A 51969-nucleotide genomic window follows, 5' to 3' on the forward strand; every position below is an offset into this window, starting at 1 on the left:
CGCGTATGCCGCCAACCACCCCACCCACTTCTATCCCGCCAACCATCGCTCCACCCACGGCTGCCCCACCTGCCTACCCGCCGCCCCCGGAGACGACCCAACCTCCCTATCCCTGAACTGGAGGGTTCCATGAACCTGATCCTCCTCGGAGCAGGGCTGATCGTGCTCCTGATCCCCGGTCTGGCAGGGATGGCCTGGCTGCGTCCATTCGATCCCGCCCGTGAGCCAGCCGAATTCCTGGCCGACGCCATTGCCCTGAGTATTTCGCTCACGAGTCTTGCCGGGCTCTTATTCAATCTGCTCGGCATTTACCCCGGCGCCGCAGGAGCAGCCATTCTGTACGGCTTATGTCTGGCCGGTGCAGTCACAGGTTTTCTTTACCGCGGCTCTGCGCCCTTTCCTGTGCGTCAAAAGCTACCCGCCTTGTTCAACGGCCTGGCGGCAGGGGTCTGCATCGCGGCACTCCTCTGGTTTCGGCTTTACCAGGTGAGGAACCTTGTGCTTCCCAACTGGGTTGACTCAGTCCATCACACCCTGATTGTCAGAGTCATCCTCGAAAGGGGTGGCCTTCCGGGCGACTTACACCCCTACCTGGATGCTCCATTTTCTTATCATTACGGGTTTCATTTGCTCGCCGCTTCCTTCGCAAGCTGGGCACAGCTTTCGCCTGATCAGGCCGTGCTCCTCCTGGGGCAGGCAATCAATGCTCTGATTGCTCTTTCCATTTACCGCCTGGCACGCGGTTTGGAAATTCCCCGTTCCGCCGCCGCCCTGGCAGGGCTGTTGACAGGCTTTGGGTTCCACATGCCCGCCTATTACGCTACCTGGGGACGCTACACCCTTTCCACCGGCCTGGTAGTTCTCTTTCCGGCCATGGCCGCTGCCCTCGAGGTGCGCCGTCATCCGGGCAACCGCAGGGCTGGGCTCTTTTTTGCCCTGCTCACAGCCGGGGTCTGTCTGAGTCAGTATCTGGCGATTGTTTTTCTGGTGCTATTTCTCTTTGTGCTTGCCCTGCCCGGGTTATGGCAGGCCATCAAACGGCGGTCAGTGCACCTTGCCCCGCTCGAACTGGCCGGGTGGGCATGGGCTGGCGGGATACTGGCTTTTCCATGGCTCTTCCGCGCTTTGATGGATAACCTTTCTCAGGCTCGCGTACAGGGAATCAGGCTGGCTGTCCGGTCTTCTGATTGGAACTATCTGATCAGCCTGCTCGGCCCACGCTCTAACCACATCCTTCTGGGTTTCGCAGCGCTGGGACTGCTTCTGGCCGGACTTTCCGCCCCATCCTCCCTGCGTCTTTTTGCCGCCTGGAGCAGCCTCATGCTTCTCTTCTCCCAGCCTTTTTTCCTTCAACTGGGCCCATTCCGCCCCGACCTGTACGCCATTGTCCTTTTTGCCCCCGCCGCGATCCTCCTCGTATATCTCATCGACAGAGCCTGTGCGGCGCTCGGTCGGCGTACCCACCCCCGGCTGGCGACCGGCGCGATGATCCTCGTCTCCTCTCTGCTCCTCCTCTGGGGCATCCGGGAAAACCGTAACATCATCAACCCCGTCACCGTCCTTGCCACCCGGGCCGACCTGCATGCCCTGCGCTGGGCACAGGCCAATCTGCCCTCGGATGCACGCTTTTTCATTAATGCCACTCCCTGGCAGGGAAACATTTACCGCGGCACCGATGGCGGTTACTGGCTCATGCCTTACGCCGGCTTTTATACCCTCGTTCCGCCCGTCCCCTACATGTGGCTCGACTCTTCCTCCATCGAACAGATCAACCGGCTTGCGCACCTTGCCGGCCAGGTGAAGGGGTGTACTCCAGATTTTTGGGAAATTGTGCGAGAGGCTCGGCTGACGCATGTGTATATTCACGAAGGCAAGGGCAGTTTGCAGTCCGCCCCGTTAGACTTCTGCCCCCGGCTGACCCTCCTCTATCGTCAACAGGGAGTCTCCATTTACGCCATCGAACAACTCCCATAAACAAACGAGGGCTGTTCGAACTGAACAGCCCTCGCCGACCCATTTCAGAGATCAGGCAGCCTCGCGGTCTTCTGGAGGATGGGCACGAATTGAATTGCGGATTAACTCAGTCGGCATGGTTTTATCCAGAAATGGCGCCAGCCCAACCACCACCTCAGCACTGATCGTGCCTTCTGCCACATGGCCAAGAATCTTCTGCAACGCCGACTGACTGAAAAACGGGGCCAGCTCCACCAGAATGTTTGCATCCAGAGCCTCTTCTGAGACCCGGTCAACCAGCCGTTCTAAAGCCTCCCTGCGTAAGAAGGGCGCCAGCGACTCGAGCAACCGGAGGTCAATTTTCCCATCCACGGCTTCAAAAACCAGCCTCTCCAGCGTCTCCGCTTTGAGGAAGGGGGCCAGTTCTTCAATATGCACTCTCTCCACAGACCCTTCCCAAACCCGATCCACCAGACGGTCGAGGGTTTCGGTGCTCAGGAAAGGCGCCAGGCCAGAGAGAAGCTCTGCCTGAATCTCACCCTTAAGCACCCGATCCACCAGGGAATCCAGGGCCTCTTTACTCAGAAAAGGGGCCAGCTCTTCCAGTTGTTCCTCACTCAAACGTCCTTCTCCTACCTGCTCCACCAGCTGGTTAAGGGTGTTCTTGCTTAAAAAGGGAGCCAGTTCCATTAAGAAATCCGGGCTGATCTCCCCTTCCATGACCCGATGCACCAGGGTATCGAGAGTCTCGCGGCTGAGAAATGGAGCCAGGCTACTTAATAATTCGCGGTTCATTTTCCCGTCCACCACGCCCTCCACCAGTTCACTGAGAAGTTCCTGGCTAACAAACGGCGCGAGTTCTACAATTTGTTCCATGCTGAAGGGAAAGCCCTTCATTTTCTCGATAACGGCATCCATCGTGCTGGGGCGCGTCAGAGGGGCGAGCTCGATCAAAGACTGGAAATCGGCTTTCTTTTCTACCAGCATCTTTGATGCCTGATCCAGATTTCCTTCCGCGATCTCCTGGGCCAGCTCGCCCGCAACCGTTCGGCTTCGATCACGGAAAAGACCTCCCGCACCGCCGTTGAGCAGGTGATCCACGCTCACGCGAAAAACCCGCGCAATTTCAGCCAGGGTGGTAATATCCGGGAAAGACTCACCGGTTTCCCAGCGGGAGACGGCCTGCGGAGTCACGTGGAGGCGCTCGGCGAGTTCGCTCTGGGTCCAGTCTCGCTGCCGACGTAATTGCGAAATACAGGCTCCGGTTTTCTTTGGGTCGATCATTGAGTCATCCTTTCTCTTTCAGAAATTATCTTCCGGTATCTGCCCCGGAAAAGGAGAGCTGCGCGCAGTTCCAAACGACAATCTCACTGTATCAAACGCCGGGAGAAAAATCAAACAACCGCTGGTTGAATCTCGCTCCTGCAGTCTCAACTGCCCATTGAGTCTCTCCATAAACCTCCCGGAATTACTTTCCAAACCCCCATCACACGACAAAAATCATCCAATTTGGAGGATTGTGAAATTTGCCACCATGCCTAACCTGTGTTATACTCATTTTCTAGCAAGAGTAATTTGATAAGCTTGGAAGGATTTTCCCATGCTTGATGATTATCTTCCCCTTGTAATTATCATTGTGTTCTCCATCATTCTGGGTGTCCTGGTCATCCTTCTGGGCACACTCTTTGGGCCGCGTCGTCCAAGCGAGAAGAAGGCCATGCCTTACGAATCGGGCATGGTGCCTTACGGCCCGGGCGCGCGGCGTATTCACGTGCGCTATTATCTCGTCGCCGTGCTTTTTATTCTTTTTGATATCGAGGTGGTCTTCTTCCTCCCGTGGGCTGTCGCTTTTCGTGAACTTGGCCTGCCGGGGCTGGCGCTCATGATCATCTTTGTCATTATTTTAGAGGTAGCTCATCTGTTTGCCTGGAAGAAAGGAGCGCTTGAATGGGAATAGAACAGAAACTCGGCAACCTGGGCATCGTCACCACAAACCTGGAACAGGTGGTCAACTGGGCACGTACCAATGCCATGTGGCCGATGCTCTTTGGGCTGGCCTGTTGTGCCATTGAAATGATGGCGGCGCAGGCCTCTCATTATGATATGAGCCGTTTTGGCATGGAATTAATGCGCGCCAGTCCCCGTCAATCCGATCTGATGATCGTCGCCGGACGGGTCAGCCGTAAAATGGCTCCCGTCCTGCGTCAACTTTATGACCAGATGCCCAATCCCAAATGGGTCATTGCCATGGGCGACTGTGCGTCCTGCGGGGGAGTGTTCAATAATTACGCAATCCTTCAGGGGGTTGACGAAATTGTGCCCGTTGACGTGTACGTGGCTGGTTGTCCCCCTCGCCCCGAGGGATTGATCCACGGCATTATGACCCTGCACGAAAAAGTCAAACAGGAAAAGTTCACCAAATGGGGGTAAGAAGCATGGACGAAAAGCTCCAGTTGGCCGTCAACGCTGCCCGTGATCGCTTCGCGGCTTCGGTGCAGGAATTTCGCGGCGAGGTCACCCTCATCACCCCGGCTGAATCTATCGTCGAGCTGATGCGCACCCTGCGCGATGAGTTCGGCTTCGACCAGCTGGTGGATGTAACCGCGGTAGATTATTTCCCCCGGCAGACCCCGCGTTTCCATGTAGTGTATCACGTTCGCGTCCTGGCAAAGTCCCTCGTACTGTGTGTGCGTGTCCCCCTGGACGGCAACGCTCCGCGGCTTTCTACCGTGGAAGGTGTTTACCCTGGCGCAAACTGGTACGAGCGTGAGGTGTACGATATGTTTGGAATCACCTTCACGGGGCACTCCGATATGCGCCGAATTATCATGCCTCAGGACTGGCAGGGGCACCCCCTGCGTAAGGATTACCCGCTGGGCTACGAAGAAGTGCAATACACCTTTAACTTCGATCAGATCAGCGTGCGCAAGCCCCATCCTAAGGAATAACGGAGAAAGCGCATGACAGAAATTCGTGAAGTGTCGGTTGATGAACTCCGCCATCTGGTCTCCGAGCGTGCCCTGGAAGGCGACACCATGTTGCTTAACATGGGGCCGCAGCACCCCTCAACCCACGGTGTGCTGCGCCTGCTGCTGGAGCTGGATGGTGAAATTGTGGTCAGCTGTGTGCCCGATATCGGCTTCCTCCATACCGGGGTTGAGAAAAACATGGAAGCCAAAACCTATCAGAAGGCTGAGGTCATGACAGACCGGCTGGATTATCTTAATCCGCTTGGCAACAACCTCACCTACTGCCTGGCCGTTGAAAAACTATGCGAAATCGATGTCCCCCCCCGGGCACAGGCCATTCGCGTTATCCTTGCCGAGCTGACCCGCCTCAATTCCCACCTTCTCTGGCTGGGCACTTCTGGCCTCGACCTGGCGGCCATGTCCATTTTCCTCTACTGTATGCGTGAGCGTGAAAAGATCCTCGATATTTTCGAGATGGTCTCCGGCCAGCGCATGATGACCACCTACATCCGCCCCGGTGGCCTCTGGAGGGATGTGCCGGTTGAGTTTGAGGATGCGGTGAGCCAGTTCATTGACGCCTTCCCCCGCGAGCTTGATAAATACCACGCCCTGCTTGATACCAACGAGCTTTTTATCGAACGAACCAGGGGAATTTCCATCATCACCCGGGATGAATGTGTGGCTTACGGCATTACCGGCCCCATTTTACGTGCCAGCGGCATGGCCTATGACCTGCGAAAAGCCCTTCCTTACTCAGGATATGAGCAGTACGACTTCAACATCCCCACCCGCACCGAGGGTGACATTTATGCTCGTTACGCCGTGCGCATGGACGAAATGGCCGAATCGCTCAAGATCATCCGTCAGGCCCTGAATAAACTCCCCTTCGGGCCTGTGCGGAGCAACAAGCGTAAATTCGTCCCGCCTCCCCGTTCGGAAATCGGCACCAGCATGGAAGCACTCATCCACCACTTCAAACTGTGGACCGAGGGCTTTTCAGCACCGCCCGGCAGTGTGTATGTAGCCACCGAGTCTCCACGGGGAGAACTGGGGGTATTTCTCGAATCCGATGGCGGTCCCAAACCCTACCGGGTTCATTTCCGCACCCCCACCTTTGCCAACCTGCAAATTATGCCCATCCTCACCCGTGGGCATTTTGTCGCCGATGTAGTTGCCGCCATTGGTAGCATTGATATCGTTCTGGGAGATGCCGACCGGTGAACCAGCTGCTCCAAAAATACCCTGAAGAAGTCCAGCAAATTCTCGCCAAATATCCGCCAGAATTCAAACGCTCGGCAGTGATGCCTTTACTCTATCTGGCTCAGCGCGAAGCGAACTACGTTCCACGTCAGGCGCTACAGGATATTGCCGAAATCCTCGAAATTTCCACCACCGATGTCGCTTCGATCGTCGGGTTCTACACCCTCTACTACGACGAACCCGGAGGCCGTTACCGCATTCAGGTCTGCACCGACCTGCCCTGTGCTTTGCGTGGAGCGGACCGTTTCCTGCAGGAACTGTGCGAGCGCCTCGGGATTGAGGAAGGCGGCACGACCCCTGACGGACTCTTTACCGTTGAGGCCGTCAAATGCCTGGCCGCCTGTCATCGGGCACCCGTTTTCCAGGTACAGGGCGATGGCGAGATCGTCTACCACGAAAACCAGAGCGTGGAACTGGCCATGGCATGGATCGAAGAAGTTCGTGCCCGGGTAGCCGCGAAGGAGGATCGGTCATGACCACTACCCCCCACCTCTTACTTCGCCATCGAGAAATCGCCAACCTTGATCAGCTGGAAGTTTATTTACAGCATGGCGGGTTTGAAGCTTTCAAAAAAGTGGTCACTCAGATGCAGCCCGCTCAGGTCATCGATGAAGTTAAGGCTTCAGGGTTGCGGGGGCGCGGCGGTGCAGGCTTCCCTACAGGAATTAAATGGAGCTTTTTACCCAACAACCTCTGGCCGCATTACGTGGTCTGTAACGCCGACGAGTCTGAGCCAGGCACTTTTAAAGATCGAGAAATCCTGGAAGGCAACCCCTTCCAGCTTCTTGAAGGGGTGATGATCGCCAGCTACGCCGTACAGGCCAACCTGGCATACATCTACCTGAGGGGTGAGTTCTGGCAAATTGCTCACCGTCTGGATGAAAAAATCGCCGAGCTTGAAAAGGCCGGCTTCCTGGGAGAAAACCTCTTTGGCACCCCTTACTCATTACAACTGCGCACCCACCTGGGCGCCGGCGCCTATATATGCGGTGAAGAGACCGCCCTGCTGGAATCCCTGGAAGGAAAACTTGGCCAGCCGCGCCTGCGTCCGCCCTTCCCGGCAGTCGTGGGGCTTTACGGAAAACCCACCGTCATCAACAACGTAGAGACCCTCACCAACCTGCCTTTGATCCTCGAAAAGGGAGCGGCCTGGTACAAATCGATGGGCACTGAACGCAGCCCGGGTGTCAAGATTTTCTCTCTCTCAGGGTGTGTGAACCGCCCCGGGAATTATGAATTGCCCCTCGGCACCACCTTCCGCGAATTGATTTACACCCACGGCGGCGGTGTGCCAGAAGGCCGTCAGGTGCGGGGCATTATGCCAGCCGGGGCTTCTTCAGCCATCATTTCGATCACCGAGGATCGTCTCCTCGATACCCCTATGGATTACGAATCGGTGGCTGCCATTGGCTCACAACTTGGTTCCGCTTCGGTGATCGTACTCGATGACTCCGTCGATTTTGCCTGGCTGGTGAGCAAGACAGTCAACTTCTTCAAACACGAGTCCTGCGGAAAGTGTACCCCCTGCCGCGAAGGCACCTTCTGGATGAACCGGCTGGCTCAGCGCATCATCAATGGCCGGGCCACCCCTGAAGACATCTCCCTGCTGGAGACCGTTGCCAATCAAATTGCCGGGAAGTGCCTGTGCGCGCTGGGTGAATTTTCGGTCATGGCCGTCACTACAGGCATTCGGCAATTCCGAAGCGACTTTGAACATCACGTCAACGGTTCGGGGAGCACTGCAACGGGTGGTTAATCTGCCACCGAGCAATGCCCGTAGAACCTTGAATTTATCGAGAGGGTTTGCATGCCAAAAGAAATCACCCTGACCATCGATGGACAGACCGTGAGCGTACCGCCGGGTACGCTGGTGGTAGACGCTGCCAAAAAAATCGGCATTGATATCCCGGTCTTTTGCTACCATCCCAAAATGGAACCGGTAGGAATGTGTCGGATGTGCCTGGTAGATATCGGGCGTCCGATGATCGACCGTGCCAGCGGTCAGCCCGTCATGGATGAAAACGGGAATCCGCGCATTCAATTTGGCCCCAAGCTTGACACCGCCTGTACCACGCCGGTCACCGACGGAATGGTAGTGATCACCCAGAGCCAGAAGGTAGCCTCGGCTCGGAAAGACGTGCTGGAATTTCTCCTTACGTCTCATCCGCTCGATTGCCCCATTTGCGACAAAGGCGGAGAATGCCCCCTGCAAAATCTGACAATGGGGTACGGCCCTGCAGAAAGCCGCTTTATTTTTGAAGAGAAGATGCACCTGGCCAAGCATGTACCCCTTGGCGAGCTAATTTACCTCGATCGCGAACGCTGCATTCAATGTGCGCGTTGTGTGCGCTTCGAAAACGAAATTGCCGATGATCCCGTCCTTGGCTTCAGCCAGCGGGGACGAGCACTGCAAATCGTCACCTTCTCTCAGCCCGGTTTCGATTCCATCTTCTCCGGAAACACCACCGACATCTGTCCCGTGGGGGCTCTCACCACTGCAGACTTCCGCTTTGGCGCTCGTCCCTGGGAACTGAAACCCGCGGCTTCGCTGTGCAATCATTGCCCGGTGGGTTGTAACCTGACCGTCAACGTGCGCCGGGAAGCCGCTCAGGGAGGAAAACTGGTGATCAAGCGGGTAATGCCCCGCCAGAACGAAAACGTCAATGAGATCTGGCTCTGCGACAAGGGCCGTTTTGCCTATCATTACGCCGAAAGCCCCAACCGCCTCACCCGTCCCATGGTTCGCCGTGGAGATGAGCTTGTTACGGTTAGCTGGGAAGAGGCTCTGGCCGCCGCCGCAGATGGAATTCGCTCAACCGGTGGGGAACTGGTAGCCCTGGCCGGGGGACGTCTCCCTAATGAAGATCTTTTCACCCTGCGCAGGCTGGCTGACACCCTTGGCGGTAAGGTCCTTCTCTCAACCTGTATGGGGGGTGGCGACCTGGTATCTCAGGTTGGATTGACCCCCGGAAGTAACCTGGCAGACCTGGGCAAAGGGGATGCCATTCTGGTCATTGCGGCCGATCTCCATCAGCAGGCTCCTCTCTGGTGGCTGCGCCTGAAGGCCGCCGCCAAACGCGGGGCTTCCCTCATCGTAGCTGGTGCTCGCCCTACCCGGCTTGAACGATTCGCCACACGGGTCATCCGTTACCGATACGGAGAAGAGCTGGATGTGATCCAGCAATTCCTGGATGGAAAATTCCCCGAATTTTCCGAAGCTCAAAACGCCGTCATCTTCTATGGCGGCGAGGGCATGGATATGCTTGGCACCAGCGCCCTGGCACAGGCCTGTACAGGCCTCCTTATTCAAACCGGCCACTTTTCTCGCCCCAACAACGGGCTGGTGCCCGTCTGGCTCCATGCCAACACGCAGGGCGCCTGGGAACTGGGGATTCATCCCTCGGGGAACCTGGCGCGGAATCTGGCTGAGGCAGGAACACTTTACATTGTGGCTGCCGACCCGGCCGGAGACGACCCCACTCTGGCTGAAGCCATGGAAAAAGCCAGTTTTATCATCGTGCAGGAACTTTTCCTCACCGAAACCGCCCGCAAAGCCCATGTGGTCTTCCCGGCTCAAGCCCATTTCGAACGGGAGGGTACCTTCACCTCAGGAGAACGGCGCGTTCAGCGTTTCTATCCGGTCATTGAGCCCCTCCCCGAAACCCGCCCCGATTATGCCATCCTTGCACAGCTTGGTGAGAAGCTCGGTTTACCTTTGGAAGGGCGCGCTCCGGCGCTCATCTTCCGCGATCTGGCCACCAGCGTTTCATCTTTCCGTGGATTGGATTACACCCGCCTGGCCGAAACTGCTCCCCAATGGCCTATCGTTGGCCGGGGTGATCTCTATTACGGTGGAACCACCTATGAGAACCGCGAGGGATTGGGCTGCACCCTGAGCGCCGCCTCTCAAAAAGAAGGCTGGCACCCGCCTGCCACGTGGGCCGGGCGTATGCCAGAGCATACCTTTGACCTGGACAGGATGAACGCCGAGGGGCTGGTCTGGTTGGTGCCGGTAGTGCGTTTGTACGATCATGGCACAACCGTCACTCCTTCGACCCTGCTCAGAGAGCGACTGGCCCGTGCCGAAGTATCCCTTCATCCGGCAACCGCCGAGCGCTTCAACCTTAAAGATGGACAACCCGCGCGGCTTCAGTTAGGCGGCAAGGAATACAGCGTTCCCGTCAGGCTGGATGAAACCCTGCCCGAAGGGGCCGCATTGATCCCCCGCAGTTGCGGCCTCCCGGTCTCCTCTCCGCACGGGGTCAAACTCGAACCGGTAATCAGGGAAATCGTATCATGATCATCCCTTCCCTTTCCACTACGGTATTCCTTCTGCGAAAGGCAAAACAACGATGGATGGCGCATTGATTCTGGAATGGGTACTCAAATCGGTTTTCATCTTGCTTGCTCTCACGGCTGGGTTTGCATACCTCACCCTTTTCGAGCGCCGGATGATCGCCAGATTTCAAACCCGCATTGGCCCCAACCGGGCCGGTCCCTTTGGGTTGTTACAGCCCGTGGCCGATGGCATCAAATTGATCTTCAAAGAAGAACTGATCCCGGCCTCAGCTGACAAGGTCATTTTCATCCTTGCCCCAATTATTACGGTCATCCCTTCTTTGATCGTGACCGCGGTCGTCCCCTGGGGAAGTGTCATTCGGCTCGGCGGGCGCGCCATCCCTCTTTACCTGGCCGATATTAATGTGGCCCTGCTTTATGTCATGGCAGTCACTTCTATTTCAGTATACGGGATCACCCTGGCGGGCTGGTCATCGAACAATAAATACGCCACCCTGGGCGGCCTGCGCTCCACCGCCCAGATGATCAGCTATGAAATTGCCATGGGATTCTGCTTCGTGGTGCCCGTTTTATTAAGCGGATCGTTGAGCCTGGTGGACATCGTCGAAAAACAGCGCGGACTCTGGTACATATTTCTCCAACCCGGCGCGGCTATTATCCTGGCCATCACAATGTATGCAGAAGTCAACCGTGCCCCCTTTGATATGCCCGAGGCCGAACAGGAACTCACCGCCGGTTACCATTCAGAATATTCCGGGATGAAGTTTGCCCTTTTCTTCATGGCAGAGTACATCAAGATGATCGCGGTTTCCATGATCTTTGCCACACTCTTCCTGGGAGGATACCTGTTACCATTCCAGGGTTGGTTTGAGAAACTCCCGGTTATCGGCCCGATCATCCCCTATCTCGGCCCGTTTGTGCTACTTGCCAAGGTCATCGTGCTGTTGTTTGGTTTTGTCTGGGTGCGCTCAACCCTGCCGCGCATTCGTTACGACCGCCTGATGGCTTTTGGCTGGAAGATCCTTTTCCCACTTTCACTGCTCAGTGTGCTGGTGACAGCAGTGGTGGTATTACTGGTGCAATGAGGAGCCATACCCGGCACCCCGAAAGGAGCCTGTATGTTCAAAGGTCTCTTAACTACCCTGAAAGAATGGGCATCGAAACCGGTAACCATTCAATATCCTGAAGAAAAGCGTCCCGTCCGACCGCGCTTCAGAGGTCGTCATGAACTGAAGCGCTACGACAACGGACTGGAAAAGTGCATCGGGTGTGCTTTATGTGCCGCCGCTTGCCCTGCAGATGCCATCTTTGTCGAGGCGGCAGAAAACACCGATGACGAACGTTATTCCCCCGGAGAACGCTACGCCCGCGTTTACGAGATCAACATGTTACGTTGCATCTTCTGTGGTTTCTGTGAAGACGCCTGCCCTACCGAAGCCATCGTCCTGGGCGACCAGTACGAATTATCGTTCACCACCCGGCAATCGGCCATTTACACCAAAGATATGCTCCTTGAGCCAGTGCCGGAGGGCGGCAAACCCACCCCTCAACGAACCGAGCCGGGCGTATATACCCGTGCAGTTCCGGCCATGAAAGACCCACAGGATTGACCCCAAGGAGGAAAATGCAATGCTGATTGTTTTCATCGTCCTGGCCTTCGTTGCCGTTGGAACAGCCGTCAGCATGTTGGTCACCCGCAATGCCATTTACTCCGCGCTTTTCCTCGTGCTGAATTTCGGTACCGTGGCCATTCTGTACCTGATCCTGGGGGCGCCGTTTATCGCCCTTTCTCAGATCACCGTCTATGCCGGGTCAGTCGTGGTATTGTTTCTCTTTGTGATTATGCTGCTCGGCGCCGAAAAACTTCCCGGCGGAGAACCCTTGCGCTGGCAACGCTTTCTGGCCTTCCCGCTGGTGATTCTGCTGGTAGCAGATTTCGCCGTCAACATTAACCGCCTCGGTGGAACCCTTGCCCTTATCGATCTCCCCCCGAGGGGATACGGTGAGCCGGTGGAAATCGGCAAGGTCCTCTTCACCCAGTACGCTCTGCCCTTTGAGATCACTGCCATCATATTACTGGTAGCAGTGGTCGGGGCCATCGTGCTCGCCCGGCCCCAACAGGCAGGCGTAAGCCGCCGTGATCTGTATAAACGAGACACTCAGGAGCGGAAATGAACACCATACCCGCCGAATATTACCTCATCCTTTCAGCCATTCTTTTCTCCCTGGGTATCCTGGGGGTGCTCCTGCGTCGGAATGCTCTGGTGGTTTTCATGTCTCTGGAATTGATGTTCAATGCAGGGAACCTGGCCTTCATCACCTTTGCGCGCATGTACCAGACAATTTCTGCCCAGGTGGTGGTCTTTTTTGTGATGACGGTAGCTGCGGCCGAGGTAGCCATTGGGCTGGCACTGATGGTGGAAATTTTCCGCACCAAGCGCAGCATTGATATTGATCAGATGAACTCCCTGAAAGGCTGAGAGGAGGAATGATGCCCATTTTTTCGCTCGTCCCCTGGGTAGTGCTCATTCCCGTCATTGGGTTATCGATCAACCTGCTCCTCGGCAGGCGTCTCGGTGAAGCCTTCAGTGGAGCGCTGGCTACCCTGGCAGCCGGGGGTTCTTTTGTGGTGGCGGTACTCCTGGCAGTGGGGCTTTCCCGTGATCCCCACCCCGTAGTGGTCCCCTTTGTGGACTGGATCACCCTTGGCGATTTTTCCGCGCGCTGGGCCTTTCGCGTGGATACCCTCTCCGTTACCATGATGCTGGTGGTAGCCGGCATAGGTACCCTGATCCATCTTTATGCCATTGGCTACATGCACGCTGACGTACACCATCAGGGAGACCCGGGGCGCTTCACCCGCTTTTTCGTCTATCTTAACCTCTTCATCGCTGCCATGATGATCCTGGTCAGCGCCGACAACTTCCTTATGCTTTTCGTAGGCTGGGAAGGTGTAGGCCTGTGTTCATACCTGCTGATCGGTTTCTGGTTTGAAAAGGGAAAAGACGGGATTGCCAATGCCCGTGCAGCTAAAAAAGCCTTCATCGTCAACCGCATTGGTGATTTTGGTCTGCTCATTGCCCTCTTTCTCATGGTTGCGAACTTCGGCTCATTAGACTTCTCCGTGGTCTTCGAGAAAGCTCCCGCACTGGCCGCTGCTGCACCAGGGGTGTTGCTGGCCATGACTCTCTTTATGCTCCTCGGTGTAACCGGAAAATCCGCTCAGATCCCTCTTTACGTCTGGCTTCCTGATGCCATGGCCGGTCCAACACCCGTTTCAGCTTTAATCCATGCCGCCACGATGGTTACTGCGGGGGTGTATCTGATCATCCGCTCTACCCCGCTTTTCGTCCTGGCCCCTGTAGCCCAGGCGACAGTGACCTGGGTAGGGGCACTGACGGCCTTCTTTGCTGCCACCATTGCCCTTGGCCAGTTCGACATCAAAAAAGTGCTGGCCTACTCCACCATCAGCCAGCTGGGATTCATGGTGGCCGCTGCCGGTATGGGAGCCAGCGTGGCAGCCATGTTCCACCTGATAACCCACGCCTTTTTTAAAGCCTTACTCTTCCTGGCCGCCGGGTCTGTGATCCTTGGCATGGAAAAAGGCCATGAACGCGCCCATCAATTCGACGAATCGGGTCACAAATCGGCTGGTTTTGATCCCCAGGACATGCGGAATATGGGCGGATTGCGCGACCGCATGCCCACCACCTACTGGGTGTATCTTATCGGGGCACTGGCCCTTTCAGGAATACCACCTCTGGCGGGCTTCTTCTCCAAGGACGAAATTCTCCATGCCGCCGACCAGTACCACAACCTCGTTTTCTGGATCCTCCTGCTGACTGCCTTCCTGACTGCTCTTTATATGGGGCGTCAACTCATTCTGGTCTTCGGCGGAACCGTCCGCACCCGTGCAGCGGGCGCCTCGACCGAAAACGGGGCCATCATCCTCCTTCCTCTCATTCTGCTTGCCATCCTCACCGTGCTCGGGGGGCTGATTAACTTCCCAGGTCTGTGGACACTGGACCACTGGCTCGAACATACCCTCGAAGGGCTTCCCCCCGCCGTGTTCTCACCACTCACAGCGTTGATTTCAGTGCTCATCGCACTGGGTGGGCTGGGAACCGCCTACCTGGTTTACCTGGTCACCGGCCAGGTCATCGAGAGCAACTCGCCCGATCCCCTCGAGCGGCTCGGCTTTCTCTGGAAAGGGATCGCTGCCCGCTGGAAGGTAGATGAACTCTACGAGGCCATTATCGTAAGGCCTTATCAGCGTCTGGCTCACTTTCTGGCCTCCCCTATTGACCAGGGTCTCATTGACGGGATCTCGGCAGGGTTAGCCTGGCTGATGCAATTCTTCGCCGAACTATTGCGTCGCCTCCAGAACGGTTTTGTGCGCTCGTATGCCCTGGTGGTGCTGTTCGGGGTAGTCGCCATTCTCACCTATGTCGTCCTGGTGCGTTAATCGAGGAGCCCCATGAACTATTCTCTCCTTATCCTCACTTTCTTCCCCCTCATTGGCCTTCCCATTCTCCTCTTCCTCCGGGAAGAGCAAAAGAACGCCATCCGCTGGAGCGCCCTCCTCGTCTCTTTAGTCACGTTTGGCCTCTCCCTGTGGGTATTATCGCGTTTTCAACCTGAGGCCGGTTTACAAATGCAAATTGACCTGCCATGGTTGAATATTGCCGGGATTCGGGTTTCTTTCCAGATGGGAATCGACGGTCTGAGCATCTTACTCGTTTTGCTCACCGCATTTCTCACCCCTCTGGCCATCCTTTCCACCTGGGAGTCGGTCACTGAGCAGGTAAAGGGCTTCATGATGTTCTTTCTTATGCTCGAAACCGGCATGCTGGGGGTTTTCCTGGCGCAGGATTTGGTGCTTTTCTATATCTTCTGGGAATTTACCCTCATTCCAATGTATTTTCTTATCGGCATCTGGGGGGGAGCACGGCGTATCTACGCCGCGGTCAAATTCTTCCTCTTCACCATGGCAGGCTCGGTGTTGATGTTGCTTGCCATCCTTTACCTAGGGCTGGCAGGGAAAAGCTTCTCGCTGAGTGAACTTGCCACCAACCGTGCCATGTTTGCCAACGCTCAGACGTGGCTATTCCTGGCTTTTGCCGCAGCCTTCGCAATCAAGGTTCCGGTCTGGCCCTTGCATACCTGGCTCCCCGACGCCCATGTGGAAGCCCCAACCGCTGGATCGGTCATTCTGGCAGGGGTTCTATTGAAAATGGGCACCTATGGCTTCCTGCGCTTCAATTTACCGCTCTTTCCGCAAGCCGCCCTTTCTTTCGCACCCGCCATGGCCGTGTTGGCGGTGATCGGTATTCTCTATGGCGCCATCGTTTCTTACCAGCAAAAAGATGTAAAGAAACTGGTGGCCTATTCCTCGGTCAGCCACCTGGGGTTTGTCATGCTTGGAATTTTTGCCCTCACTCCACGCAGCCTTTCTGGAAGCATCCTTCAAATGATTAACCATGGACTGAGCACGGGCGCACTCTTCCTGATTGTGGGAATGCTTTATGATCGACGCCACACCCGTGAGATGAGCGCCTACGGTGGCATCTGGAAGGTTGTGCCGGTGCTGGGCGCACTCATGCTCGTGGTCACCCTGTCTTCAGCAGGGTTACCTGGCCTGAATGGTTTTGTGGGTGAATTTACCATTCTCATGGGTTCCTTTGCGTCTCCCGTGTTGAACAGCCCGTGGTTTGCCGGAGTGGCAACCCTGGGAGTGGTGCTGGCGGCTGTTTATCTGCTGGTTATGTTCGAAAAAGTGTTTCTGGGGCCACTGACTCATGAAGAAAATCGCACTTTGAAAGAAATCACCCCACGCGAAGTGGTCGTGCTTTTGCCCATCCTTATTCTCATCGGATGGATTGGCCTTTCACCCAATTTCTTCTTCAACCTGATCTCACCGTCAGTCCACCAGCTAACGGCTTTATTGCAGGCAGCCGCCGTGGCTGTAAGGTAACCGAGGGGAAGATACCATGAACCTGACTCTGACTGACTACCTGACCATCCTCCCAGCGGCATTCGTCGCCCTTGGTGGGGTCCTTCTCCTGGTTGTTGACCTCTTCATTCCTCAGAACCGGAAAGGGATCACGGCACTCCTTTCGGCGATCATCCTGGCAGGGGGGCTTGGAACCAACCTGGCCCTGGGAGGGGCTGCCTTCCCTGCCGCGTTCAATAATATGATCGTCCTCGACGGTTTTGCGGCATTCTCCAATACGGTTGTCCTTGCCAGCGGGCTGGCAGGGGTTGCTCTGGCCTTTCAGTACCTGCGCCGTTTGAACCTGGAACGCAGTGAGTTCTATGCCCTGATCCTTTTTTCCACCTCTGGAATGCTGCTCCTCAATCAGGCTTACGACCTCATTATCGTTTTCTTATCTGTGGAATTGCTTTCTATCCCGCTGTATGTGCTTACCGGTCTGGCACGCACGGTGAATAACTCTGAAGAATCAGCCCTCAAATACTTCCTTCTGGGTACTTTCGCATCGGCGTTTCTCCTTTATGGCATTGCCATGATTTATGGGGCCACTGCTCATACCAACCTGCCTTCGGTGGTCAGCGCAATTACAGACCAGAAAGCCAACCCCACCCTTCTGTTAATTGGGGCGGCACTCATTGTCATCGGTTTAAGCTTTAAAATTTCAGCCGTTCCCTTCCACGTCTGGACACCGGACGTCTATCAGGGTGCACCCACACCGGTTAGCGGCTGGATGGCAGTAAGTGTCAAAGCGGCGGGCTTCACCATCCTGTTGCGGCTGCTCCTCATGGCCTTCCCAAGCCTTTCTACCAGCCTGTCTGCGGTGATCGGAGGAATGGCCGCCCTGACGATGATCCTGGGCAATCTGCTGGCTCTGGTACAGAAAAACATCAAACGCCTGCTTGCTTACTCGAGCATTGCCAACGTGGGGTACCTTCTGCTGGCCTTCACCGCCTATTCCAACCCGCAAATTGCTTCAGATGCCCTGGCCGCTACCCTTTTCTACCTCGTCGGTTATGGACTGACCAGCTTCGCTGCCTGGGCAGTAGTTACCTCCATGGAACAGGCAGAAGGAAGAGGCCTGGAAATTGAAGACTTCGCCGGGCTGGGACGTAAACGCCCCCTTCTGGCCGCAGCCATGGCGATTGCGATGATCTCCTTCACAGGCGTTCCACCCACGCTGGGCTTCTGGGGGAAGTTCTACATCTTTCGCACCGCAGTGGAAAGTGGAGCCCTTGCCCTCGCACTGATTGGCCTGCTGACCTCATTGCTTTCGGCTTATTACTACCTGCGGGTAGTGGTAGTCATGTACATGAAGCCCGGCGAACCCGAGGTGACCAGTGATCCCTGGGTCAACCTGCTGGCCTACGCTTCAGCCGCAGGCACCTTTTTACTGGCTTTCTTCCCTGGCTCCCTGCTGGATGTGGCGGCCCGCGCGTTGATTAAACTGTTCTAAAAGCTTCACGAGTTAAAAAAAACCGGGCAGAGAGACCCTTTCTCTGCCCGGTTTTTCGATCTCTATTAATAAACTATCAGCCACATTCCCAGAGCCGCCAGGGCCGCTGATAGAGTACAGGCCAGATTGACCAGATCATTATTCAACCAGGGTAAACCACGCACACGCACCGTTGGTGTGCCACAACCATGCTTCGGGTAACGTTCAGTTTCTTTTGCGCATACCGGGCAGCGATATACTGCCTGGAATGTCGCCCCAAGCAGAGAATCCACCAGGCTCCCGGCCAACCCCGCCAGCGTTAAAATGACCAGCCATAGCACACGATGTTCCAGCGAGAAGTTCACTGGCGATACTCCCAGAAGCTCAGCCAGGTTAAAAGGCACCCCCACCAGAGACAGCCCGGTGGCTCCGCGCCAGAAAATCACCCCTACCAGCGATACCACCCCTGCCCCGGCCAGTGCCGCCAGCACACCTGTCAGGGTGATGCCACCCGAAGTGCCCGGTTCAACTTTCTGCCCGTTACTGATCAGGCGCGGAGGGTAAACACTGAGCGCCCCCAGCTCAGTGGCCCACGTATCAGCATTAGCCGCCGCCAGTGCCGCCGCAAAACCGATCCACGGCCAGGCCTGCATGGGGTAAAACCCATGAGCTACAACAAACAAACCCGCCACACCTCCATTCGCTAGCACCTGCCAGGCATCACGCTCTGATCCCTTGGCATAATTCTCCTCAAGGAGTTGCTTGCGTTGTTTGAAAAGACGTGAAAGCACACTGGAAGATACAAAGAAAGCCAGCAGCATCAACGCCCATGTCAACCCCCCCAGGCCAAAAATAACCGTTCCCAGGCCGGTCGCCGCTCTGGCTCCCGAACGGCTCAACATCCCCGCATTTCGGGCGGCCAGGGCAATGACCAGCGCCAGAAAAAAACCAATGAGAAGGTTGAGGATCATAGAATTCAATCCGGGTTTCCGGCATAAAAAATTAAAGGATCATCGCAAGCCCCACCAGCATGAGCAGGGGCATCAGCACCCCCGAAGACCACAAAAAGAAAGCAAGCACCCGGTCTTCTGGCTGACGATAAAAAAACAGCCCACCGAGGAGATCCACCCCCAGTGCAAAGCCACTCAAAACCGGAAGCAAGAGCAATTGTGCCGCAGGCACCCCTGGCAGAGGCGCACCGTTGGAGGAGAACCCCAGCGATACTTCGGCCCGTGTAGGGATGATCAGACTCACCCCGGCGAAGAGCAAAAGTACCAACCCGAGCCCAAGCAGAATCAACCAGCGGGCCAGGCGATCTTGCCATATCAAACGGAAAAAGGCCGTCGGTTGCACCGAGCGGTAGGTCAACGGCTCAAGGCTACCCAGTTCCATCATCCGATGGAATACTCGCAGAAATGCCCTGGGGTCAGCCGGTGAAATAGCATAAACCCGCTGTGGAGTAGCCACCAGCAACAGCATCGCCTCATCTGCCGCCAGAAATTCCACCTCCCCCAGGTCTTCCGTATGGACTGAGCCAAGGACCGCCCCCGGCCACCCCAGAAGAGGCCGCCGCAACCGATAAGGGAGATCACTCGCCGGGCGAATCCATTCCACCTGGTCCACCGGTATATCCTCCATGCGTAGCCCCCAACGCAGGCGCAACCCTTCGCGTTCGATTAAATAACGCGCGCGAAGTAAGGCATACCCCCGGTAAATCACCAGAACCAGCGGAACAAAGAAAATCAACGAAAGCAACATCCACAGGGCCAAATACCCCCCCGCTTCCTGCCGTAAACCCTGCAGAAAACACCCCGCACTCAACAGGCCGAGGAGCGAGATTGCAACGGCATGGAAGATCAACCCCCGGCGGCGAGGCGGATGGAAAACGTGCGGCTCCAGCATTTTTCCCTTTATAAAACCGACTGCAACGCCCGACAGACCTGTTCTACCTGTCCCTCATCCATCTTCCCGGAAAAGGGCAGCGCCAGGCCGCGAGCACCCAGGTCTTCAGTGATCGGGAAGTCCCCTTCTCGATAACCAAACCGTTCAACCATATACGGTTGGAGATGGATCGGCAGAAAATAAGGCCGCACCGGAATTCCTTTTTCGGTCAGGCGAGCAGCCACTCGCTCCCGGTCAATTCCCTTTTGCAAACGGATTACATAAACGAACCAGCTCATGCGGGTCGTTTCTTCAGCAATATAAGGGATTTCAACCCCGGGGATTTCACACAAGCGCTCCGTGTACCAACCGGCCACCTGCTCACGGGCCTTCAACAACGATTCTAACCGCTGCATCTGAACTTCCCCCAGAGCAGCGCTCATCTCATCCAGGCGATAATTGTAGCCCAGATGGGTGTGTTGCAACCAGGTGTCACCCGGGGCCCGTCCCTGATTACGAAGCGCGCGCATAAATCCAGCCGCTTCATCATCATCGGTGACAATCATCCCCCCCTCACCGGTAGTGATCTGTTTGTTGGGGTAAAAAGCAAACACCCCATAATCTCCGAGCATGCCCGCAGGTCGGCCTTTGTACTGAGCACCCAAGGCCTCACAGGCATCCTCAATCAGGGCCAGGTTATACTGCACTGCAACCTTGCGCAGAGCATCCATATCTGCCGGCTGGCCAAATACATCCACCGCCAAGATGGCACGCAGCCGACCATTTCTGCGCCCAGCGCCGCGCCGGGGAAGCCAGCGCGTTGATTCAGAGCCATTTTCAGCCAGAGCCGCGGCCACTTCCGCCACCCGTTGAGGATCGATATTCCCCGTCCGCGGGTCAACATCCACAAAAATGGGAACGGCCTGTTCGAATAACAACACATTCGCCGAGGCAACGAAAGAAAACGGTGTTGTGATTACCCGGTCTCCGGGTTTTACCCCGGCGGCCCGTACGCACAGATGCAAACCTGCTGTGCCAGAGTTAACCCCGATGGCATGTTTTGCCCCGGTAAACGCACGCATGGCTTCCTCAAAGGCGGCAATCCGCGGCCCCATGCTCAACACAGGGGTATGCAATACCCCCAGCACAGCCTCACGTTCTGCATCTGTCAGGTCTGGCGAAGACATTGGAATGGAAGGTGTTTGATCAGGCATGGAATGTATTGTAATGTACTTTTTCACTGTGCGTCAACACAGGCAGCTCTTACTCAGATTCTCTACACAGGGAAAAATAAAAAAAGCCCCGAAGGTATCAACCACCCTCAGGGCAGTCAAAGGAGTAAAGCCCTAGATGAAAATGATCTGTGCGCCTTCGGTCATATCCATGAAGTCGCCTGCCGTAACAATGTCTTCCACACCCTCAACAAAATCTTCCTTCTTCAAACCGAACATGTCTACCGACATTTTGCAGGCATACAGCTTGGCACCGCCGTCGACGAGCATCTCAAGGTACTCGCGCACTGTCGGAACTTCCAGCTTTTGCATCTTATCCTTCATGATTTTGGTAGCAAAGGCGGTCATACCGGGAAGCACCCCCATGATATTGGGGATTCCCAGGTTGCCGGTATTCAGACCCATCAGGCTCATCTTCATGCTGGTATTTGCCACCGGGGCAATCTCCAGGTGGTCTACCCGGTGTTTATTGATTAAATCCAGCCCCCAGAAAGTAAAGAAGATCGTCACATCAATGCCGTTCCCGAGAGCCGCCCAGCCCATCACAAGCGCAGGATAAGCCATATCCAGCGTCCCCTTCGAGCAGATAAAAGCAATCTTGCGGTTTTCTTCGGCCATAGTCATCCTTCCTTATTCAAGTTAATGGGAACAGGAACTTGTGTTTATACACAACCTTCGGGTTTTCCCAGGCCAGCGATACGCGCCACTTTTTTAGCAGGGCCTTTAGGGAAAAGGGCAAACAGCTCCTTGGTAGAAACGCCCGCTCCCGTGGTGATCTGGCGCAGGGTGGGCGCCTTTCCAGAGGTTTTTGCACTCTCGCGGCAGAATTCGATGACTTTCCAGTGCGCTTCAGTCAGCTCAGAAATGCCTTCTTCTTTCGCCAGTTCTACGGCGATCTCTTTATCCCATTCCGCCGGATTGGTCATGAAGCCCTCTTCATTGACCTGAACCGTCTTGCCTGCAATTACTCGTGTTGCCATGGTTTCCTCCTGAAAAAATCAAAATCCACTCATCACAGAAAAGCTATTTGGCTTTTTGTGTTTCTCCCTCAACAGCGGTCTGCTCACCCACCACCTTCAACAGGTACAACGTGAGCGCCAGGCCACGGCGTACGGCAGGGTCTTGCATTTGCCGCAGTAAACCGAAGAGCGAAGTTTCCAGTGGTGGTTTGGCATCTTCCCGCGCCAGTGAAACCACTACCCGATCTGCCAGCTGGGCTCCTTCCTGCAAAAGCCTGAAATACCCCTTCCGTTCAAAGTCCGAGAGCACCCCGGTCAGTGTATCCATACCTTCACGGGTAATCGGCCCCATCACTTCCAGCAGGTCTGTGAGGCTGTCGAGCTGGTCAAGGAGCATCTCGATCTGAGGAGTATGGCGTACAAGCTTCTTGAGCAGGCGCACCAGGTCTTCTACTTCAAGGTGCTCCTGCACCTCTACCATTTCATCCGAGACTCGCTCCATGACACGCCGGGCAATGGGCATGGCGTCCTGCAACAATTCATCCCGTGCTTCGCGGGCACGTTCGGCTTGCTGTGCCTGTTCGGCTAGGTAAGCCACCTGTGCCGAAAGCGCATCAAGTTTCTGGTTCAACTCAACCAGTGCCTGATCCATAATTGCCTCCTAGGCTTTCCACTTGCCTGCCATGCTCATTGTGGCCGAAAGTGGCAGTTCCTGCCCCTTGAGAAGGAGGTTCCAGTACATCCAGCGGAACATCAACTTACCCCAGTGGTTGACCTCTGATTCCTCCAACAAAGTGAATGGCCCAATGCCAGGCAGAGGGTATCGGCCAGGGAGAGGTTCCGTCTCATAATTGAAGTCAATCAACAACCCTTTTCCAAACCCAGACTCAAGGAAACAATTGGCATGGCCGTCGAAGAGAGGAAGCAATTCCTGTCCGCGGATGTAGCGCACAAAGTTTTCTCCAAATGTATCTACCGCGAAATGTGCCACCGATCCCGCCTTGGAAGCCGGAGCGTTAGAAGCATCTCCCAGGACGAAAATGTTGGCAAAGGCATCGGAGAGGAAGGTGTATTTGTTGACCGGCACATAATTCAACTCGTCTCCCAGACCCGACTTGCCGATCACCGGTGCCCCCATGTTCAGCGGAACACTTACCAGCAGGTCAAACTCAATTTCACGTTCGTCATACGAGATTATTTTCTTTGCATCGGGTTCAACCCGCTCGATCATATATTCCGGCTCCACTTTAATACCCTTTTGCACGAGCAATTCACCGAGCATCTTTGAGGAAACCGGCTTGGTGAACGCACCAGGTAACGGGGTGGCGTAAATCAACTCGACGCGATCACGGATTCCACGCTCATGGAAATACCAGTCTGCCAGCATCAGAAATTCCAGAGGTGCCACCGGACATTTAATGGGATTCTCGACCACATTGACGACCAGCCGCCCCCCCTCCCAGGTGCTGAGCTTCTCTGCCAGGGTAAGTGCGCCTTCCAGAGAGTAAAAAGTGTGAATAGATTTACCCCATTCCTCTTCAGCCAGCCCGGGCGTTTCTTCAGGATGAATATCTGCGCCAGTTGCAATGATCAAAAAGTCGTAGTCCAGGGTGGTGCCGTTTGCCAGAAACACCCGGTTGTGGTCAGGTTCGATCCGTTCAATCGGCGAAACGATCAGTTTCGCCCCGCGCGGAACAAAATAATGCTTCGGCTTGACCACATCTTTACGAGAATACATTCCGAACGGGATCAACAAATACCCTGGCTGATAGTAATGCACAGGGTCCTGATCCACCATGGTGATCTGCCATTCGTCCATATCAAGGAGCTTGCTCAGACGATTGGCTACCATTGTCCCGGCCGTGCCGGCCCCAAGAACTACGAGTTTTTTCATAGAGGTTACTCCATTGAAATAAAAGTCTATTGACCCGATTTCGGTTCCGCTTCCACCAGCGCAGCGCGGCTCTTGAGCTTACTCGTCAGCACCGCCCGAAGCAGATCCAACGCCTCAATGATTCGTTCATCGGTAAGATAATTAATCACCGATTGCCCGTCCCGCCGCGAGTCTACAATGCCACGCTCACGCAGTAGATTCAAATGCCGTGAAGCCGCCGACTGGCTGATCCCAAGTACCTCGGCCAGAGAACTTACATTGCTGGGTTTTTCTTTCAGCGCATAAAGGATCAGTATGCGGGTCGGATCGGCCAGCGCAGAACAAATATCGGCGTGTAATTCGGTAATTTCTTGAGTCAGGGAAGGTGTAATCATTTTTCCGCTCTTCCTTGTATGCATATATGCGCATACCTTTAACTGCGCATATCATAAACCCTTTCCACCTGCCCATATAGTGACATTTGTCACAATCTGCTTATGATAGTTCGATGTTGTCTGGAAACCGCTTCGCAAATTACGCGCGCCGTAAAATTCCGATTTCGATTACAATTCAAGAAAGAATTCCACCGTCATCGAGGAGTTGTTATGCGCACACCATTCGTTGCTGGTAACTGGAAAATGAACAAGACCGGTGAAGAAGCCCGGTTGCTGGTCTCAGAATTGTTACCCGCTCTGCAACCGATCACTACCGTCGAGCGCGCCATTTGCCCGCCCTTCCCCTATTTACTCCCCCTCGCCAACATGCTGAAAGGAAGCGGCATTGGGCTTGGCGCCCAGAACATGCACTGGGAAGCATCCGGTGCTTTCACCGGCGAAGTGGCCCCCGCCATGGTAGCTGAATTCTGCCAGTACGTCATCCTTGGCCATTCGGAACGAAGAGCGTACTTCCACGAAACGGATGAAATGGTCAACAAAAAGGTCAAAGCCGCTCTGGCCATCGGGCTTACCCCGATTATGTGCGTGGGAGAGACCCTGAGTGAAAACGAAGCCGGGCTCACTGCTGAAGTTGTCACCCGGCAAACCCGCCTCGGGCTTGCGGGTATCTCTGCTGAAGAAGTGAGCCGGGTAGTCATCGCCTATGAGCCGGTCTGGGCAATTGGCACCGGGAAGGCAGCCACCGCCCAACAGGCACAAGACGTCCATGCCAGGATCATTCGCCCGGTGTTGCGTGAAATGTTTGGAGAAACTGCTGCCCAGGCAATGCGGATTCAATACGGAGGGTCGGTCAACAGCAAGAACGCTGCCGAACTCTTTGCCATGCCCGACATCGACGGCGCTCTGGTCGGAGGTGCCAGCCTCAAAGCACCTGAGTTTATTGCCATTGTTCAGGCCGCCGCAGAAGCCAAAAAATAAATTTTTTTCTCTACCCCCAGGGTAGAGCCCAATCCAGAAACAACACGGGGTTTACGCTAAAAAAGCGTAAACCCCGTGCATTTTTACCGGGGGTCTGCCCAATCTCACTCGACTTTGATAAATTTGCCCCCCGGAGCACCACAGACGGGGCAGCGGTTAGGAGCATTTCGTGGATGTGTATGGCCGCACACCGGGCAAACGTAGTAATCAAACTCTTCCATTTCTTTAGAGAGGCCTTCCAGCGCTTCGCGATACAAAGCCTCGTGCGTGGCTTCCACCTTCCAGGCCCACTCAAAACTGGTTTGAGCGCGTTTGTTACCCTCTGCCTTAGCTGCTTCAATGAAGGGTGGATACATGCTTACCACCTCATAATTTTCTCCCTGAATAGCCGCCTGCAGATTTTCGGCAGTGCTTTTAATTTCATCCGCCGCTTTGAAGTGATTCTGAGCATGAATATACTCTGCCTGTGCCGCGGCTCGAAACAGCTTGGCCACCTGCGGGTATCCTTCTTCCTCAGCTTTTCGAGCAAATGCTAGATATTTGTTCCGGGCCTGCGATTCACCAGCGAAGGCCGCCATCAGGTCTTGATAGGTGCTCATACTTCCTCCAGAAAGTGCTTTGATTCCAATCTCTCTCCTTATTGTATAAAAATTGGTCTGATCGGCGGGGTTGCGTCTGTCATGTTTCGGGTTGATGAATCTCCTCTATGCTATAATCAAGGCGCTGACCATCCTCCTTCCAGAGCCCGATTTTACGAGGATGAAAAGCGTATCCACATCTTACACAGCAATGGGAATTTGATCCTATGCGTTTTTTGATCACAGGTGCCGCAGGATTCCTTGGCTCGGCGCTTGCCAACCAGCTGGCGCGTGATGGGCATTCGGTACGCGGCCTGGATGACCTCTCGACCGGCAACCCCGAAGCTCTTCTCCCCGAAGTTCACCTTACCCGGGGAGATATCAACGACCGCCCCCGGTTATGGACCCTTCTCCAGGACATCGATTGTGTTTATCATCTGGCGGCGCGCGTATCTGTGCCCGAGTCAATGCTATACCCGCGTGAATACAATACCGTAAACGTGGGGGGGACGGTAACCCTCATGGAAGCCATTCGAGACGTCGGCGTGCGTCGGGTGGTGTTCATCTCCTCCGGCGCCGTGTACGGCGAACAGGGCACACAGCCCCTCACAGAAGACGCGTCTCCTAATCCGCAGTCACCCTACGCCGTTTCAAAACTCTCAGCTGAGTATTACGTGCGCACCATTGGAATGCTGTGGAATATTGAGACGGTTGTCCTCCGCGTGTTTAACGCCTATGGACCGGGTCAGCATATTCCCCCGGTTCACGCTCCTGTCATTCCTCTCTTCTTAAGACAGGCTCTCAATAACGGCACTCTGGTAATCCATGGCGACGGCACCCAGACGCGCGATTATGTGTACGTGGATGACGTGGTAACAGCCATGGTAGCCGCCGCAACCGCCAGAGAGGCCAACCAGAAAATCATCAATGTAGGAAGTGGTGTTGAAACTTCTATCCGCGAGCTGGTGCGTTTGGTCATTGCCACCACCGGCGGCAACCCCGAGGTCATCTACAACCCTCGGAATGAGGGAGGGGTGCGCCGCATGTGCGCCAGCCTCCGGCTTGCAGAAGCCATTCTCGGATATCGCCCTACCACTTCACTGAAGGAAGGCCTGCGCCTCACGCTGGAAAAATACATTCGGGTGGGAGTGAAATAAGCCACCTTTTAACGTCTGGCTTTCAGTACCAGGCGAATCGGCGTCCCGGTGAAAGGATATTCCTTTCGGAAGATATTTTCCAAAAACCGCATGTACGAGAAGTGCGCCAGCGAAGGATCATTACAAAACAGAAGGAAAGTGGGCGGATCACTGCGTACCTGAGTGCCATAATAAATGTGAAGAGCGCGTCCTCCTTTCGAAGGCGGGGCATGAAGCGACTGGGCTTCCTGGATAATGCGGTTCACCTGACCTGTCGTAAGGCGCGCCAGCCGTTCTTCCTGAACCCGTAAAGCCAGCGGCATCACCTGGTCTACCCTTTGCCCGGTTTTCGCCGAAATAAAAAGGATCGGCACATAATCCATGAAGTTTAACTCTTCACGGATTTTCCGGGTGTACATCTGCATCGTCTGGTTGTCTTTCTCCACCAGATCCCACTTGTTCACCAGCACCACCGTGCTCTTCCAGGCATCCATAATGTATCCGGCAATGTGGGTATCCTGAGCCGTGATGCCGCTCGTTGCATCAATCACCAGTAAAACCACATCGCTCCGTTCGATAGCACGCATGGAACGCAAAACGCTGTATTTCTCTACCCCGGGCTCCACCTTTCCCCGCCGCCGAATCCCGGCCGTATCGATCAGGGTAACTTTCAACCCGTCGTAAACCAGCGGGGTGTCAATGGCATCGCGCGTGGTTCCCGGAATCGGGCTGACCAGAGCCCGTTCTTCACCCAGGATACGATTGAGCAAGCTCGATTTCCCTGCGTTCGGCTTACCAACAATCGCAATCTTGATCGAGTCGTCCTCTTCTTCCTCCTCCTGAGGCGGAAAAGACGCCACCAGATCGTCTAACAGATCGCCTGTGCCAGTTCCATGCAGAGCTGAAATGGCGTACGGCTCGCCCATGCCTAATTCATAAAAAGCCGGGGCATTCTCACGTAAATTCTGGCTATCCGCTTTGTTGACCACCAGGAAAATCGGCGGCCAGGGTTTCCCCTCTCGCATGGTCTGACTTTTTCGGAGAATTTCAGCCACTTCGCGATCAGCTGGCGTCACCCCGCTGATCGCATCCACAAGAAAAAGCACCGCGTCAGCTTCTTTAATCGCCAGTTCCGCCTGCGCCCGGATTCCCTCAATAAAATCTGCCGACCCGATAGAAAGGGGCTCTCTTCCGGCCCGTGAGGTCGATGGATCAATCCCACCGGTATCCACAATATCAAATTCAAGCCCGTTCCACTCCGCAGAGGAAAAGATACGGTCACGGGTGGTACCGGGGGTCGCGTCTACTATGGCCAGTTGCTCTCCAGCCAGACGATTGAACAGCGTGCTTTTTCCAACATTGGGCCGCCCAACCAGGGCAACTATGGGCTTCGTTTTCATGATCCTTTCCTCTTCTTTATCTACCAGGTGTCGGGGTTAACTTTCGGGGCTGTACAATAACCTCGATGGAACCTGGCAGGATGGATTCATACCGCAGTTCCGGGATGGTAAGCTCAACCCGGGGCGCCATTTGATAAGTTCCCGCCCCAACCCCATTCAAATCAATGACAACCCGTACATCCCCGGGCTTGAGCGCGTCCAGCATCGGCAAAGGCCCGGACAGAATAATATTCACAGCCTCCGGAGATAACTTCGCCTCCAACCCCGGCTCAAGATTAATCACTGTCACCGGCACATCGTTCAAAGTGAGGCTACCTTCAATGGCTGAGACCCCTACAAATACAGTAACTGTCGGGTCACCCACCACCGAAATTCCCTCAGGAAGGTTTAATTGTACCCGTTCTTCTACATCTTCCCGCGCCCCGTTTAAATCTACGGGGCTGGTCTCTACATAGCCGGGTAATTTATCCACCAGCGCCGGGTCTGAAGCATACACGGTAACCGCCGGAGGGTATACCGAGATGGTGGTAAGGCGATACCCGGGGCTGATCTGTCCGGTGGTAACCACTTTGACCACCACATTGCGATACCCCCCACGCTGGGTGATAGGCTGAATCACAGTCACCTGATCCGGCACAATGGTTAATCCACTGATCTGCAGATCGCTCGCGTCCAGCGCCTGAACCGGCAGTGTACGCGTAATGGTATCATTGGCACGAGAGAGATCGACCACTACCCGCAATTGCCGCACCCGATCCACCAGAGATTTTGGGCCACTTACCGTAGCCGAGGTGATGTCTGCGCTCGGTTCTCCCGCCTCGTAGCCGATCGCCGGTTCGCCTTTCCGAACAATTTCGATGGGTAGCGTTACCGTAGATAGTTCTTCCAGCGTCAGGGTTACAGTGCGTGGGGTATATGAAACCACCCGCACCGGAGTAACTCCAAGCTGAATCTGCACCGGTACGGTATGAGTGCCGGGGCCGTACCCTGAAAGGTCTACCAGAGCACGGACCGGGGTGGTGCTTGCGTTCAATTGCTCCCAGACCGAACGCGGCGCGCTCAGCCTGAGGGTAACCTGGCGGCTTTCATTAGATGTAAGGATCATCGCCGGATCCAACCCCACAATTTCCAGGTTGACCGGGCGGGGAAAAATCCGCTCTTCAGTGGGATCTGTTGAAGTAACAGCGGAAATCCACACTGCCACCGCCAGCACAAAAGAAAGAAGCAGGGTTGGAATGTATCGCACAACCTGCCGGATGAGGTTCATGCCCCCTCCTTTCCAGTCGGGGGCCTGGGGCCCTGCCGGCGAAACAACCCTGTCAGCCGTCCGAACAGGTCTGCACCGGTTGCAGGTGCCTGATAGAAAGTATGGAGGATGTTTTCCAGGCGTTCGCTGTCCAGCCGGCGGATCATCCGGCCATTGTGAGAAACGGAGATCATGCCGGTTTCCTCAGAAACCACAATGGCCACCGCATCCGTCGCCTCAGAAATTCCTAATGCGGCCCGATGCCGAAGCCCCATTTGCCGGTCAGGGGTTCGGTTAAGCACACCACTGGCTGACAGGGGCATGACACAGGCTGCCGCTGCAATCAGGTTGCCGGTGATGATCACTGCACCGTCATGTAACGGCGTATTCGGATAAAAAATCTGTAACAGCAATTCCGGGGTTACCCGTGCATTCATCCGCACCCCGGTGCGAATATAGTCTTCCAGGCTATCCGAGCGTTGCAAGACAATCAGCGCCCCATGCTCCCGGGCTGAAAGGCGTGCCGCTGCCGTGACGATAGCCGTGATAGTCTCATCCATCAGCCCTGCTCCCTCTCTCAGGCCGAGGAGCTGGCCAGAGCCCGCCCGCCCAAGGCGTTCTAACCCGCGACGGATTTCTGGAGCAAAGATCACCGGAATGGCCAGGAGAAGTGCCGGCAGGGTGGTACGAATTAACCAGGAAAAGGCCGGTAAATCGACCAGGCTCGTGAGCAGGCTGAGGAAAATGACCAGGAAGATCACTCCGCGAAGCAAAACAACGGCCTGGGTTTCACGGAGCATCACCAGCAGGCCGAAAATGATCAGGGTCACCAGGGCAAGGTCCAGGGCACTGAACCAGGTCAGGCGCTGAAACAGAAAGCCAATTTCACTCAGCAGATCAGCCATCCATCATCCGTATCATCCAGCCATATCCATCCAGGGGCCACCCGCCATTTTCCTAAATGGGGCGCAACACCCGCTCCGCCCGCAACTGCTTGAAAAACAGGGTCGTTCCCGGGCGCATCGACTCACTGGCAGCTTCCTGCCAGGCGGTCACACCCAGCATGGAAGGGGTACGTTTTTCATATCCCAACTTCTTCCAGAAACTCTCATCAGACAGGTAAGTAGGGGCAAATACAAGAGAGGCTTCACATTGCAGGTTTTTAGAAGAGCGTTCCATCTCTTGAATCAAAGGCGGTAAGGCCACTTCTGGCGCAAGGCCGGGTGCGATGAGAATATCCACCGTTCGGGCAACCAGGTTTTCCACCTGCCAGCCGAGCAGGCCATGTACCTCGTTCTCATGACACAACAACAGAAAAGCTTTCTCACCAAAAGCGGCCATCACATCCTCCCGCGTCACAGGTCGAGCTGAAGGATTGGCCTGATTCATCAACCGCGCAATGGCTTCCGAGTCCCGCGGTTTACCACGCTGGACACTTAATGAACTTTGAGGGACAGAGGGTTTCCTCTGAACCGAGACTGCGGGCGCTTCTTCAGGGCTTCTGGGTACCAGGCGGGTCCAGGCCGCCTGAACTTGCTTCCAGGTTTCTTCAAAAGTGGCATCGTTGCGAATAACCACATCTGCTGCCGCCAGTTTTTGTTCCTGCGGTGGTTGGGCGGCGATCCGCTGGCGGGCTTCACTTTCCGTCATTTTCCGGTTGGCCATCAGGCGGGCGAGCTGAATTTCCGGCGGGGTATACGTGACCCAGACGCTATCACATGTGCTGGCCAGGCCCGACTCAAGGAGTTTAATCGCTTCAATCACAATCACCCTTTGAGAAGCCCGCTGAACCAACCAGTCAATCGCCTGAAGAACCAGGGGATGAATGATCCCTTCCAGACGAGCCAGGGCTTCCTTATCTCCAAAGACCACGCGCGCCAGTTTACTGCGGTCAATTTCTCCCTGTTCGGTGAGAATCCACTTTCCAAAGTGATCAACCACCGGTTGATACCCCGGTGCCCCCCGGGCGATCGCCCGATGTGCCAGAGCATCTGCGTCAATGCCATACGCGCCAAGATGCTCCAGCATCCGGCGAACCACGCTCTTCCCGGTGCCGATATTTCCAGTCAGGCCGATGACAACTTTACCCGCCCACTTGCCCACAACCACTCCTTGGTATTCGTCAATGCACAGTCAACCAGTGCTGAGCTAGGCCCACCCCCGGCTTGATGATCCGCATCGCTTATTGCTTCACAGACCCAGGGCCAGTTTCATTTTATCTGCCCCTGCCTCGAATGTCAAATTAGCCAGAGGGGTCAGAGATATTTTAAACCGCTCCCTGTATTTAGAAGAACCACCTGCTCATCCTTGCGAATTTTCCCCTCGGCCAGGAGCTTCTGCAAACCGGCCAGGGTAGCTGCTCCCTCCGGGGCGGCAAAAATTCCCTCCCGACCGGCCAGCAGCCTTTGAGCGGCGCGGATTTGCTCATCACTCACCACCATAGCTTCACCTTTGCTTTCCTGCAACACCCGCAGAATCATCCGATCGGCAAACGGGCGAGGCACCCGCAACCCTGCGGCTATGGTCTGGGCATCTGGCCAGATCTCACATCGTTCGGCATGGTTGCGAAAAGCTTTTACTACAGGCGCGCAACCCTCAGCCTGGACGGCTACCATGCGGGGCTTATGAGATGATTCCAGCCATCCCAGACCCTCAAGCTCATAAAAAGCCTTCCAGATCCCCACCAGGCCAGTACCACCGCCGGTAGGATAAAGGATGACATCCGGCAGTCTCCATGCAAAGGCCTCAGCCAGCTCATATCCCATGATTTTCTTACCTTCCAGGCGGTAGGGCTCCTTAAAAGTAGAAAGATCAAACCAGCCTTCCTGCCGGGCAAGCTGGTTAGCCAGTCTGCCGGCATCACTGATCAACCCGTCCACCAGCGTCACCTCTGCGCCGGTAATTCGGCATTCTTCAACGATGGGCCGCGGCGTGTCTTCTGGCATGAAAATACAGGCTTTTATCCCGGCGCGGGCGGCGTAAGCCGCCATGGCGCCCCCTGCATTCCCCGCCGTAGGGATCACCACGCGATGCACTCCCAGCTCTTTGGCCCTTGAAACCGCCGCAGCCATTCCCCGGGCCTTGAAACTCCCCGTGGGGTTTGCACTCTCATCTTTAACAAATAACCTCGACAGCCCCCAATCCTTTGCCAGATTGGAGAGGGGCAATAACGGGGTATTCCCCTCCCCCAGAGTAAGGATGTGCCCCACTTCCTGCACCGGCAACAGAGGGAACCAGCGCCACATTCCCGGCAATGGCTCAATCCGTTCCCGATCCAGGTGTTCTGACGCCCGGTTCAGATCATATACAGCCACATAGGGCGCCTGACATGCCTCACAATACGTCTGAATCTGATGCGCATCCACTTCTGTTCCACATTCAGAGCAAACCAGATGCGTCAGATAATTTTCGGATGCAACGTTGAAAGTTACCACGCCTGCCCTCAATGACCGGGGAATTATCCCTGAGTGATGTGAACTTCCTGCCCTTCAGGGACGTTAAACCGCGCATTCCGTAAGGCAGATACCGCTTCTCGCAAGCCATCCAATGCCTGTTCGTAGCTTAAAATGCCCTGTTTATATTGCGTCTTAATCCTGGCCAGGCGCTGATCCGCCTGACTCACCAGATCTTTTATTTCCAGATCAAGATCAGCCTGTGCCGGGAATCGCTGAGCGAGCGCCTGCCAGCGTTGCTGATACTCCTCCAGCAGGCGTTCCAGGCGTATTGCTTCCTGTTGTTCAAGTTCAGCCTGACGAATCGCAGCCACAACACGATCCTCCAGCTGACTCAATTCGTGGAAGATCTGCCCCAGTTCATGCACGGCCTCACTGGCAGTTTTCCGATCAGATTTCAAACGATCCAACCGCCGCTCAAGCTCCTGAAACATACGTACCTCTTCTACCAGCGATTGGCGGGTAGGAGGCCAATCGCGCCGCCCGCTGGCCAGTTTTCCTGCCGATTGAAGGGCCTTACGGGCAGCCTCGCGCGCCTGGGTCGCTTCTCGTACAGCTTCAAGCACAACCCTGGCTACCTCATCCAGCGCCTGAGACACTCCACGGCACGTTTGCCATTCATTGTTCCAGCGTTTAATTTCAGCGGCCACTTCGAGATAGGTCGATCCATCCTTCCGGGGCGTGGGGCGGGAACCTAATCGTTCGATCAGGCTACGGGCCTCATTCACTGCCCGATCTTCCAGAGCAACACTCTGATCGAGCTCACCCAGCTGATCACTGATGTGACGAGTCTGACCCTGTAAATCCAGCACCAGCTGATCTAGCCAGTTCTGGCTGGCACGTGAAAGCTGCTCCACAAGCACATTCGTCCGCGAGACTTTTCGCTCTACCGCGCCCTGACCAGGGTTGCGCAACTCCTCCACCAGGTGAGATAGTTCTTCTCGAACGCGGTTCATTTCTGCAAGCGCCTTCTCCTGCAACACGGCATTTTCGCGGGTGAGCAGAAGCAGATGATCCATTGTTGACAGAGCGCGCTCCGCCTCAGCAAGGGCTTCACTTTCTGCCTTCTCCAGGGTGTTCAAACGCTGGCGCATACGTTCCTCACGGGTGCGCAATGCCCGATGCAATTCCACCATCTGGCGGGCGTCTTTCAGCCAGTCAGAAAGTTCACTTTCTTTTATAGCCATGGGTTGCGAAGCTCCTGTAAGGCGCTGTTGTAGCTCCCTTAAACGGCTTAAATCAGCCTGAAAGGCCGCTGGCGTTTCCCCACCGCTCCAGTTTACCGGGGCATAACGTGCCGCCTTCTCAACCAGCTGTTGCGCATTTTCCAGGAAAGCCATTCCATCGGCCACCACCCCCGTCCCCAGCAGGAAAAGAAATTCTTGATGAGCATTCAAAACCGTTTCAAGCCTCTTGATAAAGGACGTGAGTTTTGCATCCTGTTCTGAGGCAAGGCGCAACCCTTCTTCCACCTGCTCCGGGGTACGTTTTTGATCGCGTGAGCCAATGGTATTCAGGCCGGTCTCAAGGTCAGCCAGAAACGCCCGCGAGATATCCCACACCAGAGGGTATACCTGTAATTTTTCGGGCTCCGCCAGGCGCCGGGCAGCCTCACTCTGGCGGGTCTCCAGCTCCAGGATCGCCCGATCGAGTTCTTCAACCTGTCGGCACACCCGATCGTACCGCGCGACCTGGTCTTTAACCACCTTTTCCAGATGAATGGTTTCTCGTTCAAGCGCACGCAAATCATCCACCAGCGGTTCCTGCAGGCGCTTATTAATCGCCACTGTCGTCGCCCGCACCCTGTCCAGCTCAGCGAGGAAACCATCCACGATTAACCCAACCGGCGGATTTTTTAATGCGGCGCGGAAAGTATTCCCTGTTTTCCGCAGCCGCTCATAGGCTTCTACCGTTCGGCGGTATTGCTTGTCCCATCCTTCAACACGTTCTACCCATTCATCCAGAAGGGGTTGAACATCCTCCAGAACCGCATAGACTGCACTCACCGTCTCTCGAACATCCCCCGCCTGCGAATCGGGGGGCCCTTCGGCAAGAAAATCCTCAGGAATGTGCCCCCAGCTCTGCTGCACCCGTCGGAAAACATCATCAGCCTCTTCCATGGGCTTGCCATGCAAACCGGCTTCGTGTAAGGTATTCAACAAAGTTTCCAGCCTTTGCAAAGCCTCCCCGGCCATGCGAGCCTGCGTGTAAATTTCCACAGGCAAACCCTCCATCCGCCGGGCAAGCCTTTGTGCCTCTGCCAGCTCGCGCTGCAGGTTTCGATTCTGAACACGCAAAGCCTCTGCCGCCTTCCAGTTTGGATAGGCACCGGTCACCCACTCCAGGATTCCCTGCAGGTGAGAAAGTGGCACATGATGTTGACGGGCTTCCAGTTCCACCCATCGGCTTTCTACCTCCTGCGCCATTTGCAGGATACGATCAACTTTCTTCTGCAGTTCTGCCGTCAGAGTGACATACGGCTGGCGATGGATTTTGCCAAATTCATACTGCGTGGCCTGCAACGATTCAATGTGAAAACCCGCCTGATTGAGCTCACCCCCTACCTCAAGCAAGACCGTTTCAACCTGCCTGCGCCAGCGACTGACCAGGCCGTACACCACCAGGCCAGCCACCAGAGAGACCAGCATGATGATCAACAAAGTAATGAGAATCCATTCCAACGCTGATTCCATCGGGCCTCCCGTTCATAGTAATCATACACGATTTTTGTTAAGAAAAGACCCGGAGCACCCGGTGGTTTTCAGGAAAGCTCCAGAGGCATCTCACCCATGCTGAATACCCAGGTTTAATCAAACCATCAAAACCAACCTCCAGATGCTTGAAATATTCAGATAATTTTGGTAAAATTTATTTGTGATAAAAATCACAAGCAAAATGGAGGCTGGCATGGCTGATCAATCCAGTAAACCCCATGTGATTATTGTTGGAGCCGGTTTTGGCGGACTTCGCGCCGCACGTAGACTGGCAAATGCTCCTATCCATCTCACTATAATCGATAAAAACAACTATCACCTCTTTCAGCCTTTGCTGTATCAGGTGGCTACGGCAGGGCTTTCTCCAGAAGCCATTGCTCACCCCGTGCGGGCTATCCTGCGTAGGCAGAAGAACCTCACCTTTTATCTGGCCAAAGTGCAGGCCATCGACCTGGAAACCCGTTCTGTCGTGACAGACAAAGGGAACCTCGCTTATGATTACCTGATCCTGGCACCTGGAGGTACCACTCATTTTTGGGAAATGGGGCGCCTTGCTCGCCACGCTCTGGGGTTGAAATCGATCGGCGATGCCGAACAGATTCGCAACCACATCCTGCGTATGTGCGAAGAAGCCACCCTCGAAAGAGATCCAGCGCACCAGGTATCCACGCTCACCTTCGTCATTGCCGGTGGAGGCCCGACCGGGGTAGAAAGTGCCGGTGCTCTGGCCGAACTACTTAAAACAATAATCCCGGGAGACTATCCCACCCTGAAGCATATCCCCCGAAAAGTGATTCTCCTGGAAGCCTCTCAGCGCCTCCTTCCTGCCATGCCCGATGACCTCGCTGCCTATGCCCTTCAGGCTCTCAAAAAGGCCGGGGTTGAAGTCCGTCTGGGCACCGCCGTACGGGATTATGACGGAAAGACGATTTTTCTCTCCACCGGAGAAACCATAACCTCTCCCACTCTGATATGGGCATCCGGGGTACGGGCCTCGCCACTGACATCCTCCCTTCCAGTTGAGAAAGATGCTCTCGGTCGTCTCAAAGTATTGCCAACCCTGCAAATTCCTCGGTACCCTGAAGTCCTTATCATCGGTGATGCAGCCTCATTCCCGGACCAGGATGGAAAGCCCCTCCCCATGATTGCACCGGTAGCCATTCAACAGGGAGAAAGCGCAGCCCAAAACATCCTGCGCATGATCTCCGGGAGAGAACCGGAAGCCTTCCATTACCATGATCCGGGTCTACTGGCCACCATTGGGCGTAGTCAGGCAGTTGCCAGAATCGGCTCTCTGAAACTGCGTGGGGGAATCGCCTGGTTGATCTGGGTAGTGGTTCACATCTATCAGCTGATAGGATTCCGAAACCGCCTGCAGGTAATGATTAACTGGGCATGGAACTATCTTCTCTACGACCATCCCATCCGTCTGATCCACCATGCATTGACAGGCGTTCGAGAACCTCGCCGCCACCCATCTCTTCCTAACCCCCAGGAACATCCCGGCCAGACTCTTTCGAAACCTGCCTGAGCGTGGTTATAATGATAAAGATCAAACCATGCAGGAGGTTGAAAGATGGCTCTGAAATTAACCTGGTACGGTCATGCAACCCTTGGACTTGAGACCGGAGGGTATCGCATTCTGGTTGACCCATTTTTCACTGGCAACCCCACAGCAAGCACCACCGCCGACAAAGTCCTCGCTGATTTCATCCTCGTCAGTCACGGTCATGGCGACCATGTGGGAGATGCCGAAGCCATCGCCCGCCGCACCGGCGCATTGATTATCTCCAACGCTGAAATTGCCAGCTGGTTTGCCAAAAAGGGCCTCAAATCGCACGGCCAACACCTGGGCGGGGGATATACCTATCCATTTGGGTACTTAAAATTAACCTTTGCCCTTCACGGTTCGGCTCTGCCCGATGGCAGTAATGGCGGGAACCCGGCAGGGTTCCTGCTCACCACGCGCGAAGGGCAAAAGGTCTACCTGGCTCAGGATACCGGCCTGTTTGGCGATATGAAACTCATCGGTGATGAAGGATTAGAGCTGGCTGTCATTCCCATCGGCGACAATTACACCATGGGCCCCGATGATGCCCTGCGAGCCGTGGAACTGCTCCGCCCGAAGCAGGTAATCCCGATCCACTATAACACTTTTGACCTGATCAAGCAGGATGCGATTGCCTGGGCACAGCGTGTGCAACAGCAAACTGGAGTCACCGTCCACCTGTTGAAGCCGGGACAGAGCCTGAGCCTGTAAGGTAGAACTGGCAAAGCCCATTCACCGGGCAGGCAGGGCAATTCGGTCTACGCGCATGGCAGGTCTCGCGCCCCAGGCGAATTAGGTTAAGATGTCCCGGGGCATATTGGTCGGGTTTAAAAACCCCCGCCAGGTACTGGTGGGCTTGTTCCACGCTCAGGTGAGCCGGGCGCAACCCAATGCGCCCACTCACCCGATAAATGTGAGTATCTACCGGAAAAGCGGGTTTGTTCAGAGAAAACACCAGGACGATTGCCGCCGTTTTGGGCCCCACCCCTTGAAAGCGCATCAACCACGCCAGCGCCTTTTCGGCTGGCCAGTGCTGTAAAAAGCTCAGATCGAGCGAACCACACTCCGCGCTGATCTGACGCAATACCTGTTGAATACGCGGCCCTTTCTGATTACCCAACCCCGCCGGACGGATCGCTTCAATCACCGCTTCGGCAGGCGCATCGCGCACGGCTTCCCAGGTTGGGAAACGCTCCCTCAACCTCTGAAACGCCAGATCGCGATTACGATCATTGGTATTTTGAGAAAGGATAGTCGAGATTAACTCATCGAGCGGGGGGAGGGTATTTCGCCACTGAGGCAGTCCATATACCTCCAGCAGACGCCGATACACTGCCTGCCCACGTTCAACATGTTCAGGGAGGGGAGAAAGCGACTCAGGCATTCAGCCCCCAGCCCTTCACCTACAGAGCAACCGGCACCAGTGAAAAGCAGGGGCGAATCTCACCCACTTCAATACCGCGCCAGTTCTTAAGCGGACGGCGGTCAAACCGTGACAAAGCGGCCCGTTCCTTCTCCCCAAGTACCCCGAGCTGGAGCAACACGGCCAGAGCGGCTGTTCCCACCGCGCGGCCAGCCAGATCTCCATCGGAGATTTTCAGTGTCACTCCCACCGCCGGAGCCCCCGGCCCCAGTACGCCCGGCGCAATCCCCATTGCCTGATACCCTTCCGCCCCACCCTTCGAAACAATCCGTCCACCGGCGGCCTGCATGAGCAGAGTATCAAACCGTTGCGGCCCGGCAACCATATCGGGGTTTTCAGTCATGGCATGGAAAATTCGTTTTAATGCGGAGCGGCGAGGCTCAGGGAGGCGGGAAGGATCGGCCAGGAGAGCATACGCCTGGGCTGCGTTTCGTAACGGAGCGGCAAACGTCGGCGCAGAGCACCCATCAATCCCAATGGGTACGTCTTCAGGTGCCAATCCGACCATCTCAGCAAACGTTTGCAGAATAAGCCGTTGGACGGGATGCTCCGGGTTGAGGTAATCCTCAATGGGGAAGGAATGGAAACGCGCATTGGCCAGCATGCCGGTATGTTTTCCCGAACAGTTATGCCGGTTGGGTGTGGGTTGTTCACCCCGCTCGCGCAAGGCTTTAGCCGTGGCCTCATCCATGGGTGGATGCACTCCACAGCGCAGATCACCCTCACTGACACCCACTTTCGCCTGCATGGAACGCAACACAGCCACATGTTCATCTGTGCCAGAATGAGAAGCACAGGCAAGCGCCAGCTCGCGGTCACTCCAGCCAAAAGCCTCAGCCCCACCGCTTTCCACCAGTGAAAGCGCCTGAAAAGGTTTGGCTGAAGACCGTAGATTGACGACCAGGGTTGGGTCGCCAGCACTCGCGAGGAGATTCCCATTTCCATCCACCACGGCCACTGCACCAAAATGAATGGATTCAACCAGCGGACCGCGCGTCAGTTCAACAAGGGGTTCATAACGATTCATGATTCTTCGAGTTCCTCTGTCGTTGGGCGGTAATGTCGAATGAAATAACGCATCAACCCATAGCGCAAACGCTGCTCGTATCGAGAACTCCGCTCAGCAGGATAATCCAGTTCAGAAAGCAAAGCCGGGATCAAACGGGCTGTTTCTTCAGGTTCGCTGCCCATTTCTGCCAGTCTGGCCACCTGTTCATCTACTTTCGAAAGGAAATCGATCTGGGTGCGAACCTGTTGATGCGCCACCAGTCCACCCCGCCCGCTCACCAGCAAGTAGTCTCGATATTCCGGTAAAAGCAACAGCTTCAGCGACTCAATCCAGACCGGAATATCTGCAGCAGCCAGGAAAGGCGGCTGATTGACCACCACCGCATCCCCCAGCATGATCACCCGCGCACCGGGCAACACCGCCCAGATGGCCCCTGCAGCCGGCCCGGGGTGGTGTTCCAGAATGAGCGGGTTCTCATCCCAGTGAATGACCAGCCGCTCACTAAAGGTAAGATCAGGGACAGCCCAGCGAATACTCCCCACCCCATTAAATTGCTCCCATTCCGCACCGGTTTCAAGCCCCTGAGCCTTAAAAGTCACCGGGCGGTTACGAAACACCGCCGCCATCTTTTCATGACCGACCACAGTACAATCCATATTTCGCGCGCCAAGGGTGCGGTCAATATGAGCATCTAAGTTAACCAGCAAGCGGTCTACCCCTCCGCTCAAATTGAGCAAAGCCGCCCGCCATGCGCGCGTGTCCTCAGGGCGAAAAGGCGCATCGATCAGGATTAAACCATGCGACCAGTTGATCGCTCCCAGGGTGACCCCCGGGTAAGCTGTTTCTATATATACATGCGGAGCCAGTTCTTGCATCCAACCATCCTGTAAAAGATCCTTGGAATACCCGTAAGGATTTTCCGGGCAACCCTTCGGTTATATCACAACTCTCCTTCTGATGGGGGTGTTTCTATGGGCAAAGAGAAGTAAAAAGTACTCCCTGCGTTCAATTCACTCTCGACCCAGATTTCCCCACCATGGGAACGTACTGCCAGCTTACAGAAAGCCAAACCCAAGCCCAGCCCCTTCGGGAATCGGTCTACCTGTAAGCGGGCAAATTTATCAAAAATCAACTCAAGTTTATCCGGTGGAATACCCGGGCCATTGTCCTGGACGGAGAAGATCACCCTGTCGCCCGTTTTACGCACCGAAAGCCTGACCGTCCCCTGAAAGAGAATAAATTTTGTAGCGTTATCCAGCAGGTTGATCAGCACTCGCCGGATCATATCGCCATCGATCCAAAGGGGCGGCAGCCCCTCCTCTACCTCTACCACCATTTCCAGCCCTTTATTCTCGACCACGGGCTGTACGGCACTCACGGCTTCCTGCACCAGTGGGAGCACTTCAACACGCTGACGATTGGTAATCGGCTGGCCGGCTTCGAGGCGGTAAATATCGAGGAGGGTGGCAATCAGGCGCTGCATTCGTTCTGTTGAGCGAATAGCAATGGCCAGAATCGTTCGGTAGTTTTCTCCCTCCTCAGGCGGAAGGAGCATGTTGAGCATTTCAAGGCTGGAAATAATATTGGAAAGCGGAGACCGCAGATCATGGTACACCATGGCCATTAAATCATCTCGCAGGGCATCCAGGGCTTTCCGTTCTGAAATATCTCTCAGAATCCATTGCAACACAGCACTGTTTTCGATCATCACCACACGCACATACGCTTCCACCGGAACAGACACCCCCGACCTCGATTTGAGGATGGTTTCGGTGTGAACTGTCCTCCCGCCCTGCAATTCCACCAGATGCTCATCCAGCCAGGATTCCCCCAGTTCGAGGAACAGCGCCATCGGCTGTCCCCGCATTTCTTCCTTACCTAAACCGGTTAACTCACCAGCCTGCCGGTTGGCCTCCAGAGTTTTACCATCCAGATCGGTAATCCAGATCGGATCAATGCTATCATCGAATAATTCAAGATAACGGCGATGTGCGGCATCCAGCTTGTTATACAGACGTGCATTATAGATTGCCGTGCCAGCCTGATCCGCAATTGCCTGCACCAGGGCCAGATGTTCCTTCGAGAGGGTGTTGGGGATTGGATGCACAATGGTGAGCACCCCTACCAGTTGATCGCGGGCAATGATCGGTACACAAATGGCCGACTTCGCACCCGTCTGGCTGGCGGCGTCATCCGGGCGTTGCAGCCAGCGTTGGTCATGTCTGGTATCCGGGATCAACACTGCCTGCCGGTTGCGCAGAACCCAGCCGGCCAACCCCTGGTTGAGAATATCATTCAGTTGATCAACCGTATGAGGTTTAAGCTGGTTGTCCACAATGATGGCGGCGTCAACGGCCTGGTCGCCTTCCACCACCACGATACTGGCACGTTCTGCCCCCACATGGCGGCTGGAGTTCGTCAACACCCTCACCAGAACAGTGCGCAGATCCAGGTCAGAGGTAAGCTCCCGACTGATGTTGTAAAGCAACTCGAGCGTGGTACGGGTGTAGTCCAGCATCACGGTGCCTGCCTTCGTTCTATTAATCTCAGCCCCACTGGCAAACTTCCTTCTGTGAGTATAGCATACTTACCCCTCGGTTTCAGAAACTTCACGAGAGCGTGCCAGCCCAATACGGGTCTCATTACAGCGCTCGCAGTGAGGAGAATCACAGAGCAGAGCATCGGGCGATTCCCGGAGCAGGTCAACCACCGTCTTTACAAGCGGGGCAAGCGCCACAGCTTGAATCCGTGCCATTCCCAGTTGCGTCTGGCGAGTAAATTCGGCCAGAAAGGGTTGAATTTGATCGAACCCCTCCGAACAACCGGGAAAGCCCGGGCATTCCACTACCCCCTTTGGGGTTAGTGCCCACCGGATGAACTGTCGGCGTCCGGCTATGCGTTCGGCATAATGAATGCTTGTGTTCACCCGATGATCAACCCCTATCAGCAAAACGTCTCCACCCATCTCTGCCAGTACACGCAGCGGTGCCAGTGGTTCCTCAAGAGTCTGTGCATTTAACGCACTTTCAAGGCCAATAGCTGCAAAAGAGAGAATAGGATGGGCTGAGCGACGAGCCAGTGGATGGCGGCGCAGGGCTTCTGCCAGCACGCCCATCATACGGTCAGCAGGCAGGTCCGGACGGTAAAATTCCGCCATTCGGTTCAGGTCACCTCCACTTCCGTACACCAGCGCGTTATTTTCCGGGCCGGTCTCAGGGATCAGCATGGTTTGATAAGTAAATGCAGGTGCCATGACCCGGTTTGTCACCGCCAGAAGCGCCCCCAGCAGGCTACCCACCCCGCCGCGCACTTCTTCTCCAAAAGAGGACAGCGACGCATGCACAATCACCGGGCGTCCCGGAACCAGTCCCACTTCTCGAAACCCATTTACCAGCTCTCGAAACGAAATCATGCCACCTCATCCCTTGAGCATGAAAATCTCACCACTTTCTACCACCTCTTTGCCCAGACACAGACCAGTGCCCACTCGTGCCGCCTCTGCCACAACCCCGGGAGCCATCGCTGAACCTGTGCAGAGCCCAAAAACACGAATTCCCGTTCCGGATAATTCCTTTGCCGCAGCCTGCGTAAGGGCATGGAATCCCATCTGGCTGACCCGAAATGCAATGCTCCCCTCTTCTGGCAACGGTTCACCGATGGAGATCAGGTTGAGGATGACCCCGCCCCGTTCCTCTGAACGCATCCAGCGGGCTACCCCCTGCATCATCAGGAAAGGAGCATTAAGGTTACTTTCCAGGGTACGTTGCCAGTCCCACTCGTCCAGGTCGAGCAGAGACTGTCTGGGTTCAGCCCGGGGATTAAGCACCAGCACATCAATTTGTCCCCAGGTATCCAGCACTTCGTCCAGGAGCATCCGCGCCGCCAATCCCTTGGAAGGATCAGCCACATGACAGGAGACTTTCACCCCCATCTCCCGGGCTTTTTCAGCCAGGGCATCTATAGCCATTGGCGTGAGATCATTCAACGCCAGCCCGAAGCCCTGCCTGGCCAGAGAAAGGGCCAGCGAAGCCGCCGGTTCGCGCCCGGCCCCTACGATGAGAGCACATTGATTTTCTGGCATGGATTATCCTAAATCGGCCTCGTCTCGAAACTCAACCACCGGTTTTCTAACCCCGTGCAGTTCCAGCACAATGATCTCATTTTCGCCGGGTTTGAGTAATGGCCCGGGCAGATAAAGCGTCTTCTGGGGGCCGCGCTTCCAGTACCTTCCCAGGTTGAACCCGTTAATCCAGACTACCCCTTTGTTCCAGTGTGGCAGGGCCAGATAAGTATCTGCCGGCCTCTCAACCGAAAACACTCCCCGGAAAAAGGCTGGCCACCGCACCGGACGGCGTGTTTCAAAGCGCAATCCGCTCAGATCATCCAGAGGGAGTGGAAACATCGACCAGTTAAAAAGGTATTGCTGTCCGAGCAACACCCCTCCGATAATCCCTTTCGGATCGGCAAGCTCTGGCCCATAATTGACTCGACCCATATTCTCAACGAGAAATTCCAGGGTAGAGCCTTGTGGTGGAATGGTTATCGAGAGGGTTTTGCCAGGCGATTCTCTTTCTAAAATACCTATTTCTTCATCATCCAGAAAGACCTGAGCCCGATCATGCACCCCCAGAACGCGCAAGGGAGCATCCTCTCGTGGGCCAGAAACCTGTGTGCGGTAAAAGATAAAACCATAGTTTTGCCCCAGGGCTTCCATCGTCTCGGGCACCGCCGATTGTACCTCACCTGAGAGGGCTTCCAGGCTGTGCTCCAGTTCCACTACTTGCGTCAGCTCAACCTCCCCCAGGGCCATGGCCGGGGCATCCTCCGGCAGATCTTCCAGAGGCAAATCGGTAAATTTCCCTAAGACCTCCCGAAAGGCATGGTATTTTGGGGTGGGGCGCCCTGCTTCATCAAGCGGTGCATCGTAGTCATAACTGGTAACAGTGGCCTGATAGCGGGGGCCTGGCGCGGCATTCGCCCCATTCATAAAGCCAAAATTCGTGCCTCCATGGAACATGTAAAGGCTGACCGAAGCCCCCTGTTCCAGGATCTCTTCCAGAGCCTGGGCTGCGTCGTGTGCCGGGCGGGTATGATGGCGCTCTCCCCAGTGATCGAACCACCCATTCCAGAACTCCGTACACATCAACGGGCCATCTGGTTGATATTCCCGTAATTTTTTAAAGGCTTCACTGGCCCGAGACCCGAAATTAACCGTCTTGAAAAGATGCGGCAGGGTGCCATATTGAAGCATTTCATCGCTCGGGCCATCCGAAGTCAGCAAAAGGACGTCTACCCCGCGGTTGCGCATGCCCACTTCCAGGTATTTAAGATATTTCTGATCATTGCCGTAACTTCCATATTCATTTTCCACCTGGAAGGCAATCACCGGGCCTCCGCGTGTGATTTGCAGGGGCACCAGTTTCTGGAAAACCGCGTCAAAATACCGATCCACCGCATCCAGATAAGGCTGGTAGAGACATCGAAGGCGCATCCCCGGATCTTTAAGGAGCCAGGCCGGCAACCCTCCGAACTCCCACTCCGAGCAAATATACGGGCCCGGCCGTACAATCACGTACAATCCCAGTTCTGAGGCCATTTCAATATACCGCTCCAGGTCGAGCCACCCTGTAAATTGAAACTCTCCGGGTTGCGGTTCATGCAGATTCCACGCCACATAAGTTTCCAGCGTGTTAAGGCCCATCGCGCGCATTTTAAGCAGGCGATCTTTCCAGTATTCAGGGTGCACCCTGAAGTAATGCATCGCCCCTGCGAGAATTCGAAAAGGTTTCCCGTCCAGCAAAAATTCGTTTTGACCAATTTCAATCGTGGGCATAAATGACTTCCTTACCAAAGAACAACCAGAGACATTAATTCTGGCACATGAACGGATCCTGTTTCCATTGAGTGGCCTTTAAATCCAGGCCAAAGTAAGGAGAGGGATCAAGAGTGTTTTCGATCCGGCGTTCATCCAAAAACTTTCCCCGTCCATCATCTTTCACCACCGAAATATGCAAATGTACTCCGACCGGAGCATCGGCCCTTCCCGAATAATTCCCCTGCCATCCAAGAAGAGTCCCTACCTGAACGAACTTTTCTTCAATCCCTGGCGGGAAAGCCTCGTCAATCAAGGATTGACCCTGTGGATCAGCCAGATGTGTGTAATATACCCAGATTTGCCTTTCCGGCTGCAACGGATCGGAAGGAATGCGCAGGATCAGACTGGCCTTCCATTCGGCAAGCCGGGTGACGTAGCCGTCGGACACTGCCATCACCGGGGTAAGTCCCGGTGCACTTCCACCGAAAATATCTATTCCAGAGTGACGATGGAACGGCCGGAAGGAATCCCCCCATACAAAACCAATGTATCCACTGGTCGGAAACTGAAAGGGAGCATCACCACAGCGCTCGCCCGCCCGGATGGCCCAGGTCGGGTGCTCTTCTGGATGGCGAATCCACTCTACCACGCGAGAACTCCGCGGTAATGTACGCAACACCGGGTAGACAAGTACCCCGCCAGCGGTAACAAGCACTGCCGCTGCCAGCGTGAGAAACATCAGCTTCCCGCGTCTATGCATGGAAGACATTATAGCTCAGGATGGTTTTCGATATATAATTGAGCCAGACCCCATCTACGAGGGAAGCCATGCCAAGAAAAATCATTGCACTTTGCGGCCTGATGGCATTTCTTCTGGCCGCATGTAACACTGCAACTCCCACACCAGCGCAAAATTCTCTTCCAGTTGCCGGTTCAACCGCAACCGAGCTCCCTCTACCCCCTGCAGCCTCCCCAACGGCCACCCGGGGTATGCCCACCCCCAGTGCAACGTTACCATTAACCCAGACTCCCCCTCTGCCCGATTCATCTCCCACCGCTACGAATTCTCCCTCACCCCATTCAGCCTCCACTACACTCGGAAGCACCCTCTGGCTTTGGACGGAAACCTCCCGGAGAGACGGCTCAGCGCAAAAGGTGAGTGACCCACTGCGTTATTCTCTCGAATTTTCACCCAGCGGCGAAATCAACATTCTGGCCGATTGCAACCTTTTCCGGGGTACTTATCAGATTGATCCAGCAGGCACGCTGACGCGACTTGAGATTGGAGAGGGCACCAAAATGGCCTGCCCTCCCGATTCTCAATCGGGAGACTTCCTCCAGCAATTAAGCCAGGTGAGCCGCGGCTTTCTCCAGGATGGCTACCTGTTCCTTGAACTTGCAAACGGGGCTACCAGGATGCAATTGACCCCCAGCCTGCTTCTGTCTTATACTCCTCCACCTGCAGATGCCGCACACATCATCACCTATCGAAATGTCCTCGTGAGAAGTGGCCCCGATACTCGTTTTGCTCCTCTGGGAGTGCTTCCGGCGGGAGCGAAGGTTGAAATCATCGGGAAATTCACTCCCTGGTGGGCAGTCCGGTTACCCGGGATGCCCGGAGGAAGAGGCTGGGTCTCCCAATCCACGGTTAAGGCAGAGAATTACCTCAACGTTCCCTCTTTGCCCCCGCTACCCGAGGATTTTGGGCGCACCTACTATTTACCGGCGCTGGATGAACCTCAGATCATCCTCACTGAAGCCACCCTCGTCCGCGCCGCCCCCGACGACCCCGAAAACCCCAGCCAGCCAGCGTTGTTGGCTGGTCTGCCGGGAGGGAACTTCTTCGTCCTGGGGCGAGACCCGAGCGCAAAGAACTGGCTGGTGCTCCTTCCCTCAGAAATTGCCCCCGCAGGGATGGGCTGGGTGCTGGCCAGCCACGCCCATGCGCTGAACACTGATGACGTGCCGGTCATTTATCATCCGCCTTACCTTAAAAATTATCTGCCTTTCCCCATCGCCGCCAGCGATCCCGTGGCTTCACCGCGCGCGACGATCTATTACCGTGCCGGCCCGGGCCTGGAATATGAAGCCCTCAGTTTCGCCCTAAAAGGGCAGATTCTCCCCGTTCTGGGACGCTCTGCAGATGGCGCCTGGCTGCAGGTACGCGTCGGAGCTTCTGTTTCACCCGATGGAAAAGCCTGGGTAGCTGCGCCCAATGTTTACCTTTTCAATGCCGAGAAAGTACCCGTTGTGCCCACTCCCCTCCCGGCATGGATTCCTTCCGATGTAAGCGCAAGCACCTGCGCCATTCAGTACCAGTCTCCAGCCAACAGCAAAGCGTTCCGTCCTTATCAGGATTTTACGTTCACCATCGAACTGCTCAACAATACTTCGAAAACCTGGTCACACGACAGCACCGATCTTGCCTTTATTGCTCCGCTGGGCGGTGAGCCGCTCCATACCGGGCCTGACCGCTACGACCTGGATCAATCGGTTTTGCCCGGCGGAACGTATCGCTTCAGTTTTCAGGCGTCGTCCCGCCGCACGTCAGGAGAAGTGGGAGAAGTATGGGCTGTGCTGCGCGGAAGTGAGGTTATTTGCTCTTTCACTTACCGCATCTATCTGGCTCCCACCCCCCAGCCGCCCACTTATACCCCATGGCCAACCCAGACGGGCACCATCGAGCCCACTCCTCCGCCCGATGTGCCCCCCACGCCTACCGTGGGCACTCCCGAACCCACCAACCCTCCTGAGGTCACCCCGACCCCCAGATGGTGAAACCAATCTAGCCGGGCGACAATTCGCCCGGCTGGTTTATCGCTTCCATGGGGCCATCCTCCAAAGGTAAATGGAATGCCGCCAAAGGATAGATTCTTTAAAATTGGAAAGCCCGCCAGCCGTTGCAACGATTCATTTTTTTGGTATAATTGCCTGCGTAACGCGGGAGTCGCCAAGGGGTAAGGCATCAGCCTTCCAAGCTGACATTCGCGGGTTCGAATCCCGTCTCCCGCTCTTTTTATTTAATGGATACCTTCGCGTGTCCCCACAGGGGGGATGATATTCGAATCCCGTCTCCCGCTCTTTTTATTTAATGGGTACCTTCGCGTGTCCCCACAGGGGGAAGCGAATCCGGGGCCATAAAGGTGGGGGGGTAGAAGAATCAAAAAAGTCTCTTGGCAATGACCTACTCTTCCAGGGGGTCGCCCCCCAAGTACCATCGGCGCTGACGTCCTTAACGACCGGGTTCGGGATGTGTCCGGGTGTACCAACGTCGCTCCTATCACCAAGAGACTTTCTCTTCACTTTAGAATAGCTGAGCCTTTCGGCGCTCTCTGCCCAGGAAAAGTACAGAGTTCTCCGTACCACGCGCAAAGCCCTCGATCATTAGTACGGCTTAGCTCCATGCATTACTGCACTTCCACATGCCGCCTATCTAGCTGGTCGTCTCCCAGCGATCTTACTCCTTTTCAGGATCCAGGGATCTTATCTTGAGGCGAGTTTCCCACTTAGATGCTTTCAGCGGTTATCTCTGCCAGACTTAGCTACCCAGCGCTGCCGTTGGCACGACAACTGGCACACTAGCGGTCTGTCCACCCCGGTCCTCTCGTACTAGGGGCAGCTCCTCTCAAATCCCTTACGCCCACAGCGGATAGAGACCGACCTGTCTCACGACGGTCTGAACCCAGCTCGCGTACCGCTTTAACGGGCGAACAGCCCGACCCTTGGGACCTTGTCCAGCCCCAGGATGCGATGAGCCGACATCGAGGTGCCGAGCGAAGTCGTCGATGTGAACTCTTGGACTTCACCAGCCTGTTATCCCCGGGGTAGCTTTTGTCCGGTAAGCCACGTCCCTTCCACTCAGAAACGTGGGATCACTAAGCCCGACTTTCGTCTCTGCTCGACGCGTTGGTCTTGCAGTCAAGCTCCCTTCTGCCTTTGCACTCTCCGGCAGGTTTCCATTCTGCCTGAGGGAACCTTTGGGCGCCTCCGTTACCCTTTAGGAGGCGACCGCCCCAGTCAAACTGCCCGCCTGCCACGGTCCCCCTGCCCGCTTCGGGCCAGGGGTTAGGGTCTAAACACGATCAGGGTGGTATTTCACCGGCGGCTCCACCGAAGCTTGCGCTCCAGCTTCTCAGCCTCCCACCTATCCTACACAGACCGTGCCCAAACTCAATGACAGGTTGCAGTAAAGCTCCACGGGGTCTTTTTGTCCTGCTGCGGGTAGGCCGCATCTTCACAGCCATTTCAATTTCGCCGGGCCCTTCGTCGAGACACCGCTCTAGTTGTTACGCCGTTCGTGCGGGTCGGAACTTACCCGACAAGGAATTTCGCTACCTTAGGACCGTTATAGTTACGGCCGCCGTTCACCGGGGCTTCGGTTCAGAGCTTCACCTCCCTCTCGGGCGGCTTACCCCTCCCCTTAACCTTCCGGCACTGGGCAGGCGTCAGCCCCTATACGTCGTCTTTCGACTTCGCAGAGACCTGTGGTTTTGTTAACCAGTCACTAGAGCCGCTTCGCTGCGACCACACCAGGCTCTTTTCATCACCCAGTATGGCACCCCTTCTCCCGAAGTTACGGGGCCATGTTGCCTAGTTCCTTGACGAAGGTTCTCCCGTTCACCTTGGTATTCTCTACCCATCTACCTGTGTCGGTTTGCGGTACAGGCTCCCAACTCTCTTCGCTTAGAGGCTTTTCTCGGCAGCTAGGTTCTGCTCACTTATGCCTCGGGGGCTCGCCACGAGACCTCAGCTCAGCCCAGGGTTTTCCCTCCGGGCCTCTTCGCCTGTCGCCTCATGCACCCGCACCACCATTCGCGGGCTGGCTTCCCTTGCTGCGTCCCCTCTTCACTCCAGTTGGCAGGTACCGGATTGTTGACCGGTTTCCCATCGACTACGCCTTTCGGCCTCGCCTAAGGACCTGACTAACCCGACGCGGATTGACCTGCCGTCGGAAACCTTAGATTTTCGGTGAACACGCTTCTCACGTGTTTTGCGCTACTCATGCCTGCATTCTCACTTCCGCCCGCTCCAGCACTCCTTCCGGTATGCCTTCCCCGCTGGCGGAACGCTCCCCTACCATCCACTACCTCTTCAGTAGCAGATCCATGGCTTCGGTATCAGACTTAGCCCCGTTAAGTTTTCCGCGCAGAATCACTGAACCAGTGAGCTATTACGCACTCTTTCAAGGATGGCTGCTTCTAAGCCAACCTCCTGGTTGTCTCGGTAACTCCACATCGTTTCCCACTTAGTCTGTATTTCGGGACCTTAGCCGATGGTCTGGGCTGTTTCCCTCTCGACCACGAATCTCATCACCCGTAGTCCGACTACCTCCCTCTCCAACTGTGGCATTCGGAGTTTGTTTGAGTTCGGTAAGCTCTAAGCCCCCTCTCTCATTCAGTGCTCTACCTCCACAGTTCAACAGGAGGCGCTAGCCCTATAGCTATTTCGGGGAGAACAAGCTATCTCCAGGTTCGTTTGGCATATCACCTCTACCCACAGCTCATCCCCTAATTTTGCAACATTAGTAGGTCCGGGCCTCCACAGGTCGTTACACCCGCTTCACCCTGGCCATGGGTAGCTCACCTGGTTTCGTGTCTAATCCTTGCAACTCTTCGCCCTCTTCAGACTCGCTTTCGCTACGGCTCCGGGTGTCTCTCCCTTAACCTCGCTACAAGGATTAACTCGCAGGCTCATTCTCCAAGAGGCACGCTGTCAGGCCTGGCGCTGCGCACCTGCATCTCTGCAGAGCACCATCACACCATTAGCCCTCCAACTGCTTGTCAGCTTACGGTTTCAGGTTCTATTTCACTCCCCTCACCGGGGTACTTTTCACCTTTCCCTCACGGTACTTGTCCTCTGTCGGTCGCCAGGTGTATTTAGCCTTGGAGGGTGGACCCCCCAGCTTCCTGCCGGATTAGCGTGCCCGGCAGTACTCAGGGTTCCGGCTCGGAACGCTTCGTTTTCGTGTACGGGGCTCTTACCCTCTCTGGCAGGCTGTCCCACACCTTTCCACTAACTCTACGTCCCTTCTTACCGGCCCTTCAACCCCGGACTGTTCCCAGCCCGGTTTGGGCTCTTTCCCTTTCGCTCGCCACTACTCGGGAAATCCTTTCTTTTCCTCCGGGTACTTAGATGTTTCAGTTCCCCGGGTTCCCTTCTCTCTGCCTATGTGTTCAGCAGAGGATGATGGAGGTTCGCTCCACCGGGTTTCCCCATTCGGATACCTGCGGATCTCCGCCTGTTCACGGCTCCCCGCAGCTTTTCGCAGTGACCCACGTCCTTCTTCGGCACCTGGCACCAAGGCATCCTCCGTAAGCCTTCGTAGCTTTGTCACGTCGTACGGAGATCTCCCGTACTCTTCCTTCCTTACTTCCTTCTCGGCTTGCTTGATGCGCCTTTCTCTCAGCTATTCCTTTGTTAATGT

At 55.5% G+C, this 51969-nt stretch carries 44 protein-coding genes, 1 tRNA gene and 2 rRNA genes; 21 read left to right on the plus strand and 26 right to left on the minus strand.

Annotation, left to right across the window (positions count from 1 at the left end):
* The first annotated feature begins 129 nt into the window (after positions 1–129).
* A complete protein-coding gene (locus tag ATHL_RS11105) occupies positions 130–1974 on the plus strand; it encodes a hypothetical protein (protein WP_062193608.1) in 1845 nt (614 codons plus the stop codon).
* A gap of 51 nt (positions 1975–2025) precedes the next feature.
* Here the strand turns inward: ATHL_RS11105 and ATHL_RS11110 are convergent, their stop codons facing one another.
* Entirely contained in the window at positions 2026–3237 is a 1212-nt protein-coding gene (locus ATHL_RS11110) for a helix-turn-helix domain-containing protein (RefSeq protein ID WP_062193610.1), read from the minus strand.
* Between the two features lie 316 nt (positions 3238–3553).
* Between ATHL_RS11110 and ATHL_RS11115 the strand changes: the two genes are divergently transcribed.
* The 14 genes from ATHL_RS11115 to ATHL_RS11180 all read left to right on the plus strand — a co-directional run bounded on the left by ATHL_RS11115 (position 3554) and on the right by ATHL_RS11180 (position 17926).
* Positions 3554–3910 (plus strand): NADH-quinone oxidoreductase subunit A, encoded by a 357-nt coding sequence (locus ATHL_RS11115; protein ID WP_062193612.1) that lies wholly within the window; start codon positions 3554–3556, stop codon positions 3908–3910.
* Positions 3901–4383, plus strand: coding sequence for an NADH-quinone oxidoreductase subunit B (locus ATHL_RS11120; RefSeq protein ID WP_062193614.1), 483 nt, complete (start codon positions 3901–3903; stop codon positions 4381–4383). Before ATHL_RS11115 ends, ATHL_RS11120 begins: the two co-directional genes overlap by 10 nt.
* A gap of 5 nt (positions 4384–4388) precedes the next feature.
* Complete coding sequence (locus tag ATHL_RS11125) at positions 4389–4901, plus strand: NADH-quinone oxidoreductase subunit C (protein ID WP_062193726.1); 513 nt, start codon at positions 4389–4391, stop codon at positions 4899–4901.
* 87 nt (positions 4902–4988) lie between these two features.
* The gene (nuoD, locus tag ATHL_RS11130) at positions 4989–6143 is read left to right on the plus strand and encodes an NADH dehydrogenase (quinone) subunit D (RefSeq protein WP_420807575.1); all 1155 of its coding nucleotides are present in this window, start codon (positions 4989–4991) and stop codon (positions 6141–6143) included.
* Positions 6140–6658, plus strand: coding sequence for an NADH-quinone oxidoreductase subunit NuoE family protein (locus ATHL_RS11135; RefSeq protein WP_084001383.1), 519 nt, complete (start codon positions 6140–6142; stop codon positions 6656–6658). Before nuoD ends, ATHL_RS11135 begins: the two co-directional genes overlap by 4 nt.
* Positions 6655–7938 (plus strand): NADH-quinone oxidoreductase subunit NuoF, encoded by a 1284-nt coding sequence (gene nuoF, locus ATHL_RS11140; RefSeq protein WP_062193620.1) that lies wholly within the window; start codon positions 6655–6657, stop codon positions 7936–7938. The genes ATHL_RS11135 and nuoF overlap by 4 nt, the downstream gene beginning before the upstream one ends.
* Positions 7939–7989: 51 nt before the next feature.
* Complete coding sequence (nuoG, locus tag ATHL_RS11145; RefSeq protein ID WP_062193631.1) at positions 7990–10482, plus strand: NADH-quinone oxidoreductase subunit NuoG; 2493 nt, start codon at positions 7990–7992, stop codon at positions 10480–10482.
* A 52-nt stretch (positions 10483–10534) separates the two neighbouring features.
* Complete coding sequence (nuoH, locus tag ATHL_RS11150) at positions 10535–11566, plus strand: NADH-quinone oxidoreductase subunit NuoH (RefSeq protein WP_062193634.1); 1032 nt, start codon at positions 10535–10537, stop codon at positions 11564–11566.
* 33 nt (positions 11567–11599) lie between these two features.
* Entirely contained in the window at positions 11600–12091 is a 492-nt protein-coding gene (gene nuoI / locus ATHL_RS11155) for an NADH-quinone oxidoreductase subunit NuoI (RefSeq protein WP_062193637.1), read from the plus strand.
* A 19-nt stretch (positions 12092–12110) separates the two neighbouring features.
* A complete protein-coding gene (locus tag ATHL_RS11160; RefSeq protein WP_062193639.1) occupies positions 12111–12656 on the plus strand; it encodes an NADH-quinone oxidoreductase subunit J family protein in 546 nt (181 codons plus the stop codon).
* A complete protein-coding gene (nuoK, locus tag ATHL_RS11165) occupies positions 12653–12961 on the plus strand; it encodes an NADH-quinone oxidoreductase subunit NuoK (protein WP_062193642.1) in 309 nt (102 codons plus the stop codon). The genes ATHL_RS11160 and nuoK overlap by 4 nt, the downstream gene beginning before the upstream one ends.
* Before the next feature lie 8 nt (positions 12962–12969).
* Positions 12970–14946, plus strand: a complete 1977-nt coding sequence (gene nuoL, locus ATHL_RS11170; RefSeq protein ID WP_201797966.1) for an NADH-quinone oxidoreductase subunit L — start codon at positions 12970–12972, stop codon at positions 14944–14946.
* A 12-nt stretch (positions 14947–14958) separates the two neighbouring features.
* Positions 14959–16455 carry a complex I subunit 4 family protein gene (locus ATHL_RS11175; RefSeq protein WP_062193647.1) on the plus strand — a complete coding sequence of 499 codons (1497 nt, stop codon included), beginning with the start codon at positions 14959–14961 and terminating at the stop codon, positions 16453–16455.
* A 16-nt stretch (positions 16456–16471) separates the two neighbouring features.
* Complete coding sequence (locus tag ATHL_RS11180) at positions 16472–17926, plus strand: NADH-quinone oxidoreductase subunit N (RefSeq protein WP_062193651.1); 1455 nt, start codon at positions 16472–16474, stop codon at positions 17924–17926.
* A gap of 65 nt (positions 17927–17991) precedes the next feature.
* Here the strand turns inward: ATHL_RS11180 and ATHL_RS11185 are convergent, their stop codons facing one another.
* From ATHL_RS11185 to ATHL_RS11220, 8 genes are all read right to left on the minus strand, one after another.
* A complete protein-coding gene (locus ATHL_RS11185; RefSeq protein WP_062193654.1) occupies positions 17992–18876 on the minus strand; it encodes a DUF92 domain-containing protein in 885 nt (294 codons plus the stop codon).
* A gap of 31 nt (positions 18877–18907) precedes the next feature.
* Positions 18908–19807 carry a PH domain-containing protein gene (locus ATHL_RS11190; RefSeq protein ID WP_062193656.1) on the minus strand — a complete coding sequence of 300 codons (900 nt, stop codon included), beginning with the start codon at positions 19805–19807 and terminating at the stop codon, positions 18908–18910.
* Between the two features lie 8 nt (positions 19808–19815).
* Complete coding sequence (locus tag ATHL_RS11195) at positions 19816–21000, minus strand: DegT/DnrJ/EryC1/StrS family aminotransferase (protein ID WP_062193659.1); 1185 nt, start codon at positions 20998–21000, stop codon at positions 19816–19818.
* 132 nt (positions 21001–21132) lie between these two features.
* A complete protein-coding gene (locus ATHL_RS11200; protein WP_062193661.1) occupies positions 21133–21642 on the minus strand; it encodes a DsrE/DsrF/DrsH-like family protein in 510 nt (169 codons plus the stop codon).
* 38 nt (positions 21643–21680) lie between these two features.
* Positions 21681–21998, minus strand: a complete 318-nt coding sequence (locus ATHL_RS11205) for a TusE/DsrC/DsvC family sulfur relay protein (protein ID WP_062193664.1) — start codon at positions 21996–21998, stop codon at positions 21681–21683.
* A gap of 43 nt (positions 21999–22041) precedes the next feature.
* Positions 22042–22629, minus strand: a complete 588-nt coding sequence (locus ATHL_RS11210; protein ID WP_062193666.1) for a DUF1641 domain-containing protein — start codon at positions 22627–22629, stop codon at positions 22042–22044.
* 9 nt (positions 22630–22638) lie between these two features.
* Positions 22639–23871: a type III sulfide quinone reductase, selenoprotein subtype gene (gene sqr / locus ATHL_RS11215; RefSeq protein ID WP_062193669.1), complete on the minus strand. Its 1233-nt coding sequence runs from the start codon at positions 23869–23871 to the stop codon at positions 22639–22641.
* 26 nt (positions 23872–23897) lie between these two features.
* Positions 23898–24245 carry an ArsR/SmtB family transcription factor gene (locus ATHL_RS11220; protein ID WP_084001384.1) on the minus strand — a complete coding sequence of 116 codons (348 nt, stop codon included), beginning with the start codon at positions 24243–24245 and terminating at the stop codon, positions 23898–23900.
* Positions 24246–24455: 210 nt separating this feature from the next.
* Here ATHL_RS11220 and tpiA point away from each other — a divergent pair, with 210 nt between their 5' ends.
* Entirely contained in the window at positions 24456–25223 is a 768-nt protein-coding gene (tpiA, locus tag ATHL_RS11225) for a triose-phosphate isomerase (RefSeq protein WP_062193672.1), read from the plus strand.
* A 104-nt stretch (positions 25224–25327) separates the two neighbouring features.
* On the opposite strand, the gene ATHL_RS11230 is transcribed toward tpiA, so the two are convergent.
* Entirely contained in the window at positions 25328–25822 is a 495-nt protein-coding gene (locus ATHL_RS11230; RefSeq protein ID WP_062193674.1) for a rubrerythrin family protein, read from the minus strand.
* 206 nt (positions 25823–26028) lie between these two features.
* Here ATHL_RS11230 and ATHL_RS11235 point away from each other — a divergent pair, with 206 nt between their 5' ends.
* The gene (locus tag ATHL_RS11235) at positions 26029–26958 is read left to right on the plus strand and encodes an NAD-dependent epimerase/dehydratase family protein (RefSeq protein ID WP_062193677.1); all 930 of its coding nucleotides are present in this window, start codon (positions 26029–26031) and stop codon (positions 26956–26958) included.
* 8 nt (positions 26959–26966) lie between these two features.
* On the opposite strand, the gene der is transcribed toward ATHL_RS11235, so the two are convergent.
* The 6 genes from der to ATHL_RS11265 form a co-directional block, all read right to left on the minus strand.
* The gene (gene der / locus ATHL_RS11240) at positions 26967–28337 is read right to left on the minus strand and encodes a ribosome biogenesis GTPase Der (RefSeq protein ID WP_062193680.1); all 1371 of its coding nucleotides are present in this window, start codon (positions 28335–28337) and stop codon (positions 26967–26969) included.
* A gap of 16 nt (positions 28338–28353) precedes the next feature.
* A complete protein-coding gene (locus ATHL_RS11245) occupies positions 28354–29604 on the minus strand; it encodes a CdaR family protein (RefSeq protein WP_062193684.1) in 1251 nt (416 codons plus the stop codon).
* The gene (gene cdaA / locus ATHL_RS11250; RefSeq protein ID WP_062193687.1) at positions 29601–30488 is read right to left on the minus strand and encodes a diadenylate cyclase CdaA; all 888 of its coding nucleotides are present in this window, start codon (positions 30486–30488) and stop codon (positions 29601–29603) included. The genes ATHL_RS11245 and cdaA overlap by 4 nt, the downstream gene beginning before the upstream one ends.
* Positions 30489–30540: 52 nt before the next feature.
* Positions 30541–31686, minus strand: a complete 1146-nt coding sequence (gene coaE / locus ATHL_RS11255) for a dephospho-CoA kinase (protein WP_084001385.1) — start codon at positions 31684–31686, stop codon at positions 30541–30543.
* A gap of 152 nt (positions 31687–31838) precedes the next feature.
* Positions 31839–33017: a threonine synthase gene (locus ATHL_RS11260; RefSeq protein ID WP_062193690.1), complete on the minus strand. Its 1179-nt coding sequence runs from the start codon at positions 33015–33017 to the stop codon at positions 31839–31841.
* Positions 33018–33040: 23 nt separating this feature from the next.
* Positions 33041–35728 (minus strand): coiled-coil domain-containing protein, encoded by a 2688-nt coding sequence (locus ATHL_RS11265; RefSeq protein ID WP_062193693.1) that lies wholly within the window; start codon positions 35726–35728, stop codon positions 33041–33043.
* Positions 35729–35942: 214 nt separating this feature from the next.
* On the opposite strand from ATHL_RS11265, the gene ATHL_RS11270 reads away from it, so the two are divergent.
* Both ATHL_RS11270 and ATHL_RS11275 read left to right on the plus strand, forming a co-directional pair.
* Complete coding sequence (locus ATHL_RS11270; RefSeq protein WP_084001386.1) at positions 35943–37280, plus strand: NAD(P)/FAD-dependent oxidoreductase; 1338 nt, start codon at positions 35943–35945, stop codon at positions 37278–37280.
* A 45-nt stretch (positions 37281–37325) separates the two neighbouring features.
* Positions 37326–38009 carry a metal-dependent hydrolase gene (locus tag ATHL_RS11275; protein ID WP_062193696.1) on the plus strand — a complete coding sequence of 228 codons (684 nt, stop codon included), beginning with the start codon at positions 37326–37328 and terminating at the stop codon, positions 38007–38009.
* Here the strand turns inward: ATHL_RS11275 and ATHL_RS11280 are convergent.
* From ATHL_RS11280 to ATHL_RS11315, 8 genes are all read right to left on the minus strand, one after another.
* Positions 37966–38682, minus strand: coding sequence for an endonuclease III domain-containing protein (locus ATHL_RS11280; RefSeq protein ID WP_062193700.1), 717 nt, complete (start codon positions 38680–38682; stop codon positions 37966–37968). The genes ATHL_RS11275 and ATHL_RS11280 overlap by 44 nt on opposite strands.
* Positions 38683–38701: 19 nt before the next feature.
* The gene (locus ATHL_RS11285; protein WP_062193702.1) at positions 38702–39748 is read right to left on the minus strand and encodes an asparaginase; all 1047 of its coding nucleotides are present in this window, start codon (positions 39746–39748) and stop codon (positions 38702–38704) included.
* On the minus strand, positions 39745–40605 hold the full coding sequence (locus ATHL_RS11290) for an MBL fold metallo-hydrolase (protein WP_062193705.1): 861 nt from the start codon (positions 40603–40605) through the stop codon (positions 39745–39747). Before ATHL_RS11290 ends, ATHL_RS11285 begins: the two co-directional genes overlap by 4 nt.
* A gap of 65 nt (positions 40606–40670) precedes the next feature.
* Positions 40671–42248 (minus strand): sensor histidine kinase, encoded by a 1578-nt coding sequence (locus tag ATHL_RS11295; RefSeq protein WP_062193707.1) that lies wholly within the window; start codon positions 42246–42248, stop codon positions 40671–40673.
* Between the two features lie 69 nt (positions 42249–42317).
* Positions 42318–43142 carry an AAC(3) family N-acetyltransferase gene (locus tag ATHL_RS11300; RefSeq protein WP_062193710.1) on the minus strand — a complete coding sequence of 275 codons (825 nt, stop codon included), beginning with the start codon at positions 43140–43142 and terminating at the stop codon, positions 42318–42320.
* 6 nt (positions 43143–43148) lie between these two features.
* Positions 43149–43811, minus strand: coding sequence for an SDR family NAD(P)-dependent oxidoreductase (locus ATHL_RS11305; RefSeq protein ID WP_062193713.1), 663 nt, complete (start codon positions 43809–43811; stop codon positions 43149–43151).
* A gap of 3 nt (positions 43812–43814) precedes the next feature.
* Entirely contained in the window at positions 43815–45563 is a 1749-nt protein-coding gene (locus tag ATHL_RS11310) for a glycoside hydrolase family 35 protein (RefSeq protein WP_062193715.1), read from the minus strand.
* A 34-nt stretch (positions 45564–45597) separates the two neighbouring features.
* Positions 45598–46305, minus strand: a complete 708-nt coding sequence (locus ATHL_RS11315) for a M23 family metallopeptidase (RefSeq protein ID WP_162787679.1) — start codon at positions 46303–46305, stop codon at positions 45598–45600.
* A 68-nt stretch (positions 46306–46373) separates the two neighbouring features.
* On the opposite strand from ATHL_RS11315, the gene ATHL_RS11320 reads away from it, so the two are divergent.
* Together ATHL_RS11320 and ATHL_RS11325 are read left to right on the plus strand one after the other, a co-directional pair.
* Positions 46374–48323: an SH3 domain-containing protein gene (locus ATHL_RS11320; protein ID WP_084001387.1), complete on the plus strand. Its 1950-nt coding sequence runs from the start codon at positions 46374–46376 to the stop codon at positions 48321–48323.
* A gap of 162 nt (positions 48324–48485) precedes the next feature.
* Positions 48486–48557, plus strand: a tRNA-Gly gene (locus ATHL_RS11325).
* Positions 48558–48716: 159 nt separating this feature from the next.
* Here ATHL_RS11325 and rrf read toward each other — a convergent pair.
* Both rrf and ATHL_RS11335 read right to left on the minus strand, forming a co-directional pair.
* Positions 48717–48833: ribosomal RNA gene (gene rrf / locus ATHL_RS11330) — 5S ribosomal RNA — on the minus strand.
* A 76-nt stretch (positions 48834–48909) separates the two neighbouring features.
* Positions 48910–51879 (minus strand): 23S ribosomal RNA (locus ATHL_RS11335).
* Positions 51880–51969: the final 90 nt, after the last annotated feature.

This window comes from Anaerolinea thermolimosa (assembly GCF_001050195.2).
Taxonomy (GTDB): domain Bacteria; phylum Chloroflexota; class Anaerolineae; order Anaerolineales; family Anaerolineaceae; genus Anaerolinea; species Anaerolinea thermolimosa.

Excerpts from the sequence above, each read along its gene's own strand:
- ATHL_RS11105 (WP_062193608.1), top strand. The coding sequence starts at position 130 with ATGAACCTGATCCTCCTCGGAGCAGGGCTGATCGTGCTCCTGATCCCC.
- ATHL_RS11110 (WP_062193610.1), bottom strand. The coding sequence starts at position 3,237 with ATGATCGACCCAAAGAAAACCGGAGCCTGTATTTCGCAATTACGTCGG.
- ATHL_RS11115 (WP_062193612.1), top strand. The coding sequence starts at position 3,554 with ATGCTTGATGATTATCTTCCCCTTGTAATTATCATTGTGTTCTCCATC.
- ATHL_RS11120 (WP_062193614.1), top strand. The coding sequence starts at position 3,901 with ATGGGAATAGAACAGAAACTCGGCAACCTGGGCATCGTCACCACAAAC.
- ATHL_RS11125 (WP_062193726.1), top strand. The coding sequence starts at position 4,389 with ATGGACGAAAAGCTCCAGTTGGCCGTCAACGCTGCCCGTGATCGCTTC.
- nuoD (WP_420807575.1), top strand. The coding sequence starts at position 4,989 with ATGTTGCTTAACATGGGGCCGCAGCACCCCTCAACCCACGGTGTGCTG.
- nuoF (WP_062193620.1), top strand. The coding sequence starts at position 6,655 with ATGACCACTACCCCCCACCTCTTACTTCGCCATCGAGAAATCGCCAAC.
- nuoG (WP_062193631.1), top strand. The coding sequence starts at position 7,990 with ATGCCAAAAGAAATCACCCTGACCATCGATGGACAGACCGTGAGCGTA.
- nuoH (WP_062193634.1), top strand. The coding sequence starts at position 10,535 with ATGGATGGCGCATTGATTCTGGAATGGGTACTCAAATCGGTTTTCATC.
- nuoI (WP_062193637.1), top strand. The coding sequence starts at position 11,600 with ATGTTCAAAGGTCTCTTAACTACCCTGAAAGAATGGGCATCGAAACCG.
- ATHL_RS11160 (WP_062193639.1), top strand. The coding sequence starts at position 12,111 with ATGCTGATTGTTTTCATCGTCCTGGCCTTCGTTGCCGTTGGAACAGCC.
- nuoK (WP_062193642.1), top strand. The coding sequence starts at position 12,653 with ATGAACACCATACCCGCCGAATATTACCTCATCCTTTCAGCCATTCTT.
- nuoL (WP_201797966.1), top strand. The coding sequence starts at position 12,970 with ATGATGCCCATTTTTTCGCTCGTCCCCTGGGTAGTGCTCATTCCCGTC.
- ATHL_RS11175 (WP_062193647.1), top strand. The coding sequence starts at position 14,959 with ATGAACTATTCTCTCCTTATCCTCACTTTCTTCCCCCTCATTGGCCTT.
- ATHL_RS11180 (WP_062193651.1), top strand. The coding sequence starts at position 16,472 with ATGAACCTGACTCTGACTGACTACCTGACCATCCTCCCAGCGGCATTC.
- ATHL_RS11185 (WP_062193654.1), bottom strand. The coding sequence starts at position 18,876 with ATGATCCTCAACCTTCTCATTGGTTTTTTTCTGGCGCTGGTCATTGCC.
- ATHL_RS11190 (WP_062193656.1), bottom strand. The coding sequence starts at position 19,807 with ATGCTGGAGCCGCACGTTTTCCATCCGCCTCGCCGCCGGGGGTTGATC.
- ATHL_RS11195 (WP_062193659.1), bottom strand. The coding sequence starts at position 21,000 with ATGCCTGATCAAACACCTTCCATTCCAATGTCTTCGCCAGACCTGACA.
- ATHL_RS11200 (WP_062193661.1), bottom strand. The coding sequence starts at position 21,642 with ATGACTATGGCCGAAGAAAACCGCAAGATTGCTTTTATCTGCTCGAAG.
- ATHL_RS11205 (WP_062193664.1), bottom strand. The coding sequence starts at position 21,998 with ATGGCAACACGAGTAATTGCAGGCAAGACGGTTCAGGTCAATGAAGAG.
- ATHL_RS11210 (WP_062193666.1), bottom strand. The coding sequence starts at position 22,629 with ATGGATCAGGCACTGGTTGAGTTGAACCAGAAACTTGATGCGCTTTCG.
- sqr (WP_062193669.1), bottom strand. The coding sequence starts at position 23,871 with ATGAAAAAACTCGTAGTTCTTGGGGCCGGCACGGCCGGGACAATGGTA.
- ATHL_RS11220 (WP_084001384.1), bottom strand. The coding sequence starts at position 24,245 with ATGATTACACCTTCCCTGACTCAAGAAATTACCGAATTACACGCCGAT.
- tpiA (WP_062193672.1), top strand. The coding sequence starts at position 24,456 with ATGCGCACACCATTCGTTGCTGGTAACTGGAAAATGAACAAGACCGGT.
- ATHL_RS11230 (WP_062193674.1), bottom strand. The coding sequence starts at position 25,822 with ATGAGCACCTATCAAGACCTGATGGCGGCCTTCGCTGGTGAATCGCAG.
- ATHL_RS11235 (WP_062193677.1), top strand. The coding sequence starts at position 26,029 with ATGCGTTTTTTGATCACAGGTGCCGCAGGATTCCTTGGCTCGGCGCTT.
- der (WP_062193680.1), bottom strand. The coding sequence starts at position 28,337 with ATGAAAACGAAGCCCATAGTTGCCCTGGTTGGGCGGCCCAATGTTGGA.
- ATHL_RS11245 (WP_062193684.1), bottom strand. The coding sequence starts at position 29,604 with ATGAACCTCATCCGGCAGGTTGTGCGATACATTCCAACCCTGCTTCTT.
- cdaA (WP_062193687.1), bottom strand. The coding sequence starts at position 30,488 with ATGGCTGATCTGCTGAGTGAAATTGGCTTTCTGTTTCAGCGCCTGACC.
- ATHL_RS11265 (WP_062193693.1), bottom strand. The coding sequence starts at position 35,728 with ATGGAATCAGCGTTGGAATGGATTCTCATTACTTTGTTGATCATCATG.
- ATHL_RS11270 (WP_084001386.1), top strand. The coding sequence starts at position 35,943 with ATGGCTGATCAATCCAGTAAACCCCATGTGATTATTGTTGGAGCCGGT.
- ATHL_RS11275 (WP_062193696.1), top strand. The coding sequence starts at position 37,326 with ATGGCTCTGAAATTAACCTGGTACGGTCATGCAACCCTTGGACTTGAG.
- ATHL_RS11280 (WP_062193700.1), bottom strand. The coding sequence starts at position 38,682 with ATGCCTGAGTCGCTTTCTCCCCTCCCTGAACATGTTGAACGTGGGCAG.
- ATHL_RS11285 (WP_062193702.1), bottom strand. The coding sequence starts at position 39,748 with ATGAATCGTTATGAACCCCTTGTTGAACTGACGCGCGGTCCGCTGGTT.
- ATHL_RS11290 (WP_062193705.1), bottom strand. The coding sequence starts at position 40,605 with ATGCAAGAACTGGCTCCGCATGTATATATAGAAACAGCTTACCCGGGG.
- ATHL_RS11295 (WP_062193707.1), bottom strand. The coding sequence starts at position 42,248 with ATGCTGGACTACACCCGTACCACGCTCGAGTTGCTTTACAACATCAGT.
- ATHL_RS11300 (WP_062193710.1), bottom strand. The coding sequence starts at position 43,142 with ATGATTTCGTTTCGAGAGCTGGTAAATGGGTTTCGAGAAGTGGGACTG.
- ATHL_RS11305 (WP_062193713.1), bottom strand. The coding sequence starts at position 43,811 with ATGCCAGAAAATCAATGTGCTCTCATCGTAGGGGCCGGGCGCGAACCG.
- ATHL_RS11310 (WP_062193715.1), bottom strand. The coding sequence starts at position 45,563 with ATGCCCACGATTGAAATTGGTCAAAACGAATTTTTGCTGGACGGGAAA.
- ATHL_RS11315 (WP_162787679.1), bottom strand. The coding sequence starts at position 46,305 with ATGCATAGACGCGGGAAGCTGATGTTTCTCACGCTGGCAGCGGCAGTG.
- ATHL_RS11320 (WP_084001387.1), top strand. The coding sequence starts at position 46,374 with ATGCCAAGAAAAATCATTGCACTTTGCGGCCTGATGGCATTTCTTCTG.